The organism is Acinetobacter sp. YH12064 (assembly GCF_013419735.1).
GTDB classification, from domain to species: domain Bacteria; phylum Pseudomonadota; class Gammaproteobacteria; order Pseudomonadales; family Moraxellaceae; genus Acinetobacter; species Acinetobacter amyesii.
The window spans coordinates 1-56,632 of the sequence record NZ_VOZP01000011.1 but is presented as its reverse complement, the minus strand read 5'-3'; the positions used below and the strand labels follow the sequence as shown (position 1 = coordinate 56,632).

Genomic DNA, 56,632 nt, shown 5'->3' with positions numbered 1-56,632 from the left:
TTCTGACGCATCTGCTGAACGTTCTGCTGCAGGCTGTTCTATCACGCTTTCTGAAGAGAAAGTTGCTGAATACCTTCGTTCAAACATTACTATGTTGAAATGGATGATTTCTGAAGGTTATGGCGATGCTCGTACAATGGCGCGCCGTGTAGAAAACATGGAGAAATGGTTAGCGAACCCAAGCCTAATCAAAGCAGATCCAGATGCTGAATACACTAAAGTGTATGAAATTGACCTTTCTACAATTACTGAACCAGTTCTTTGCTGCCCGAACGACCCAGATGACGCTAAATTGCTTTCTGACGTTGCTGGTACAAAAATTGACGAAGTATTTGTTGGTTCATGTATGACTAACATTGGTCACTTCCGTGCGGCTGGTAAACTTCTAGACAAAGTTCCTGGTGGTTCTTTATCTACTCGTCTATGGTTGGCTCCTCCAACTCGTATGGACGAACGTCAATTGATGGAAGAAGGTTTCTACAACATCTATGGTAAAGCTGGCGCTCGTACAGAAATGCCAGGTTGTTCATTATGTATGGGTAACCAAGCACGTGTAGCTCCGAACACTACTTGTGTATCGACTTCTACTCGTAACTTCCCGAACCGTCTAGGTCAAGGTGCGAACGTTTACTTAGCTTCTGCTGAGCTTGCTTCTGTTGCTGCTGTACTTGGTAAATTACCAACTCCAGCTGAGTACCAAGAATACGCAGCTCAAATTGATAGCATGTCTGCAGACATCTACCAATACTTAAGCTTCGACAAAATGGGCGACTATACTGACGCTGCTAAAGACGTTGATACTAAGAAAATTGCTGCTGCTCAATTGTCTTAATTGATTAAGTAGTTAATAAGAAAATCCCACGTCATGTGGGATTTTCTTTATTTAATAGAATCTTACTAATAATAAAACTGTAATTTAGAAATTGGCCTTATGAAACTAAAGAATTTATCTTTTATATTATTAACATTTTGTTCTACACAAATTTTTGCAGAAGTGTCGTATACGAAGTTAGCAAACATAAAATTGGTTGATGAAAGTATATATCCCACAGGATATGACATTCAGTCTGAAGTGGAAAATTTGATTAGAGAGAAAAAGTTCAAAGATATTTCAAACAAAGCACAACAGCTTTTAAATAGTGAAGAATATAATTTTGATGGTAAGTTTAAACATACTAGTTATTTAGATTCTTTTCTTGGGATTGTAAATAAACATCGAGTAACTTCTCCAAATTATTATAAAGAAAATATAGCAATCGCACAGAAATGGATTAAGGCTGAACCAGAGTCACCATTAGGTTATATTTACTATACGCTTTGGGTTAGAAAACATGCTTGGAGCATTAGAGGGGGAAGTTATACTTCACAAGTATCGAAAAAAAATATGCAATATTTTGGTGATCAATCAATTAAAAATTTAAATTTTTTATTAGAAAATTATGATGTTGCATCTAAAGATCCTTTTTATTACTACATACTGTTAATGACCCTACGTGATCTGGGGGCTGAAGAAAACTACTTAAAAGCTTATCAAGATGGAATTGTAAAATATCCAAAACAGCGAGTTATTTATAATACATTTATGGAGAGTTTTGAGCCAAAGTGGTTTGGAGAAAATTATGATGCTATTCAAATGATTATTAATGATATACAGGAAATGAATCCTGCAGAAAAAGATTTTCATTATTATCATATTCTATATACAGTACATAACAATAAGTATGATTTGAAAAAACTAAATGTAAATTGGGCTAGGGTTGAGCAAGGTGCCGTAGATTCTTTAAGTAAACTTACTTCTTTGAGTAAAATAAATGATGTACAAAAATTGTATTGCTCTTATCCTGGGAATAGAGTGAGGTTGGAACGGTTATTAAAATCCTTTAAACAAGGACAATTAGAAAAAAGCTATATAGAAAATAGTTTGAATAACTGTCAAAAATAGAAATAATCGCCTCTTAATTGGAGGCTTTTATTTATAAATGTTATTTACAGTTCTAAGAATACAACGTTTAATCACAACTAATATTATTTTACAGTAGCATAGATCAGTGCCCAAACAATCCCGATTCCTCTGTATTGGTGGCTTCCTCAACGGAACCCAAGTCAAAGACCAAGGCGAAAGCTTTGTCTGTGTCGAAAATGGCAAACAGATGACTTACCACAAAAAAGAAATCTTTAACCAAGATGCTTGGGATCAAGATTACTATGTCTGTGAAACCACCAGTGATAAAGAGGCGCATAACTGGGTATTCGATATCAAATAATCTCTCAAAATTCCTGCTTTTCAGTCATAAACAGCAAATGCTCAGCACATCACATACGCTGAGCATTTTTATTTATTTCATTTATTAGGCTTCAGAAATGTGTAGTAGAAGAAGGGGCTAAATAACTTATTTACATTTTTCTAGCTGAAAAAATCAAATAATTATGTAAAAAGATAAATAAAATTGAGCACTTAAGATTAAATTATGAATTATGAGCTAGATGCTTTTTTGACAATTGTCGTGGCGGTTTTGGTTTTATTTATCGGTTATTTCTTCGTACACAAAATTTCCATCCTGAAAAAATACAACATTCCTGAACCTGTAGCAGGCGGTTTGGTCGCTGCGATTATCACATTTATATTATTTAAAAACTTTAATATCACCGTAAATTTTGATGCCAAAATCCAGCAAATATTCATGCTGATGTTCTTTACATCGGTAGGCTTGAGCGCAAGTCTTGGAAAACTCAAAGAGGGTGGCAAGGCGTTAGTGCTGTTTTTAGGCTGTGTCATTATATTTGTCATACTGCAAAACATCGTTGGCATCAGTTTAGCCAAAATTTTAGGATTAGATCCGCTCATCGGCTTAATTACAGGTTCCGTTACGCTTACGGGCGGTCACGGTACAGCAGGTGCATGGGGCACAGTCTTTGAACAAGATCATGGTATACAAGGTGCAGTCGTACTCGGTATGGCAAGTGCAACCTTCGGCTTGGTCATTGGCGGTATGATGGGCGGGCCAGTGGCGAAATTCCTCATCCGCCGTTTTCAGTTGGCAGAAGAACTTGTACCGACAACAGGCCGTAATGAAGCACCGCCTGCATCTGAAACGGCACCTTTCGAATATCCTGAAAAAACTCGTTTAATTACCGCAGATGATGCCGTCAAAACGATGGGGATGTTTGCCATCTGTATCAGCTTTGCCTATTTCATGACGGACTTTGCTCGCGGACAGTGGTTTGAGTTGCCTACATTCGTTTGGGCTTTGGCTTGCGGTGTATTTTTAAGAAATACCTTGGAGCTAGGCTTTAAAATAGAAATGTTTGACCGCTGTATCGATGTATTTGGTAACGCATCCTTGGCATTATTTTTATCCATGGCGCTGATGTCATTGCAGCTCTGGTTATTGGCAGATCTTGCAGGCCCACTGGTGATTATTTTACTGGTACAAACCCTCGTTTTAGCACTGTATCTGTACTTTGTAACTTTTAGGATCATGGGAAAAAGCTATGACGCAGCAGTACTTTGTGCAGGGCAATGTGGTGTAAATTTGGGTGCAACACCGACAGCGATTGCTAATATTCAAGCAGTAACCAATACTTATGGGCCATCACATAAAGCCTTTTTAATCATACCTTTGACTGGGGCATTCTTTGTAGATATTGTCAATGCTGTGGTCATTCAGGCAACGATAGGCTTCTTTGGTTAATACTATATATAGCTTTAAAAAATGCTAAAGCATCTAGATAGAGTGTTTTAGCATTTCATTTTTCACCATCTTATTGATCAAGAATAATAAACAATGAAAGTTTTAAAATATCATTTGCCTTACATCAAATTGTTCATGCTATTTGTATTAACAGCACTTCCATTTTCTATAACCTATTCAGCTGAAATTGATGTCCAAAAGACCATAGTTCAAGCGCAAAATAACGAAAAGCAGGCGCTGTATGATTTGGCTGTACTGAAACATATGGGGCTAGAAGGTGTGGAGATTAATCTGCCCGAAGCCATAGCGTTGTATAAACGTGCTTCTGCCTTAGGGCACCGCTCTGCAAATCAAAATTTGGGATTGATATATTACAAAGGTGTCGGTGTAAAAGTAGATTATGTGGAAGCTGCAAAATGGTTTGAGATTGGTGCTGAAAGAAATTTAGAAGATTCAAAGCGTATGCTTTTGATCATGAATAAATATGAACTCATTCCAAGGAATGAGAAAAAATTGGAAAGTCTTTTAATTGAATTTGCAAATAAAGGCAAGCAAGAAGATATCGAACAATTGGCCGACTATTATTACTATACGAAGCAAAATATGCAGCTTGCTGAAAAGCCAACGATGTTGTTGGCTGAACAAGGCTTGGCTCAATATCAGTCCCGTTTGGGTATGATTTATTATCAAGGTATTGATGCAAAGCCTGATTATAAAAAGGCTTATCCGTGGTTTTTAAAGGCTGCGGAAGCAAATGATTTGAACGGAAAAATTAGCGTTGCAAGTTTTTATTTAGGTGGGCTAGGCGTACAGCGAGATTTTGAAAAAGCTGCTGCATGGTTTAATTCGGCTTATGAGCAAGACCCTGTGAAAACATGTGAAATTCACAGTCTTGTTTTGTCAAAATTGAACAATGAAATACAACAATGTGAGCTAAGTACAAAACAATAAAAAGCCCCATGGTTGGGGCTAGTCGTATCACTCGCGTGATACTCATATAAGGCTCATCTCATACTGTGTATATTAAAGCATAAAATTGAAAAAAATGCTGAGTAAATTGACAGTTAAAACTTTGTTGTTTTAGGAAAAAGCGATCGCTATACTTTGCCATGAACATTTGTTCACTTCACTATAACCATAAAGAACTATATTGATGAAAGAATATAAAGTTGTTATCTATCAAGAAGGTATGCTGGGATCTTTGCTGCTTGGCTCTTCAAAAGTTGATCCTGTTAAATTCACCAATTTTTTAAATCAAAATGCACAGCAAGGTTGGGCGGTGATTACGATGGAAAAGGATATCCGTCGTAAGCTGCTTTTTTGGAAGCGCGAAGCTTATGTAGTTGTTTTGGAGAGAGAAAAATGAAATACGGTGTCTTTAGTGCACTTATTATTTCAGTTTTATGGGGTTTATTAGCCATCTCTCAATTATGGTTTGTGTTGCTCAGTGTCGAAGTATTTACCAAAATAACCATCACAGTAGCGATCTTAGAAGCCATCATTATTATTGCAACATTGGTCATACGTGAGTATTTGACAGATAAAAAATTGAAAAAAGATGGCTATATAGATTAGAACACATAAATAGGGTAATTGAGTGCTGAACTCAATTGCCTTTAAATTTTAAAGTCATCTTATAGATTAGATCTATATTGGCTCATTACTCAATCATCATAAGGTCAGCACTGCTGGCAGATTTTAATTGTCGTAGCGCAAAAATAGAGCGGGTATGGCGTATACCTTTCATAGAATATAAATTTTTACGTAAAAAACGCTCATAGTGTTCAGCATTTTTAACTGCAACTTTCACCAAATAATCATAATCGCCAGTGACTAAATGTGCTTCTACTACTTCTGGCATATTGGCTAAAGTTTCACTAAATTGATCTAAAATTTCATCGTCGTGACGTTCTAATGTAATTTCAATAAAGAATAATTCATTGATCCCAATCGATTTTGGGTTGATGTTGGCTGTATAGCCGTCGATAATTTTTAAATTTTCTAAACGCTTTAAGCGTGTCCAACACGGCGAAGAGGAGAGACCAACACGTTCAGACAGCTGGGCTATGGTGAGTCGTCCATCTTCTCTTAATGCGGATAATATTAAACGATCAATTCTGTCGAGGTTGTGTCGTGCTTCACTCATGCCAAAATAGAATATAATTGAGAAAAAATAGTTATATCATTTTTTGCAATGGTCGGCTGATGAAAATAAGTACACTTAGACGTTCAGTGCAGATTTTAAAGATAGAAAATAGAATATGTAAGATGTCAGGCAGTTTGAATGAATCTAAAAGTAGAAATTATTGTGCAGTCCATAAAAAGACCACTCAGCCGGATTACTGACTGAGTGGTAAAAACTTAAGCGTGTAACTGTTGTTCAATGATCGGCCATAGGTTTTGATGTGACGATTTAAACATCAACATATGGCCGATGGCTTTATGACCTGTTTCTTTCGGTTTTAACTCAATCATTTGAGTCGAAGCATTCGGGTATAAGCGCAGCAAGTCTTTGACATTGGCTTCCGTGGCGATTTCGTCATCAGAGCTCCATACGGCAGTGATCGGGCAGCTCACTTGTTGATGAAAATCATGCTGAACAGTTTTGCCTAAGGCATTGATGACATAACCGGGTTTGCTACAAAATTCAGCCCATTCACGAGCAACATCTTTTGGCAAATTTTCACCCATGCCAATTGCATTGGTCGGGCCATAGCCAATGGTATAGCGTGCAATCGGGAAGATCACATTAAACATCACTGGAGCTAAAAGTTTGGTACGACCTTTAAGATCTTTGACATGCCCCGTAGAGCCAGAAACAGCAACCACTTTGGCAACTTTGTCAAAATTTGGCACGATACCTAATAATTGTCCGCCTGCGCTATGACCGAGTAATATGACTTTAGGTGCTTGCGTTTTACTGATTAAAGCGTCGATTGCCGCCGGGATATCAAGCTGCCCCCATTGAACAATACTTGCTGTCGATTCTTTTAGAGGGCTGTGTAGCGACTCACCAATACCACGAAAATCAAAAACTAAAACGTCATAGCCTTGTTGGCTCAACCATGTTGCATAACTATTATAAAATTGCTTGGTAATGCCTGTGGCTGGACAAATCAACACAGGTAAAACCTGTTTGAGCTCTGTCTGGTGTGGATAATAGCGCGCACTCAGTGAATAGCCGTCTTGGCAATGAATCGTGAGTTTTTCAGATGATGACATGATTCAAACTTCATGGGTGTGTTCCGATGACTCTAATTTACACAAGTTCCAAAAAGAAACCTGAAAAGAGTATGACTCTAAAGTCATGTCATAACAGGTTTGAAGCAATTACTATTGCAGTATAAATACAGATAAAAATAATGAGTGTAATTGAACAATGGATGTAAATTAAAAATGGACATGCTTCAACTTTCGGGTGCAGTACAAATTGCGATAGTCTTTAGTGGGATTTATTTATGGGTAGGTATGCTCACGGGTGTGTGGAAATATACACAAATAAGGCAGTCTGAACTGGCACGTGCGCATTATTATGTCGATATTGCACATCGGAGCAGTTTGTTATACGCCCCAGCGACGCTTATTTTAGCGGTATTGGCCTATTTTTCAGCACTTCCACATACGCTCAATTTACTCTTTGTAATCATCAATTTGTTCTTTTTTAGCTTTTCGATTTTAAGCTATGTGCTGCATGGCTTTTTAGCTGATACCACCAATCAATTTAAAGTACCGCACGTCTTAGGCAAATGGCATTTACCTAAATGGATGATGAGTATGGCAATGCTTGGATTGGTGATTGGCGAGTTAATTGCAACACTCGGATTGCTCTTCGGAGTCATCGTTAAATTTTGGTTTTAAGCAAAGTAGTATCAAATAAAAATTGTATCAATTAGATTGGAGGCTAATCAGGAGATAAAAGCTTTTAAAGTGCAGACGATTGTTCGGTAGAAGAATTTATATAAACAAAATTTTAAGTTCTGCAGAATTGAAAATTTATGGGAAAAAGCTGATGATTTTCTGGTTATTTTAGAGATTATTTGTATTGTTATTTAAAATGGATTGAATGATCGAGAAGGTAGGCGTGGCATCTTTTCTTTTTTCAAGATGGATGATGCCTCATCCATCTTCTAACTTAAAATTCTGTTGATTTTTGCTTTCGATATTTGTGGTCAATGACTGCCCATAAATAAAAGGCCACCGAGACAATAAGCGCATAAGCAAAGTATTCAGGTCTTAAATTTCCTTGTATTAAGCCTTGAATAAGTAGTGTCAGCATGAGAGCAATAGTGGTGCTTGTATAGGTCACCATGTTCTTATTTGCCTTCAGAGCGTTAATGAAGAATTGCTTTTTGAAATGTACTGATAACATCTCCACCCCTCCGTGTTGTTGTTTAGCCAAAACCCATGATTTTGGTCAGGTTTGAACTACTGTTGTACTTCGAAACTAGAAGTATTTCAATAGTAAATGTCATTATTTTGTCATAAAACTATGTTAGATCATCATATAAGAATAATCATTTTATTCATATACTAAATATTATGAATCTAAAGGTGTTGACTGGTGAGTAAAATGGTCGATGCATAATATCTATGTATGAATAAGCAATATATATACCAACACGGGTATATCGGCTTTATGACAAGAAACCGCCTAGCTTACAGTCTGAATCGGGCTTAATCATGGAGTTTGTGTACGGTGTATTTTGCAGAAAGTATTTGTATTTTAACTATTATTATATTTTGTAGCCAAAGGGCTGGCTTTTTTTCTCATCATGAAAATAAAACTTTATTTAAAAGTTCAATGAATTAGGATTATTGCGCTGTAGTAGGACAAATAAATGTCAGTTTGGGTAAAACTCGACAATTATTGGTCACAGGTAAAATCGTCATTCGGGTAAAACTCCGATTTTAGACAGGTCAAAAAAGGTTATTTTTTAACTTTGTCAATTACAGCAGCAATAATCAGCACAATCGCAGAAGGGATCAGCCATGCTAAATTTTGTTGAGCAAGCGGTAGATTGGCAATAAAGCTTGGAAGTGCATCTTCGAAACCAGCCACTTTTAAACCGTCAAAAATACCGAAAATAAACGCACATGCGGTAACAGGCGCAATAACTCTTGATGGTGAAATAAACCATTTAGAGCAGAAGCTAAGTAGGATAACGGCAATCGCAGGTGGATAAATCGCACTTAAAACAGGTACTGAAACAGCAATGAGTTTGGTTAAACCTAAGTTTGAAATAAGCAGTGAGAAGCCAACTAAAATGAACACAAAAACTTTGTATGGAATTTTAGTCAATTCTGAGAAATATTCAGCACATGCGCAGGTTAAGCCTATCGCGGTAACCATACATGCAACAAAAATCATTGCAGATAGGAAATAAGCGCCCATATCACCAAAAGCATGTTGTACATATGCATGCAGGATCACTGCACCATTTGTTGCATTTGGAGCAATATCATGGCTGCCCATACCGAGTTTGAATAAGCTGATATATACCAGTGTAAGTCCAATACCAGAAATAATACTGGCAATGACAGCATATTTGGTGACGAGCTTACTATCCGTTACGCCGCGTGAAGTAATGGCTTTGACGATCACAATACCAAAAACTAAAGCGCCTAATGTATCCATGGTTAAATAACCATTTACTACACCTTCAGAAACTGGTGCAGTTACGTAGTTATCAATTGCAGGTGGAATCACACCGGCAGGGATAAAGAACGCAGAGATACCCAGTATAACGAGGCCTAAAATCTTGAGTGGTGAAAGGAAATAACCTACGGTATCTAAAATTTTATTTGGGTAAAGTGAAACAATCGTCACCAATGCAAAATAAATCAAGCTATAAATCAGCAGACTGTTTGCGCTGTTACCAAAATAAGAAGAGAAACCAATTTCATAAGAAACGGTAGCTGTACGAGGTGTTGCAAATAAAGGTCCAACAGCTAAGTAACACGCGACAGTAAGGATAATGCTGGCTGCTTTACCCAGAGGTGAACTTAAAACTTGAATAGAACCTTCTACACGCGACAAAGCAATAATCGTGATGACAGGTAGGCCAACTGCAGTGATCAAGAAACCAAATGCAGCTAACCAAACATGTTCACCCGCTTGCTGTGCGACAATTGGTGGGAAAATAATGTTACCTGCACCAATAAATAGTGCAAAGGTCATAAAACCTAAGGCAACAATATCCCGTGTACGAAGACTTGTCATAAAGGGGAGATGAACTGTGAAAAAAGGCAATTTTAGTGCAATTAAGCTCGTTTTTGGAGCAAAATTTATAAATCGTATAGATAGTTTTTATAATACGAATTATGAATATATTGACAGATAAAATAATGTTTTATTTATGTTTATGATAAATAAAAGAAATTTATTATATATAAAATTTTTTATAGGAATATGTTTAGCTATTAAGATTTATCAGATATAAATCAATTGTTCTAATTTTCAGCACTAAATAGGATGCTATAAGCCGAATAAATGCAGAAATATTGGCTGAATAAAACAAAAAAAATCTAAAAGGTCTATAATTCGGTGTATTCAAATTTGAGGATATTCAGATGAAAGCTTCCAAAATCACGATTAAAACCGAGCAAGATATTGAAAAATTACGCATTTCAGGTCGTTTAGCTGCTCAGGTTTTAGAGATGATCGGGGAGTATGTCAAGCCGGGCGTGACCACTGAATATCTAGACGATATCTGTAATGATTTTATCGTCAACACACTTAAAGTGATTCCTGCCAATGTTGGCTACTATGGCTATACCAAAACCACCTGCATTTCACCGAATGAAGTGGTTTGTCATGGTATTCCTTCGAAAGAAACCGTATTGAAAGATGGTGACATTATCAATATTGATGTTGCCATCATTAAAGATGGTTATTTTGGTGATACCAGTCGTATGTACTATGTGGGTGAGGTTTCGCCTGCGGCTAAAAAGTTAGTCGAAACTACCTATGAAGCGATGGTTGCAGGGATTCATGCAGTTAAACCGGGAGCAACTTTGGGGGATGTAGGCTATGCCATTCAACAAGTTGCTCATCGTGAAGGCTACAGCATTGTACGTGAATATTGTGGTCACGGGATTGGTAAGGTTTATCATGAGCAACCAAGTGTTTTACACTATGGTCAACCGGGTCAAGGTGTCATTCTGAAAAAAGGCATGGTCTTTACCATTGAACCGATGATTAATAGCGGTAAAGCACGTACTAAAGAGTTAAAAGACGGCTGGACAGTAATTACTGCAGACCGTTCTTTATCGGCACAGTGGGAACATATGGTTGTTGTAACCGATACTGGTTTTGAGTTGTTATCTCCATGGCCAGAGGGTACAGGCGCATATCCCGCGATCTAAGCTCTGTAGTGTTGTTAATGCCATATCTACTGTGTCCAAATGATTGAAGTTAAATAAAATTATACAGTTGTATATTTTTTGACTTTAGTCTAGGAGTTCGTGGTGGTTATGGGCGTTATCGTTTTTAAGACTAACTACATTTCTCTAAGTCTTAATTTGTAAGGCTTTGCCTATAGCTCAAAAAATCAGTTAGAGCTATTAACGATTTAATAAAGATGTATTTTATTTATACAATAGCCCTACAGATTCTGCTGTAGTTTCTGATTTTACTTAGTTTTTAAGTTTTCGCTTACCCATCACATGGGTAAGCTTTTTTTTTGCTTAAAATTTAGCATGTTCATGTTGGCTGAGTTTTTCAACTAAGTAATCAATGAATACACGTACAGCAGGTAGTAAGCCACGACGAGATGGATAAACTGCATGGAAAATACCATGTGCAGCTTTCCATTCAGGTAGTACACGAACCAAAGCACCTGATTTCACGTGATCGGACACAATACTGTCGGGTAATAACACCACGCCACAATCTTGGCAGGCCAGTGCAGCTAACATAGACAGGTCAGAGCCCATCACGGTTGGGTTAACTTTGATTTTTTTCTGATGATGCTGTGCATCGGTCACAATAATATGTTGATCGAGATGCTCATCCGCCATACTTAATATTTGATGCTGAGATAAATCTTCAGGTTGTTTGAGTTCACCAAATTTATTCAGATACGCCTGACTGGCAAATAAGTGCTGCTCAATCGTTTCAAATTTACGAATGACTAAATTAGGGTCGTCGTCTAGATTTGAACGTACACGTAGCGCAAGATCGAAGCCTTCATTAATGATATCTACGCGTCGATTGGTCACCATCATTTGCACTTTGATTTCTGGATATTGCTTTAAAAATTCAGGCAATATTTTGGTCATTTCATTTTGCGCGATGGAAACAGGTAAGCTGACTTTAATTAAGCCGCGCGGCTGCGTACTGAGATGATCAACCAAATCATGTGCGGCTTGAGCGGCATTCATCATAACTTGTGCATGGCGGTAGATATTCATACCAATATCTGTAACAGCAAAATGTCGTGAACTACGTTGAATCAGGCGGACACCTAAACGTTCTTCTAAGTTATAGACCCGACGACTCAGTTTTGATTTTGGAATATCTGTTGCACGTTCGGCTGCACTAAAACCACCATGTTCGACCACTTGGGCAAAACAATAAAAATCATCTAGATCACTCAGCACTGTTCTTATTCCATATTTGCAACGATTTTGCTAATTAACTTGAATTGTTTCATGAAGTCAATCACGTTTTGTAGTTTTTCATGTGAGAAGATTGAGCAAAATTGCCAAGACTAAAGTCGGGTTAACCTTGTAATCGTTTCACATTAGCATGACCAAACAATAAATGTGGTGTATACATCTTTTAAATAACCGAATTTGAAGGATGTGATTTGAGTGTCGTCCTGATATATTCAAATAAAAGACCATTATGAAAGAAATTCGACATTAAAGGACAATGTCATGGAATTAAGACATTTACGTTACTTTGTTGCCGTTGTAGAAGAACAGAGTTTTACGAAGGCTGCTGAAAAGCTATTTATTGCTCAACCTCCTTTAAGTCGTCAAATTCAAAATTTAGAAGAAGAGTTGGGGGCACAGCTTTTTGAGCGTGGCAGCCGTCCTTTAAGAACCACCACCATTGGACGTTTCTTTTATCAGCAAGCTGTGAAATTACTTTCCAATGCAGAAGAAATTAAGCTCATTACGCAGCGGGCCAGTGCTACAGAACGTACCATTAATATTGGGTATGGCGGTTCGTTACTCTGTGGTTTATTACCTCGAATTGTTTATTTGTTCCGTCAGCAATATCCACACTTAAATGTAAATTTAATTGAACTGAGTGCAGTCGATCAGATTCAGGCATTAAAAGAAGGTCGGGTTGATGCATGTTTTAGCCGAGTTCGAGTGTCGGATCAGGCGGTTAAACGTGTGCTATTGCGTGAAGAGCCACTAATTGTTGCGGTGCATTCAAGCCATCCTTTATCTTCACAACAACAGATTGCATTGAATAATCTCAAAGATGAGCAGATTTTTATCTATCCAGCAACGGATGGTCAAAGTTATGCAACGCTGATCAAGTCGTTGTTTTTAGAATATGGTATGGAGCCGAAACGCTTTAACACTCAAGCTGATTTGCAGCAATCGCTAGGCATGGTCGCTGCGGGCGAAGGCATTTGTATTGTTCCTGAATCTGTACAAATTATGCAGTTTAGGCATGTGAATTATGTGAAATTATCGGATAGTGCTGCCATTAGCCAAATTTATTTGATTGTGCGGAATGATGATGAAGGGGAATTGGCACGTCCTTTATTTGACTGCGTTTACCAAGTGTATGATTTGGAAGCAATTGAATACGATCGTCGAGTTTTCTAACACTTGTTAGAGCATTAAAAATAATTTGATTTTGAAATTAATTTTTAAGTTACTTATTAAGTAACACCATCCTGTATATAAAAAAACAGGCTCATTCTTGAAAGTATTGAGCCTGTTTTTTTATTCAGTCTTACTAGATCGATTGTTTTAAAAACTTGGTGATTTCACGGCTAAATTTGACCGGTTCACTGAGCAATGGCGTATGTCCCGATTTTTTAAAAATAATCTGCTCAGCATTGGCTAGGCTGTCAGCAATAATTTTTTGACCTTGGGCAGGATAGAGGATCGATTTTGCACCGGTGAAAAAAGTCGTCGGTGCGGTGAGTGCTGCAATGGCTTCACGATAATCTTCAGTATGGTTCAAATAATTTTGAATATACCAATATAAATAGGCCACACTTTGTGATGGTAACATCAGCTTCTGTAAAGTTGGTTGTTGGTATGCAAAACGGAAAGCGGATAATGTATAAGGATTGCTATTTTGTAAGTCTATGAACCTTAACCAAGCGTCGACCAGACCTTGACGGTCATGTTTATTCATCTGCTGTGCAAATGGCACGGAGAGGTTAGTTACAAGTACCTTCGAGATGTCTTCTAAAATACTTAAAAACTCAATGTGGCGTTTGCCATATAAACCATATTGCCAATCTGCATCTACTCGTATTTTAGGGGTTTGATCGATGTGTAAATAGCGTTTAATTTTTTCGGCAAACTGACCGTATTTCAAACCGTGCATGGTAGTCGTTGCCCCCATGGAGTAGGCAATGACCGTGATTTTATCGTAACCAAGTTGGGAAACTAAGCTGTTAATATCTCGCCAATGGCTTGAAATGGTGTCCATATTTGGAATTTGACAATGTTTAGAGCCGCCAAATCCACGCCAGTCTGGAATGATAAATTTAAAATGCTTTCGGTGTTGATATAGAAAAGGGTGCCATTGCCAACTTTGCATGCCCAGTCCAGATAAAACCAGAATGGGTTCTCCTTGACCATATTCTCGAACATACAGTTGTTGCTGATCGGGCATTGTATAGTGCGGCATGTGGCTTCCTATTTATTTTTTGTTTTAGCGATTAAATTTATGCAACTGTGGAATGATGGTTTCGAGCCATTTGATCCAACCGATTTCCAAATCAATCCCAAGCTGTAAAATCATTTTATGAATGTACAAAGTACGGTCTTCATCATGCGCATGTGCAAAGTCTTTTGCAAAAATAGACTGGTACACTTTTAGTTTTTCTTTGTGAATTTCAAGATGGCGCTCTAATTCGGGTAATACGCCATTTGTACCCAGCTGAGCTTCTGCACGTAAACGGACCATTAACTCTTCGCGTAATTGAGCCGGAGGGCTTTGTTCAACCATCCAATTGGCTAATTCAACACGTCCAAGCTGTTCAACTTGGTAAGTTTTTTTACGAGTTGTACTGTGCTCATCTTCAATGGTGCTGATCCAGCCTTTTTGCTGCATGCCACTGAGTTCACGGTAGATTTGCTGATGTGTTGCATTCCAAAAAAAGCCCATAGAGCGGTCAAAACGGCGTGCAAGGTCAATTCCTGTACTCGGTTTTTCAAGTAAGCTCGTGAGTAAAACATGGGCTAAAGACATATATGGCTCAGTCAAAATAGTTTTGTACTTTTTATTATGCAACATGTTGCATAAAAATCAAATCTCGCATATAAATTAGTGCAACAAGTTGCAAAAATCTTGTATGCGTAGATGGAAATAGAAAGCTCGTATACAAGCGAAGATAAAAATAGCCAGCTTTTCAGCACGCTAAGGAGAAAAAATGTCAAATTATCCAAATTTATTGGCACCACTAGATTTAGGTTTTACAACGCTAAAGAACCGTGTATTGATGGGTTCTATGCATATCGGCCTTGAAGAAGCACCGGGTGGCTATGAACGCATGGCTGCTTTTTATGCAGAACGTGCGAAAGGTGGTGTAGGTCTGATTGTAACCGGTGGTATTTCTCCCAATGATGATGGTGTGACATTTGCTGGTGGTTCAAAATTAGACTCTTTAGAAGAAGCAGAAAAACATAAAGTGATTACGCAGGCGGTACATGATGCTGGCGGTAAAATTGCGATGCAGATTTTGCATACAGGTCGCTACTCGTATCAAGCCAATAATGTTGCACCTTCATCTATTCAAGCACCAATTAACCCAGTAAAACCGCAAGCTTTAAGCACAGCAGACGTCGAACGCACGATCAATGATTTTGCTCGATGTGCTCAGTTAGCACAGACAGCGGGTTATGACGGTGTAGAAGTCATGGGGTCAGAAGGTTATTTAATTAATGAGTTTATTGCTGCACGTACCAACCACCGTGATGATGAATGGGGTGGCAGTTATGAAAACCGGATTCGTTTTCCAATTGAGATCGTGCGTCGTACGCGTGAATTAGTCGGTGAAAATTTTATTATTATTTACCGTCTTTCTATGCTGGATCTGGTCGAAGGTGGTTCGACTTTCGAAGAAGTTGTGCAACTTGCAAAAGCCATTGAAAAAGCCGGTGCAACTATTATCAATACCGGTATTGGCTGGCACGAAGCACGTATTCCGACCATTGCAACCAAAGTACCACGTGCTGCATTTACATGGGTGACCAAGAAATTAAAAGGTATTGTGAATGTTCCTTTAATCACCTCAAACCGTATCAATACTCCTGAAATGGCTGAGCACGTACTTGCTTCAGGGGATGCAGATATGGTGTCCATGGCACGTCCAATGCTAGCAGACCCACGTTTTGTGGAAAAAGCAGAACAAGGTCGTAGTGATGAAATTAATACCTGTATTGCTTGTAACCAGGCCTGCCTAGATCATATTTTCTCAATGAAAATTGCAACATGTTTGGTTAACCCTCAAGCTTGCTATGAAACTGAACTGATTTTTAAAGAATCTGCACAGGTGAAAAATATTGCTGTGATTGGTGCGGGACCTGCAGGTTTAAGCTTTGCAACTTATGCTGCAGAGCGTGGTCATAACATAACTATTTTTGAAGCATCGAGCCAAATTGGTGGACAGTTTAATATTGCGAAAACGATTCCTGGTAAAGAAGAGTTTTATGAAACGCTGCGTTATTTCAAACGTAAAATAGAACTATTGCCTCAGATTAAATTGGTATTGAACCATACGGCAACTTATGAAGAATTAGCTCAGTCTGATTTTGATGACATCGTGGTGGCGACGGGTGTAACACCGCGCCAGTTAGATATAGATGGTATTGATCATCCAAAAGTATTGAGTTATTTACAGGTTTTACGTGAACGTCAACCTGTGGGCAAACGTGTAGCGATCATTGGTGCAGGCGGTATTGGTTTCGATACAGCTGAATATTTAACGCATGAAGGTGAAAGCGGTAGCCTCAATCCTGAGAAATTTTATGATGAATGGGGTATTGATACCACTTATGCGCAAGTCGGTGGCTTGAAACATCCAGACGTCGAAGAATCGCCGCGTGAAGTGTATTTATTGCAACGTAAGGCTAAATCGGTTGGTGCTGGCTTAGGTAAAACCACGGGTTGGATTCACCGTACAGGTTTGAAACACCGCGATGTGAAAATGATTGCGGGTGCAAGCTACGACAAAATTGATGATCAAGGTTTGCATATTACCGTTGATGGTCAATCACGTATTTTAGATGTTGATCATGTGGTGATTTGTGCAGGTCAGGAATCCTATACCGCGATGTATGAACAGCTACAAGCAGATGGGAAAAATGTGCATTTGATTGGTGGTGCGAAAGAAGCAGGTGAGTTAGATGCTAAACGTGCCATTCGTCAAGGTGCAGATTTGGCTGCGGTGATTTAATTAGCCTCATACTAAACCACGACAACTTCATTCAATTTAATATGCAGTTGTCGTGCTTCCTCTCCATTTGGGAGAGGAGTTTGAGGAAAGGGAAATGATTCATCAAAAAAAAGACATAAACATGACTATTGAAATAACAAAAAAATCTGTTGCACGTTGGCACGAAATGCTTAACACACGGGATATGAATATTTTAAATGAACTCTTGGCAGAGGATGTGGTGTTTCGTTCACCTGTCGCGTTTAACCCATATCCAGGTAAGCCTGTAGTAACTTTTATTTTGACCAATGTGATTCAAATTTTTGAAAATTTTACTTACCACCGTGAGTTTTATAGTGAGGATGGCCTCAATGTTGTACTTGAGTTTTCTGCCAATGTTGGCGAGAAAAAGTTAAAAGGGATCGACATGATTCAGTTTAATGAACAAGGACAGATGATAGATTTTGAAGTCATGCTCCGTCCGAAAAGTGGCTTGGAAGCATTGGCGGCGAAAATGGGTGAGCGCATTATGCAATATCAGCCTTAAATCTGCTGATTTTAAATGCTCAACTCAGGATGATAAAAAGCATGATGGATATTGTCATGGTTTTTGCTTATGAGGCTTAAGCAAACAAATATTGCTAGCGAGATATGTTTTTGTAGATACATTTTTTTAATGGGCATTGTTAGTCAAAGTGAAAAGATTGAAATGATTTGCTGTGGTGCGAAGCGAGGTGAAGGTAAGGTCAATGAATAATGTGATTCATAAAGGGCGTCAGGCTCTTTTAAATTTTGTAGATCATGCAATCGGTGCAGAATTACCACAGCTTTATTATCATCCCGAAGGGCAAATGAAACATGTGCTGCCGAAGTTAAAGCAACTACATGAAAAATATCGCCCTACGCCTTGGCTGTCGAATACCCACGCACATTTACTATATTTTGATGTCATTAAAAAGCGTCAAGTGAAGCTTAAATATGATGCTATAGAGCAGCTGACCATGGCTGATGGAGGGGTAACAGCCATTGCATGGTTGGGTTTGGATTTACCTGCGGATGTGCCAACTGTGGTGCTCATGCATACGATTACGGGAACGCCTGAAAGTATGCGGGAAGTGGTTCGGGATCTTCACCTATATACTGGTTGGCGCATTGCACTGTGTTTAAGACGTGGTCATGCCAATTTACCTATGCCTGTTGCCAAAATAAATTTATTTGGTTCAACCGATGACTTACGTGAACAGATTGCCTTTATTCAGCAGAAATTTCCCGCATCGAGTTTGTATGGCGTCGGTTCATCTGCCGGAACGGGGCTATTGGTCCGCTATTTAGGCGAGCAAGGTGAGGAAACACCACTTAAAGCGGCTTTTGCTTTATGTCCGGGCTATGACACTGAGCTTGGCTTTAAAAATGTTCATCCTTTTTACAGTAAAATGATGACCAAGAAGCTCTTTCAGAAGTTTGTAGAACCCTATTCTGCAACATGGTCAGCAATACCCTCTTTAGTTGAAGTACTAAAAAGTAAAAATCTGGCACAGTTTGAACGTGCATATTTTCAAATGGCGGGTTTTGCTGATTATGAAAGTTATGCCAAATCTACCAACCCAATTTATGTATTTGAAAATCTTAAAATTCCATTGATGATTTTGAACGCAGAAGACGACCCTGTCTGCCACATTCAAAACTTTGAACCCTATAAAGAATTAATCCGCTCTTTGCCGAATGTTGTGGTGGTCACCACCAAGAAAGGCAGTCACTGTGGTTATTATGAAGGTTTAGTCGAAACCCATTCATGGGCAACCAAATTAATGGCAGATTTTTTAAAGTTATATGCGAACTAAAAAATAGCCTACTTTGGGTAGGCTATTTTAAGTATGTGTTACTCAGCTTGTGCGCAACATGCAGTAATTTGAGGTTTAAGCTTCATCTGTATCAATACTAAAATCAACGCTATAGCGCTCAGTGTAGCGCCTGCATAAGACACCGCAGCATAGCTTAGGTTAAGATTTAGCACTGCGGCACCTGCAACAGCACCCAAAGCATTTCCAAGATTAAATGCACCAATATTCACTGAAGAAGCGAGGCCTGGTGCATCGTGAGCGACTGTCATAACACGCATTTGTAAAGGTGGTACGACGGCAAAGGCTGCTGCTCCCCAGATGATTAATGCAATCGCTGCGCCAATGGTGGTGGTTGCTAAAATTGGAAATAACAGCATCATCAGCATCAGTAAGACTAAAAAGCCAATCAAGGTCTTATCTAGGGATTGATCGGCAAACTTACCACCGAAATGGTTACCAATTGAAAATCCGATCCCGATTAGGACCAACATGAAAGTGATAAGTTCAGGGCTTGCATGAGTAAAGACTTTTAAACTTGGTGCGATATAGGTATAGAGCGCGAACATAGCTCCAGCACTCATGACCGTGGTGAGTAGTGCTAAAACAACAGGCATGCGTGTTAATACTTTTAACTCTGCTCGTACATCAGGTTTTTCGGTCTGTTGCTGATGGGGTAGTGCTTTCCATAATGCCAACATGGTGATGATGCCCAATAAGGTAATAGCGGCAAAAGACATACGCCAACCGATATTTTGTCCTACCCACGTTGCGAGTGGTACACCGCCAATATTGGCAATGGTCAAGCCCATAAACATCATAGCAACGGCACTGGCTTGTTTATCTTTTGGAACAACACTTGCTGCGACGACAGAGCCTAAGCCAAAAAAGGCGCCGTGGTTCAAACTCGTCACTAAACGCGCAGCCATTAAACCTAAATAATCTGGCGCAACTGTGGCAAACAGATTGCCAAGGGTGAAAATTGTCATTAATAACATGAGTGATGTACGTTTTGAAAAACGTGCAAGCCATAAAGTCATAACGGGTGCGCCAATCATGACACCGATAGCATAGGCACTAATCAACAAACCGGCTTGCGGTATTGATACCGATAGATCTTCTGCAATTTCAGGTAAGAAGCCCATGGGTGAAAATTCAGTGGTACCAATAGCAAATGCACCAATTGCGAGAGCGAGCAGGGTAAAATTAATTTTCATGTTATAGATCCCAAACTGGAGCAAGTTCAGGTGGGTTCACTTCACGCGCATTTTTGTCCAGTGTTGCAATGGCCTGCATTTGTTCTGATGTTAAATGAATGTCTTGAGCTTTTAAGTTACTGGTTAAATGTTCACGTTGGGTTGACGATGGAATTATGGCATAACCCTTTTGCAGCGCCCAAGCGAGTGTCACTTGTGCAACTGAAGCTTGGTGTTGTGCTGCAATATCAGAAAGTATTGGGTCATTTAGCACTTTGCCATAAGCCAAGGTCATATAAGAGGTGACATCAATATTTTGCTGTTTTAAGTAAGTCGCAAGTCGTTCATTTTGAAGATAAGGACTCAGTTCAATTTGATTGGTTGCAATATTTTCCAGCCCGATGTGATCAATGGCTTGTTGAGTGAGCTCAATATTAAAATTAGATACACCAATATGCTCAGTCAAACCTTGTTTTTTTGCCTCAAGTAAATGTCCCATTAATTCTGGAATATTGACTCCAAGTGCAGGTGCGGGCCAATGAATAAGTGTGAGATTGACCGCATCAGTCCTCAATTTAATTAAGCTGTCTTTTAGACTGGGTATCAGTTTGTCGGCAGCATAATTTTCAGTCCAAATTTTCGTGGTTAAGAAAATATCAGCTCGATTGACCTGACTTTCATCGATTGCTTGGCCTACTTCTGCTTCATTACCGTAGATTTGTGCGGTGTCTACAGCACGATATCCAACTTCTAAGGCAGTTTTAACAGAATGAATGACCGTGTCACCTGTCAAACGGAAGGTGCCGACACCAAATTGAGGAACAATCATCAGGAATTCTCTTTTTTTGAGTTGAAGCTATTGTGCTGCTAATTTTATTGAAGAAAAATGCATGAGTTTGGAATATATTATTGATTAAAAATCACGAATTCGAATATGCAATGAAATCGACCATTGAGGAGCTGCAGGCTTTTACTGTTATTGTAGATAGTGGCTCTATTATCAAAGCAGCAGAAAGATTAGATCAAACAGCATCTGGTGTCAGCCGCGCATTACAGCGTCTGGAATCTAAATTAAATGTAACCTTGTTGGAACGAACTACCCGCAAAATTAAGCTCACGCAAGAGGGGCAATTGTTTTTAGCAAAAACACGGCGGATATTGAATGATTTGAGCGAAGCGGAAGATTCTCTGCTGAAATTAGATGCAGATACTTCGGGGTTAGTGCGAGTCGATTCTGCGATTTCGTTTATTCTGCATATGATCGTTCCCTTGATTCCAGAATTTAATGCGCGTTATCCGCATATACAGATTGAATTAGTAAATCATGATCAAGTGATTGACTTATTAGAGCATAAAGCGGATGTTGCAATTCGCTTTGGAAAATTAAACGACTCCAGTTTGCACGCAAAACTTATCTACAAGAGTCGACTGTGTTTGGTGGCGAGTCCTGAATACCTTCAGCAGCATGGACGTCCGCAAAATGCTGAAGAGCTAACCGCACATGCTTTACTTGGATTTAGTCAAATTACCCATATGAATACTTGGCCGATCCAAGTCGCAGGGAAACCTCTGACGATCCGCCCTAACATCAAGGCGTCAAATGGTGAAACGATACGTGAGCTTGCGATTCATGGGATGGGCATCGCTTGTCTATCGATTTTTATGTTAGAAAAAGATATTGCAGAAGGACGATTGGTACAACTTTTAGACCATCAAATTGAGCCACATGAACAGCTTATTCATGCTGTTTATTATCAACAAGAGCATTTGCCGAAACGTGTTCGTTTATTTATTGAATATTTAGCTGAAAAATTACAAGAATAGTTGTGAGAAAAACTGTGCATCGTTTTGTGCAGCTTTTTATTTACATAGAAACAATAAAAAACCCGACTTTTGTCGGGTTTTTTGATCATTTGTTTGATAAAACTTCGATCTTAGTTCTCTAAAGCAGGTGTTGCAGCAGCAATGGCAGCAGCCACGGCGTCATCTTCAGACTGAGCAGAACCTGAGTTTTGTTTAGGTTGAGCAGCTTGTGCAGGTTTTTCTGCAGCTTTAGGCGCTTCTGCTTTTGGAGCAGGAGTTTCTGCGGGAGGAGTAGGTTCACGACGAATTTCAGTTGTTGTATTCGGTGTTTCTTCACGAATCACTTCAACTTGCTGCTGAGTCGGTTCTTCAACAACTGGTTGTTCTTCAACTGGTTCTAATTGTGTAGGTACAGATGCTGTGGGTTCAGATGCTGCAACTTCAACCTGTTCCTGTTCTTCTTCTTTTGGTGCTTCTTTTTTTACACATGCTGTAAGAAGTAGACCTGTTGCGATTGCACCGCAGATTAAAAGTTTCTTATTCATAATTACACAAAACAAAAAAGTGTGGATTGGATAACTGCATTATAACAGCAAATAAGAATATAGAAATGATAAGAACTTACTCTAAATTTTTATGATAATTGCTGTTACAATAGCCAATTGTTAATTGTTCTATGAATTGATGCGGAATGACTTTGCTTTCTTGGTACAGAGTAAAGTAAAATCGCACAACATTGTAGGCCAATTTAGGCTCCATTGTACGAGAAACTTAATGACCCATTTTATTTTCGTTACTGGTGGTGTTGTATCATCACTAGGTAAAGGTATTTCAGCTGCATCAGTGGCTGCGCTTTTAGAAGCCCGTGGTTTAAAAGTAACCATGGTAAAAATGGATCCATACATTAATGTCGATCCAGGGACTATGAGTCCATTCCAACACGGTGAAGTTTTTGTCACAGAGGATGGTGCTGAAACTGACTTAGACTTGGGTTATTACGAACGTTTCTTGCGTCGTGCGAAAATGACCAAACTGAACAACTTTACTTCAGGACGAGTGTACCAAGATGTCTTGAATAAAGAACGTCGTGGTGACTACCTCGGTGGTACAGTTCAAGTTATTCCACATATTACTGACAATATTAAAGAACGTGTTCTTCGCGCAGGTGAAGGCTATGACGTTGCGATCGTTGAGATCGGCGGTACAGTAGGTGACATTGAATCTCTCCCATTCATGGAATCTGTACGTCAACTTATGGTCGAACTAGGTCATAAGCGCACAATGTTAATGCACTTAACTTTACTCCCATACATTAAGTCAGCTGCGGAATTAAAAACTAAACCAACTCAACACTCTGTAAAAGAGCTTTTGTCGATTGGTATTCAACCAGACATCCTGATCTGCCGTACAGAGCATGATGTTGATGCTGACACTACACGTAAAATTGCGTTATTTACGAACGTTGAAGCACGTGCAGTTGTGGTATGTAAAGATGCGCGTTCTATTTACCAAATTCCACGTACTTTCTATGAACAAAACGTTGATGATTTAATCTGTGAACGTTTTGGCTATAACGATCTTCCAGAAGCTGATCTTACAGACTGGGATAACGTTGTAGATGCATTACTGAACCCTGAATACACAGTTCGTGTAGCGATGGTTGGTAAATACGTTGAACTTCCAGATGCATACAAATCTGTAAACGAAGCGCTTTTACATGCGGGTATTCAAAACCGTGTGAAAGTTCAGATTGATTATGTCAATGCAGAAGAACTTGAAAGCCAAGATGTAAACGACGTATTAAAAGACGCGGATGCAATCTTAGTGCCGGGTGGCTTCGGTGAACGTGGTACAGAAGGCAAAATGAAAGCGATTCGTTTTGCACGTGAAAACGGTGTGCCATTCCTTGGCATCTGTTTAGGTATGCAGTTGGCTGTGATCGAATATGCGCGCAACGTTGCGGGTATTAGCGATGCAACTTCAACTGAATTTAACCGTTCTACAAAATCACCATTGATTGGTCTAATCACTGAATGGTTAGATGAGCGCGGCGAAGTTCAACAACGTAATGCAGATTCTGACTTAGGCGGCACAATGCGTCTGGGTGCTCAAAAATCTGAATTGGTTGCGGGAACAAAAACTGCACAAGTTTACGGTTCTGAAGAGATCGTTGAACGTCACCGTCACCGTTATGAAATGAACAACCGTTATATCCCAGTGCTTGAAGAAAAAGGCATGAAGATTTCAGGTTATTCTCCAGTACAGCGTCTTGTTGAAACTGTTGAAATTCCTGAACATCCTTGGTTTATTGCTGTACAATTCCATCCGGAATTTACAAGTTCACCACGTGATGGACACCCATTATTCGCAGGCTTTATTGATGCTGCTAAAAAGCAGTACCAAAAAGCGAAATAATGTGTTTTTGACTAAACCAGGAAGAGTTTAAATGTCACAATTAAAACCACAGGAAATTGTACGTTTAGGCGATATACAAATGGCAAATCATTTGCCATTTGTACTATTCGGCGGCATGAACGTACTTGAGTCAAAAGACCTTGCTTTTGAAATTGCTGAAACCTATGTGGATATCTGCAAACGCTTGGATATTCCATATGTGTTTAAAGCAAGTTTTGATAAAGCCAATCGTTCAAGCTTGAACTCTTTCCGTGGCCCAGGCCTGGAAAAAGGAATCGAGTGGTTAGCTGACATTAAAAAACACTTTAATGTGCCGATTATTACCGACGTACATGAACCATACCAAGCTGCGCCTGTTGCTGAAGTTGCGGATATTATCCAGCTTCCTGCATTTTTAAGCCGTCAAACTGACCTTGTTGAAGCGATGGCGAAAACTGATGCCATCATTAACATCAAAAAAGCACAGTTCCTCGCACCACACGAAATGCGTCATATTCTGCATAAGTGTTTGGAAGCAGGAAATGACAAACTGATTCTTTGTGAACGTGGTTCAGCATTTGGTTACAACAACTTAGTTGTGGACATGTTGGGCTTTGACATCATGAAAGAAATGAATGTGCCTGTGTTCTTTGATGTTACGCATGCGCTTCAAACGCCGGGTGGTCGTGCGGATTCTGCAGGTGGTCGTCGTGCGCAAATCACGACACTGGCACGTGCAGGTATGGCGACTGGTTTAGCAGGTTTGTTCTTAGAAGCTCATCCAGATCCAGAAAATGCCAAATGTGACGGTCCATGTGCGTTACGCATGTCACAGCTGGAACCTTTCTTGGCACAGTTAAAAGAGCTCGATACCTTAGTTAAAGGTTTCGCAAAGTTAGACACACACTAATTCGATACACATTGATGCGTCACTTTTGACGCATCATTTTTATTAATCAACTGAGGAATTGTTCATGAGCCAAATCGTTGACATTCGTGCACGTGAAATTTTGGACTCTCGTGGTAACCCTACCATCGAAGCAGACGTAATCTTAGCCTCTGGCGTTGTAGGCCGTGCATGTGCACCATCTGGTGCTTCAACTGGTTCTCGTGAAGCTTTAGAACTTCGTGACGGCGACAAAGCTCGTTACTTAGGTAAAGGCGTTAAAACTGCGGTTAACAACGTTAACACAGTAATTCGTGATGCATTGTTGGGTAAATCAGTATTCGAACAAAAAGACATTGATAACACAATGATCGCGCTTGACGGTACTGAAAACAAAGAAAAATTAGGTGCGAACGCAACTTTAGCGGTATCGCTAGCTGCTGCACGCGCTGCTGCTGACGAAAAGAAAATTCCACTTTTCCAATACATCGCAGACCTTCGTAATAACAGCATTTTGACTATGCCAGTTCCAATGATGAACATCCTAAATGGTGGTTCACATGCAGACAACAACGTAGACATTCAAGAATTTATGATTGAGCCAGTAGGCTTCACTTCATTCTCTGAAGCTTTACGCGCTGGTGCTGAAATTTTCCATTCTTTAAAATCAGTTTTAAAGAAACAAGGTCTAAATACTGCAGTTGGTGATGAAGGTGGTTTTGCACCGAACCTTCGTTCTAACGAAGAAGCAATTACAGTAATTCTTGAAGCAATTGAAAAAACTGGCTACAAAGCAGGTTCTGATATTATGCTTGCGCTTGACTGTGCATCTTCAGAATTCTACAAAGATGGTCAATACATCCTTGCAGGTGAAGGCAATAAAGCATTCACAAGCAACCAATTTGCTGACTACCTTGCTGGTTTTGCAAAACAATACCCAATCATCTCAATTGAAGATGGTTTGGACGAGTCTGATTGGGAAGGTTGGTCTTACCTCACTTCAATCCTTGGCGACAAAATCCAATTGGTTGGTGATGACCTATTCGTTACGAATCCTAAGATTCTTCAACGTGGTATCAACGAAAAAGTGGGTAACTCTATTCTGATCAAGTACAACCAAATCGGTACGTTGACTGAAACTCTAGATGCAATCTACCTTGCGAAAGCAAATGGCTACACTACAGTAATTTCACACCGTTCTGGTGAAACTGAAGATTCTACAATTGCGGATCTTGCAGTGGGTACAGCAGCGGGTCAAATCAAAACTGGTTCACTTTGCCGTTCTGACCGTGTAGCGAAATATAACCAATTACTTCGTATTGAAGAATTGACTAATGCTGCATATCGCGGTAAAGCTGAGTTCAAAGGTTTGAACTAAGCAGATCATGCTATCTATGTTAAATGTATTTGACTCCAAAGCGAGTAAAGCATTGTTGGGCCTTGCGATCTTTTTGATCGCAGGGTTTCAATATTTATACTGGTTCGGTGAAGGTGGTTATCATCAACATCAACAACTGAGTCAGAAAATACAACAACAAGTCGAACTCAATGACGAATTAAAAGAACGAAATCGCGTGCTTGCCGCTGAAGTATACGATTTAAAAAATGGCGTTGAAGCTATTGAAGAGCATGCTCGTCTTGATTTAGGTTTAATTAAACCGCATGAAACTTTCGTACAGATGAGTACGATCAGTACTCAGTACAAACCAATTTATATTGATCCAAACGCAAAAGTAGACCTACGTACCAATGAGTCAGAACCAGCCGAACTTCCACCCGAACCTTAAATTGTGGGCTATTATTCCTGCTGCTGGTTCAGGAAGTCGATTTTCTAAAACTGAACTAAAACAATATCAAAACATTGCGGGTCTAACTGTGCTTGAACACACAGTTGCACGTCTTAACCAATTACCTTTAACAGGCTATGTATTGGCTATAGGCGAGCAAGATAATGTTGCGCAGACCTTGGCACTCACTAATCAAGAGAAGGCTCATTTTTGTTTAGGCGGTGCAGAGCGTGTGCATTCTGTGCTCAATGCATTGCAATATCTATCTGCGATTGCCAATGATGATGATTGGGTGTTTGTTCATGATGCAGCACGACCATGTGTCTCACAGTTGAGTTTAGAAAATTTAGTTCAATCGGCAGTCGATTCAGAGCTAAGTGCGATTCTCGCCATTCCCGTACGCGATACCTTAAAACGAGTTGAAACGGCACCACAAATATCAACTACGGTAGATCGTTCAACTTTATGGCAAGCGCAGACACCACAAATTGCCAAATTGGGTGTGCTTAAAAATGCCATTGAACAAGCGCTTGCCGCTGGTGCGACCATCACAGATGAAGCAAGTGCCTTAGAATTTGTCGGTGAGCATGTCAATGTCGTGCAAGGTCGTTCGGACAATATTAAAATTACCTATCCTGATGACTTGGAATTGGCACGTTTAATTTTAGCGTCTCAAGTTAATAGATGATTATTTCAAGGAATATTTAAGGGGCAGTGATTTTTACTGTCGCTTTAATCTATAATTCCCGCATCCTTTTTAGATCTGTTTCGCAATGATCCCTTCTCAACAGTATCGTTTTTTACGTCAGTCATTACGCGATGGCCGCAGTATAAAACACGATTCTTCTCGATGGGCTAAACTTCATTTAGACCCGTGGTTACTTTGCTTCTTGGTGCTCAATGCAATATTGGGGCTGATGGTTGTCTATAGTGCGACCGCGGAAGATTCGGGAATGGTACTACGTCAAGCCACAAGTTTTGGTGTGGGCTTTATTGTGATGCTGATCTGCGCGCAAATTCCACCCAAAGTTTACCAATCTATGAGTCCGTACTTATATGCCATCGGTATATTTTTACTGTTGTTGGTTCTGGTTATTGGTGAAAAAAGGATGGGGGCGAAACGCTGGATTAGCTTACCGGGTATCGGCAGTATGCAGCCGAGTGAGTTTATGAAATTTGCCATGCCACTGATGATGGCGTGGTATTTTGCGCGAAAACCTTTTCCACCGAAATTTTTACAAATTGTCGGGGCATTAATTTTATTATTGATTCCATTTGCATTGGTCGCTTTACAGCCTGACTTGAATATCGGTTTGATTATTCCGGGTATTTTTGTTTTATTTTTAAGTGGTATGTCTTGGCGTTTAATTGCAGGTGCTTTAACAGCCTTTGCAATTGCAGCACCTGTACTTTGGATGTTTTTTTTACAGGAATATCAGAAAAAACGTGTACTGACCTTATTTGACCCTGAATCTGACGCGCTTGGTGCAGGTTGGAATATTATTCAGTCTAAAATTGCCATTGGTTCAGGCGGTTTAATGGGTAAGGGGTATACCGAAGGGACGCAGTCGCACTTGGGCTATCTGCCAGAGCATCATACTGACTTTATCATGTCGACCTATGCTGAAGAGTTTGGCTTTATTGGTGTATTTCTTTTATTTAGTTTATTTACAGCAATTATTGTTCGCTGTTTGATTATTGGACTAAATTGCTTCCATAATTTTGGACGACTCTATGCAGGAGCGATAGGATTAACTTTCTTCTTTTTTGTATTTTTAAACTCGGGTATGGTCAGTGGGATTTTACCGGTAACAGGTGATCCACTACCGTTGATGAGTTATGGTGGTACAGCCGTAATTGCGATGCTCGCAGGGATGGGGATTGTGATGTCGATTCATACGCATCGTTAAATTTTAAAGCTGGAATTAATCCAGCTTTTTTTATTTTAAATTTTGGCACTTAAGAAATGGAAGGTGATTTTGATAGATATTTTTCGTGATTCTGAATCGATGTTGGATGAGCTATATAACGAGTTAAATCATTCAGCATTTATTGGTGGCGTGCAGCGACTTGATTTGGTCTATGAATGTTGTGAATTATCCATGGAGCATGGTGAAGCCATTTTACAACTTTTAGAATCACGCCAAGATATATCTGCAATCGCATTATTTTGAATTCAATTTGAAGCTGTGGTGAGGGCATATTGGCTACTAATGGTCGCCTCTAATATAGAAATTCAGAAATTTGAAATTCAACGAGAAGAAGAGTTGCTTCAGAATGTGAAAATTCCTACCGCAGCTGAAATGATTACAAAGTTAGAAAATGTTGTAGAAATTAAGCATATTGTTGAAATGTTTAAAGAGTTTAAGTTCTATTCGTTAAAGCATTTGCATTCGATTGTGCATACTGGTCGAAACTCATTAATTCAGCGAAAAGCTGGGTTGGCGGATGCTCAGCGCATAATAATAGTAAAGCAAGTCAATGGATTTATTGTGATGGCAGCTCAAATTTTACTAAGACATGCAGCTAAAGAAAAATATATTCATCATATCCATGAAAAATTTAGAGACTGTTTTCAAATGCAAGACGATATTACAGCAGAAAAAAAAGCCGAAATTGATCGCAAATATAATAAAGCCCTCAAATGAGGGCTTTATTTAGATATTAATTAATGTAGGAACCATGTGTAGTAGCCCCATAACATCAGTGGCCAAGCGAGAAAGGGGCTAAAAAGCCATTTCCAGAACCAATGGTGTGGCGTAAAACCCACACCATGCACAAAACCACCTGAAATACCTATCATGATGAACATCAGCGCTCGATGGCTATATCCACCATTGTCATCCAGCATGGCAGCAGGATGTACAAGTAACACGGCTGCCAAAGGAAAAGCTAACAGGCAGGAAATGACCATTGCAAATTTATTTGGCTTCTTTTCTACAAGTGATTTTTCTACAGCAGCATCAGTCATTTGTTATTCCTCATCTAGATCTTGATGATGTTCGATGTAAAGCGCACTGAGTACACCCGCAAAACATGCCATCAAAATACCGAGAATCCAAGCAAAATACCACATCGTCTTTTCTCCTTAGACACAGCCTTAGTATAGGCTGTGTGAATTCTCTTCAATATGTTTGTTAGTGACCACACCCCACATCTTGTAGTAACACCAAGTTGTGTAGCACAGGATAATAGGGACAAAAATACACGCGGCAACTGTCATCACAGTCAGGGTATTTTTACTTGAAACCGCATCCCACATAGTCAAACTTACAGTTGGGTTGATGCTCGATGGCATAAGGAAAGGGAACAATGCAAAACCAGCGGTTAAGATTGCACCAATGACTGCCAAGCTTGAACCAAGGAAGCTAAAACCTGCTTTACCTTTACCTGCGGCAAGGATAATGATCAAAGCACCTAAAATTGCCATGATTGGCGCAATCATAGTAATAGGATAAATACTATAATTGTTCATCCAACCTGGGTTGGCATTGGTGATCACTTCTTTAGCTAACGGGTTTGCAACGCCATTCGTGTCAAACGGTTGAGCTAATGTGTAGCCTTGGATATTACCGAAGTATAACCATGCGCCTGCAAGTAAGAAGCAAACCAAGAATACGATACCCATAAGCTGAGTCGCTTTTGCAGATCGTGCACGTAGGTCGCCGTCTGTACGAAGCATGAGCCATGCACCACCATGAGCGCAAAGCATAGATAAACTCACAATACCGCAAACTAAAGCAAATGGGTTAAGCAGCGCAAAGAAGCTACCTGTATAAGTTGAGCGAACAGTTTCGTCCATAGTGAATGGAACACCAAGGAACATATTACCAAACGCAACACCAAATACGAGGGCAGGAACGGCACCACCAATTGCTAAACCCCAGTCCCAAGAATTACGCCACTTGGTATTTTCGAGTTTAGAACGGTAATCAAAACCGACTGGACGTAAGAAAAGGGCGAAGAGTACCAGTAACAGTGCCCAGTACATGCCTGAGAATGCAGTCGCATATACCATTGGCCATGCTGCAAACAGCGCACCACCGGCAGTAATAAACCAAACTTGGTTACCGTCCCAGTGTGGGGCAATTGTATTGATTGCCGCACGACGTTCTTCGTCTTTTTTACCTACGAATGGCATGATCGCCATTGAGCCCATATCGAAGCCATCGGTGAGGGCGAAGCCGATCAGTAGGACACCGACTAAAACCCACCAAATGATTTTGAGTAATTCATATTCGATCATGCTTGAGCCTCCTCATTTGCCTTTTTTGCAGCTTCAAGTTTCTCGAAGTGGTATTTACCAGTATGTAGAGAACTTGGGCCAAGGCGTGAGAATTTAATCATTAAGTACATTTCAATGATCAGCAGTACAGTGTAGAACGCTGCCAATGCAAGGATAGAACCCCATACATCACCTGTACTTAAGCTAGAAGCTGAAAGATGTGTAGGTAGAACTTCACCAATGGTCCATGGTTGACGACCAACTTCGGCAACATACCAACCTGTTTGTGCAGCAATCCAAGGTAATGGTAGAGCAAACAAAGCAAACTTTAATAACCAAGGTTTGTTTTCTGCATTACGTTTACCGACAGCAAAGGTAGCAAGTACGAACAGAAGGAGCATTAAGAAGCCAGAAGCAACCATTGCACGGAATGCCCAGAACAAGCTTGGAACATGTGGAATAGTGTCTTTTGCAGCAGCTTTGATTTGTTCGTCAGAAGCATCGACCACTTTGTCTGTGTATTTTTTCAGAAGCAGGCCATAACCTAAGTCTTTTTGAGACTCAGCAAACGCTGCTTTAAGTTCAGGAGAAGTGTCGCCTGCACGAAGTTGTTCTAACTGTGAGTAAGCCACCATACCGTTACGAATACGTGCTTCGTGTTGAACGATCAGGTCTTTAATACCTGTTACTTCTTTGTCAGTTGAACGTGTTGCGATAATCCCCATGACATAAGGAATTTTGATCGCGTAGTCAGTAGACATGGTTTCTTTATTTGGAATACCAAACAAAGTAAATGGCGCTGGAGCTGGGTGAGTGTCCCATTCAGCTTCAATTGCAGCAAGTTTAGTTTTTTGTACGTCACCAATTTCATAACCAGATTCATCACCCAGTAAGATCACCGAAAGTGTAGACGCTAAACCAAAGATAGCAGCGATAGCGAATGAACGACGAGCAAATGGCAAGTCACGCTTTTTCAATAAGTAGTAACTTGAAATTGCCAGTACGAAAATAGCACCAGTTACATAACCTGCAGATACGGTATGTACGAATTTAACCTGAGCCACAGGGTTGAAAATCAGTGCACCGAAGTCCACCATTTCCATACGCATGGTTTCATAGTTAAACGCGGAACCGACAGGGTTTTGCATCCAACCATTGGCCACTAAAATCCATAGTGCAGACATGTTCGAGCCAAGTGCAACTAACCAAGTGACAGCCAAATGCTGAACTTTAGATAGGCGATCCCAGCCGAAGAAGAATAAACCAATAAATGTTGATTCAAGGAAGAATGCCATCAGACCTTCAATAGCTAATGGTGCACCGAAAATATCACCGACATAGTGTGAGTAATACGCCCAGTTAGTACCGAACTGAAACTCCATGGTCAAACCAGTAGTAACACCTAATGCGAAGTTAATACCGAAGAGTTTTCCCCAGAATTTAGTCATGTCTTTATAAATTTCTTTGCCAGAAATCACATAGGTGGTTTCCATAATGGCAAGAATAAAAGCCAGACCTAAAGTCAGTGGAACAAAAATAAAGTGATACATCGCGGTCATTGCAAATTGGAACCGCGAAAGATCGACCACGCTTTCAGAAATCATCAACGTGTCTCCTTGATTTGGGAAGGACTGCCAGCAATATGCTCGGCAACTTGATTGTCAAAGTTTTTAGGGATAGTAGGGGCGTCAAACCAGATGTTCTTAATGATCATTAAAATAATCACTTTAATTATTAGTATTGCGGTTATTTCTCTGACCACACGACGATTTAAATCTTTGAATTTTAAGCTCATGGAGATAAGCCTATTCTTTAAACTTGTACTATATTATTAACAAATATATACAAAAAGCAAATAGGTTGAACAGTTAAAATAAAAATATATTATTAAGTAATTTAAATACAATTACTTATAGTACTTATTAGTTAAAAAATAAACTAATTTTTTTATTTTAAATACTTGACTAAAACACTTGTGTTTAATTATCTTAAATCCGACTAAAACGCTTATATTTATATTTTAAATTCTGACTAATTTACTATATTTACTAAAAGTTACATTATTAATAATGAGAATACTTATTGAGTGAATAAGATTTTTATTTGTTATGTTTAAGTTTTGCTAAAAAAAATGGGCTATTGATGTAGTGCTGTTAAACGATCTCTATATGGTTAATGTTAAAGAGGCTGGACTAAGTTTTTTAAATACTTTTTAAATATTTGATACATGATGAACTTAGCTTATTTTAGTCCTGAAACATTTCTTTTGAGTAAAAAAAGACATACCGGAGTATGTCTTTTGGGGGAGATATTGCAGCTTAGAAGTCGTAACGTAGACCAAGAGAAAGTGCAGTTGCATTTTCATCACCGATCCCTGAGATACCGTTACCGAAGCTACGACCTTCTTTCCAAGGGTTGAGTTTAGAGTTTTTGTCGTTAAGCACAGTTGCTAGGTTGCCGTATACGCGTAAAGTGCTATCCAACTTATGTTCTACACCCACACCGATCAAGCTTGCATTAGCATCATCAGCATCTACGTCACGGTAGAAATATTCACCGCGTACTGAGGTTTTAGGCGTTACTTTATATTCGCCAGCTACACCAAAAACTTGAGCATCTGGGTTGGATGTATCGTTGTCGTGCTTGGCAATTTGGTATAGAGCACCCAAGTTAAATTCTTCAGTTAACTTATATGCACCGGCAATACGGAATGCATCTCGACTTGCGCCACCTGCTGCGTTTTCATCATATTTTTCGTATGCTGCTGCAAAATCAATTGGGCCTTCTTTATAGGTTAGAGCAAGGTCATAGGCTTTGTTATCATCTTTGCCTTCGCCATCTGCTTCACGGTCAATTTGTGTACCTGAATGCATCGACATTGCAGCTAATACATTGAAACCACCGCCAAATTTTGGAGATTTATATTCAATGGTGTTTTCATTACGTTCATCAAATTTTAAGTTGCCTACACGTGTTACGTTACGAACGTCACCAACCATGTCACCGAAGAAGTTCACAGGGCTACGTGCGACTTTAAATGGGCTGTCAAAACGACCTACACGTGCTTGACCATAAGTTGAACTTTTTAAACCCACGAATGTGTCACGTGTTGAAAAATCTACACCTTTGCTGTCTTGGCTACCGCTTGCAAAGTTTACTTCTTGCTCAATTTGAGCGAATACGTTGAGGTCATCATTAATTTTTTGATCTACTTTGAAGCCTAAGCGTGAAGCGTTAGAAGAAAGACCAACTTCGTTGTAATCTTTACCATCATCTAGATAGTCAAGAGAGACATGTGCACGGCCATAAATTTTTACATCTGCAGCAGACGCCATCATTGGTGTAAGAATTGTTGCCCCGATTGCTAATGCACATAGAGTTTTTTTCATTTGAAGCTCCAGAAGACTTTTCCAGTCATATCAATATGTTTTATCAGTAGCTTGGCTAGAAGTAATTTCGCTATCTAATGGCGCTAAGTATTCATTACAAATAAGACAGTTCTATTAAGGAAATATTTCAAAACGGTGAAAGGTGATTTTTGGTTTAAATTGCTTTTATATTTATAAAAATGAATATTTATTAAGTGTTTATAGTTGAATTGAACATTAAGTTGTTTAAAGCTAAAAATAGTTAGCGTAATAGTGTAGATATAAAAAATGGAGCCTAAGCTCCATTTATCATCACTTTAAACTCAATTGAACTTAAAGTGCTGCTTTGATTTTTTCGCCAATGGCTTTAATTTTTTCCATATCGCCCATTTGTGCGGCATGTTTACCTAATTCATGCACTGAAGTCGGAATTAGGTGGAAATGCACGTGCGGAACAGTTTGACCCGCAGCAGCGCCAGACAACTGCATCAATACGATACCTTTCACGTCTAAAGCTTTTTCCATTGCTTTCGCAACTTTTTGAGCAACCTGAATGGTATAAGCAGCCGCTTCTGGATCTAAATCAAGCAGCGTAATAGCAGGGGTTTTAGGAATTACGAGCGTATGACCTTCGGCCTGTGGCATGACATCCATAAAAGCGAGTACTTGATCATCTTCATAGACTTTAAACGCAGGAAGTTCTCCGCGTAAAATCCGAGCAAAAATATTTTGATCATCATAAGTCATTGCTAAATTCCTTGAGCGAATTGAATCGTAATTATTTACAGTTCAATTCTTTCTGACGATCTTTGATCGCGTCAAGTCGTTGTTGCTCTTTTTCTGAAAATTTAGGCTTAGTTGTGTAGCAATTGTCATTGCCGAACTTCGCTTTAGCATCAGGATCTTTAAAGCAAAAACCTTTCGATGCATAAATCACGTCATGGTCATTTTTCAACTTTTGGCATTCTTGCTCAGATGCTAAAACAGCAGTAGAAGCCCCAATTAAAGTTACAGCACCTAGCAAAGTTGCGAGGGTAAATTTGTTCATGCGAGTTTCCTCTGTCATTTGTAACAATGTGTGTTATGACACTAGAGTACAATATGATGGTTATTTATCGTTATTCAATGGCGAGTTATTACTCAATTGTAATTTTACTCCATTTTTCATACATAATCATAGCGCTTGAAAAATCACTGTTTTCTTCAGCTTGATCGCTTGCTGCTTGGATTAAATTTTGCGTCAAAGAGAGCACAGGTGCTGAAAGTTTTGCTTGGCGCACAAGATCAACAGCAATTCCCGTATCTTTTGCAAGTAATGGAAGTGCAAAGGTTAATGGGAAGCTACGATTCAGTACGCGCTGCGGTAAAACTGTTTCAGTCACATTACTTTTACCGCTCGACGCATTAATACAATCGAGTGCTTCATGTAAGTCCACGCCATGCGCTTTTAAGGTGGTGAATCCTTCAGCAACTGCACAAAGATTTACAGCCATTAACATGTTGTTTACAGCTTTAACGGCAAAACCCGCACCCGGTTCACCCACATGTTTAATCAGTTTGCCAAATGTTTGGATTGCAGGTAATGCACGTTCAAAGGCTGCTTTGTCACCACCAATCATGACGGTTAATGTTCCCGTTTCAGCGCCAATGGTTTGTCCACTCACAGGGGCATCTAAGAATGCAACATTTTGCTGCTTTAAGGCAGCAGCGAGTTTTTTTGCAGATTCTGGCACACCGCTGGTACAGTCGACCCAAATCGAGCCTGATTTCAGCGTCACACTCGCAATTAAATTTTCAACATCTTGGCTAATGGGTAGGCATGAAAAAATAATGTCCGCTTGTATTGCTTGCTCTAATGCAACCGCTTGCGTACCAAATTCAGCAGCATGTTGCTCTGCCTTGGTAAAGTTTCGATTCCAGACATAAACCGTGTCGAACTTTTTTGGTAGGTGCGCTGCCATACGGTAACCCATTGCGCCCAATCCGATAAATGCAACTGACTGAATCATCTTTACCCTCTAAATTTTTATTTCAATAAACTGGATCTTTGTGTAAGCCACTGGGTCAAAGTTGGCCAAAATTGATTGGCACTTTTTTGACTCGACATTAGGCCGAGGTGACCACCGGGAATGAGAGTAAACGTGACATCTTGACTACTTGTCAATTCGCCTAAAGGACTTGCTGCATCAGCAGTAACGATTTGATCGGTAGAACCCGCGCCAATCAACAAAGAGCAGTGGATATTTTTTAATTTAATAACTTTATCTTTCAATTGAATAATGCCGTTTTTAAGTGGATTTTGTAGCCAAACATTGAACACCATGTCTTGGTTAATCCCACCCGGATAGTCAATCATGTGATTGAGAAAATCGCCCATGGTTGCATGTTCATACAGGTCATGTAGATTGTCTAAGTTAGATAAAAATTGTTTTTGGCTTTTGAACCAACCCATTGGATCAACGATTTTAAATCCAATCGCATTGAGTACGCCCGGTGTATGGATAAAATGTTTAGGAATTTTCCCAGTGTAGACCGTATCTTGTAAATTCTTACTACGTGAAAGCAAGCGATTGGTTTTTTGAAATAGCTTTCCGATACGACCTGAGGCATAGCTATCAATCGGCGCGCCCATCACCATTAGATTTTTAACATGTTCAGGTTGATGTAATGCTGTATACAGCGTGACAAAGACTCCAGCCATACTCCAACCGTGTAGCGAGATGTATCGACTATCTGCATGCTCACAAATTTGATCAATACAATGTGGAATCACATCATCAATAAACGATAGAAAATTTAAGAAACGATCTTGATAGTTTAATTTTCCCCATTCCAGCAAATAGACATCAAAGCCACTGTGTTGAAAATGTTTCACCAATGAGCGATATGGATACAAATCATAAATCGCCATATTGATGGCCAGTGGAGCAACAAACACTAAGGGTTCTTTGTATTTACGATCAGGCGAAGCGTAATACCGAACTTTTGCATGTTTATATTCAGTAATTACTTCATAGGGTGTCGATTGAGAAAGGACCAGCGATTTTGCATTAAACACACGTTTAGACAGGTGTTTAATTTTCTTTTGCTGCGCCAGAAATTTCTGTTTGAAAGGGTGCATAACTGTCAATTGCCTAAGTCCTTGTAGGATTGGTCGAAGTCTAAGCGATAATTTCGTATTTTACCTTGACCTTAAATAGCTTAGACGCTCAAAATATTGGCAATTCTTCACAAAGGCAGTTCTTCGCGACTGAGTAATACAGATGAGCCAACAAGACGACATCGAATACCAATTAGAGACTTTAGCGATTCGTACAGGTCATACTCGTACTTTTGAGGGTGAACATAGTGAGCCAATTTTCCTGACTTCATCATTTGTTTGTGAAAGTGCAGCAGATGCCGCAGCAAAATTTTCAGGTCAAATTGAAGGCAATACCTATTCACGTTATACCAATCCAACTGTACAAGCTTTCGAAAAACGTTTAGCTGTTTTGGATGGTGCTGAAGCCGCTGTTGCGACAAGTTCAGGTATGGCGGGCGTACACGCGATCACTTTGGCATATTTGAAAGCTGGTGATCATGTGGTGTGTTCACGTGCTGTCTTTGGTTCGATCATTTCTCTATTTGAAAAATATGTCATCAAATTTGGTGTTGACGTTACTTTTGTTGATTTGGAAGATTTAGATGCTTGGAAACAAGCGATTCGCCCAACTACACGCCTATTGTTCATTGAAACACCGTCAAACCCATTGGCTCAAGTAGGGGATTTACAAGCCATTGCTGATATTGCACATGCGCATGGGGCATTATTTGCAGTCGATAATACTTTCTGTACACCGGTGTTACAGCAACCGATTAAATTCGGTGCGGACCTCGTGATCTATTCATCAACAAAATATATTGATGGTCAAGGTCGCGCGCTCGGTGGTGCAGTTGTAGGTAGTGCAAAATTGATGGAAGAGATTACAGGTGTTATTCGTACACTGGGTAACTCGATGAGTCCATTCAATGCATGGATCTTCCTGAAAGGCCTAGAAACTTTAAGCTTACGTATGAAAGCCCACTGTGCAAGTGCTCAAACTTTAGCTGAATGGTTAGATGCGCACCCGAAAGTTGAAAAAGTGTACTATGCGGGACTTCCAAATCACGAAGGTCATGAGTTGGCGAAAAAGCAACAAAAAGGCTTTGGCGGAGTTGTATCGTTTGTTGTGAAAGGCGAACGTGAAGGCGCTTGGACAGTGATTGATAATACTAAGTTCCTTTCTATTACAAGTAACTTGGGTGATGTAAAGTCAACAATTACCCATCCTGCAACGACTTCTCATGGCAGAATGTCAGCAGAAGCGAAAAAAGCAGCAGGGATTAGCGAAGGTTTAATTCGTGTATCTGTTGGTTTAGAAGATATTAATGATATTATTCGCGATCTTTCACGGGGTTTAGATCTTATCTAAAGTGAATTCATCAGTTTTGTTCGGAGATTTTTATGAACATTAATATGCTCATGCAGCAAGCTCAACGCATGCAAAAAGAAGTTGAGAGCAACATTAAAAAAGCCAAGGAAGAGCTTGCACAAGTTGAAGTTCACGCTGAAGCAGGTGGTGGTCTGGTTAAAGTTACTATGACTGCGCGTCATGTGGTGAAACGTATTGAAATCAATCCTGAACTACTTCAAGATGATACAGATATGATTGAAGACTTAATTGCAGCGGCAATGAATGATGCTTCACGTCAAGCTGAAGTGATTTCAGAAGAAAAACTGAAATCTGCAAACTCGGGTATGGGGCTTCCACCAGGCCTTTCAGGTTTATTCTAAGGAATACGTTAAATGTTTAGTGATCGTTTTGATCAACTTGTACAGGCATTGCGTATTTTACCAAGCGTTGGGCCAAAGTCGGCTCAACGTATGGCACTGCACTTAATCATGAAAAACAGGGAAGGCGCTGTCGGTCTGGCACATGCCTTGACTGAAGCAACCAACTATATTCATGAATGTTCCATTTGCCATTCATTGACTGAAGATGAAGTATGCAACATTTGCGTCTCTTCAGAGCGTGATGATCAACTGCTTTGTGTGGTTGAATCTCCTGCAGATGTCATGGCAATCGAGCAAAGTGGCAGTTTTAGAGGGAAATATCACGTATTGGGTGGACATTTGTCACCACTCGATGGTATTGGCCCCGACGAAATTGGTATTCCTTATTTAATTCAACGACTAAGTGATGGTAAAGTGCAGGAAGTGATCTTGGCGACCAATGCAACGGTAGAAGGTCAAGCGACAGCACATTATTTGGTTGAAGCGACCAAGCATTTACCAATACAAATGACCCGTATTGCACAGGGTGTACCACAGGGTGGTGAGCTTGAATATGTGGATAGTCATACTTTAAGTCAGGCCGTGCATAACCGAATGCGAATGAAGTAACTATAGAGCGAAACTCGTTTCGCTTTGTATAAAATTCACCTAATTATTTATACTTAATAACGATTAAAGTTTTTGTTTACAATGAATAAAAAAGCCAATTAAAGGAAATAAGTCACTAAAATAACGTTTTTCCTTATAGATAAATAATATATATCAGTTAATATAAGCTCATAGAGCATCTAAAATTAGACTCAGCAACTTATGTATCAATTCATTCAAAATCAGCCAGATTTAAATTCTGTTTTAAATCTTATGGACCAAAGCTCGATTTACGGACTCGACACCGAGTTTATAAAAGTAGATACCCTGTGGCCCAAACTTGGACTTTTCCAAATTAATGTACAAAATCAGGTGTATTTACTTGATGGTACAACCCTCGATTTAAGCCAATTCTGGCAAAAATTATTTGCGGCTCAGCAAAACATTTTTCATGCTTGTAGTGAAGATATCGACCTGATTTATCACTATGCACAGCATAAGTCTTTAGAAAATGTATTTGATACCCAAGTTGGGATGTCATTTTTAGGGCATGGCTTACAAGTCAGCTATCAAAATGCCTTAAAAACTATGCTCGATGTAGATATAGATAAAGATCAGACACGTTCAGATTGGTTGGCTCGTCCACTCAGTGCCGAGCAATTGAACTATGCAGCGAATGATGTACATTATTTAATGAATTTAAGCCAAACGATTCAGAATGAATTGGCTGCGAAAAGTTTATTAAATTGTGTGCTTGAGGACTGCAAAAATTTAACTTATGAAATTGGCACTGAAACGCCGATCCATATGCTGTATCACGATATTGGTAATTATCGACATTCACGTCGACAGCTCATGCAAATTCAGCAATTGGCCGTTTGGCGTGAGCAAATGGTGAAAGCCTTAAATCAGCCACGTAGCTTTATTCTTAAAAACTCAACCATCATTGATATGGTTGAAAAAAATCCAAAAAATAATTTTCAATTGAGTGCGGTGAAAGACATTCGTCCGAACATTGTGCGTGAGCATGGTAAAATTATTTTAGATTTGTTGAAGTTTTTACCTGAACAAGCTGAATGGCCGCTGCGTATGGCACGTCCAATTCGTCATTCGTCTCAGGATATTGGTTCGCGCGTCGATACCGTTATTCAGCGTGCAGTACAAGAAACCTCTGTGCCTAAAGAAGTTTTAATGCGCAAAAAATGGTTAAATGCTTTGTATCAACATGTGGTTTTTCATAATGATGAACAGGATTTACCGAGCTACCTATTGGGTTGGCGCTATGAATTACTGACGAAGCCTTTAATTGAAGTGCTGCATGCCGATGAAAGCTATCTTTCTGGTCAAATGAAAGTGATGGAATAAGTTCTGATTGATTAAAGAAATATCACTTATACAAATTCACGACTGATGCGTTAATAAACACTAATGTATCAGTCTTTTTTTTGATGTATCCTTTGCCTTGCGTTTAATGAGTATTGATTCAATTATGTACTGTTCTATCTACAAATCGAGCAAAAAAGATGAAATGTATCTTTATATTGCTCGTCCTGAAGTTAATGAAAACGAAACTGAAGCGACAGATCCGCTTGCAGTAATGCCTGATGCTTTACGTACAGCATTTGGTCGTGCCACATTTGTCATGGATCTAGAACTCAGTGAATCACGCAAACTTGCACGTGTGAACGTATTACACGTCATAGATTCTATTGAAACAAAAGGGTTCTTTATTCAAATGCCTCCAGAAGGTTTAATTGACCCAAATGCAGTTGAGCCAGAAGGCTTGCGCGGCGCTTAAGTTAATTCAGGAGTTGTGAAAATGAATGGTGTAGTATCGGTATTGGACTCAATTCCTGAAAGCAGTATTGCAATTACGGTTTACCTAGGTGGGGCTGTAATTGCTTTGTTGTGTTGGTATGGGCTGATGAAGCGCTTACCCAAAACGATCGGTGCCATTGGTTGGCTTATCGTATTTGCTATTTTATTAACACCAACCGTTTCTGAAGGTTCAAATGCAGCAATCGCACCTGCGATTTTTGGTTTGATTTTTGGTGTATTAACAAAAGATCAGTCATTGGTTTGGTTGAATCTATCGTTGATTCTCTTTGTGGTGGGTATTGGTTTAGTCCTCGGTTATTTTTGGACAAAATACAATGCAGCGAAACCACAGCACGTTGTAAACAAGAAAATTTCACCGCTTTAAATAAAAAAATAAGGTTATGTCATGTCTGTTGAAACTCAACAATTTACTGGTACAGATCAATATATTGCGACCGATAGTTTAAAACTTGCAGTAAAAGCTGCACGTTCATTGCAAAAGCCACTTTTGGTTAAAGGTGAGCCGGGGACAGGTAAGACACTTTTAGCCGAACAAGTGGCTGAAAGCTTAGGGCTTAAGCTCATTACGTGGCATATCAAATCAACGACCAAGGCTCAGCAAGGTTTGTACGAGTACGACGCCGTATCTCGTCTGCGTGATAGTCAGTTGGGCGATGACCGTGTTTATGACATCAAAAACTATATTAAGCCGGGTAAGCTTTGGGAAGCATTCACTAGTGAAGAACGTTGTGTACTTCTAATTGACGAGATTGATAAAGCAGATATCGAATTCCCTAATGATTTGCTGCATGAACTCGATAAAATGTCCTTCTTTGTGTATGAGACAGGGGAAACGATTACGGCAACACAACGTCCAATCGTGATCATTACTTCAAATAATGAAAAAGAACTTCCAGATGCCTTCTTGCGTCGCTGTTTCTTTCATTATATTGAATTCCCTGACGAAGCAACCATGCGTGAAATCATCGATGTACATTTTGAAAATATTTCAAATACCTTGGTCTCTGAAGCACTACAAATCTTCTTTAAATTACGTCAAATTCCGGGTTTAAAGAAACCGCCTTCAACCTCTGAGTTGATTGATTGGTTGAGTTTGCTGATGGCTGATGATATGCCAGAAGATATTTTACGAAATACGGATAAATCGAAATCAATTCCACCACTTTATGGTGCCTTGATTAAGAACGAACAAGATGTGCAATTGCTTGAACGTTTAGCATTTATGTCACGTCGTTAATTGATATCAATTCTTTAAAAGATTTAAAAGCCGGTTATCCGGCTTTTATTTTGAGTATTAAAAAATATAAAGGTGAATTATGCAGATAAGCCCATACGTATCTCGTGTACATATAGCTGTATCTAAGAGATTAAAGCCGACCGTTCTCTTGTTGGCTGCGTGCTTGTATTTTTCTAATTTTAGCTATGCAATGGATGATGCTCAGTTTGAACAGCAGCATCAACAGCTACTCCAAGATGCGTATTGGGCGCAAGTTGCAGAACATCAACTTAAAGAAAAACTCCTCGATCAATCAGATCATCTCGCAGCTCAAACGGCCATTCAGCAAAAGGCTTGTGCTGCAACTGTACTTGAGTTGAAATACTATGATTTTGTGATCTTGAACCTAAGCGATTTTAACCGCTATAGAAACCATCAAGGTTTTCATAAAATCGTATCTATTGAACAGTTGCAGCAAGATCGCCTCAATGTTCAGCACAAATATGAAACTCTTAAACAATCGCTTAACAATAGAAATACGATTTGCGAATAAATCATGCTGTATGTGTTTCTTTGGGTAGTAGGGCAACGTATATGAACACGCAGTAAAAGCTTTTGGCTTTACTTGTAGGGATCAATTTTTCATAATGGTGGATGTAAGGCAAGACTCAGTTGCAGATGAAATAACAAGATCACATGCATTCACACTGGATTTGACCTCCTGATATTTAATTTTTATTGGATTTTATTCGCCTATGTTTGTGCGATTGTTTTATACCCTTCGAAAATACGGTGTTCCTGTTTCAACTCGTGAATTGATTGACTTGAACCAAGCAGTGGCAGCAGGGCTAGTCTTTGCAGATCAAAATGAATTTTATCAGCTTGCAAAAACCGTCATGGTCAAAGATGAGCGTTACTTTGATAAGTTCGACCGTGCAATGAAGGACTATTTTGACGGTATATCGACCTTTGATTTAGACGAGCTATTAAATCAGGTGCATAAACTGCCAAAGGATTGGTTTGATCTTGAACTCATCGAAAAGCATCTAACACCAGAACAACGAGAAGAATTAAAAAAAGCTGGTTCATTAGAAGAACTGATGAAAATGCTTGAAGAGCGTTTGCGTGAGCAGCATAAAAAGCATCAGGGTGGTAATCGAATGATCGGTACGGGTGGTACTTCGCCATTTGGTGCCTATGGAGACCATCCTGAAGGTGTGCGTATTGGTGGGCCTGGGCGTAAACGATCTGCGGTGAAAGTTTGGGAACAACGTCAATACCGAAACCTAGATGATGAGCAGATTCTCGGCAGTCGTCAGATGCAGATGGCTTTGCGTCGTTTGCGTAAATTTGCCCGCCAAGGTGCAGCAGAAGAGCTAGATATCGACGGAACCATTCGTGAAACTGCCAAACAGGGTATTTTGGATGTGCAGTTGGTTCCTGAACGACGTAACCGCATTAAAGTATTGATGTTGTTTGATGTTGGGGGCTCAATGGATTCACATATTACCCAATGTGAGAAGCTCTTTACCGCGGCTAAAACTGAATTTAAAACTTTAGAGTATTTCTATTTTCATAACTGCTTATATGACTATGTATGGAAAGACAATATTCGCCGTTCAAATACGCGTATGAATACATGGGATCTATTCAATACATATGGGCGAGATTACCGTGTCATCGTGGTCGGTGATGCGAGTATGGCACCGTATGAATTAAACTCTGTAGGTGGTTCTGTGGAGTATATGAATGATGAAGCGGGTCAGGTGTGGTTACAGCGCTTACGCAATCACTTTGATAAAACAGCATGGTTAAACCCTGAAGAAGAAAGTTATTGGCATTACACCCAAACCATAGCTGCGATTAAACAAATCTTTGAAGATCATATGTTCCCGATGACTCTAAAAGGAGTGGAAGATATGACGAAATATTTAGCGCGCTAGCTTTAAAACGATACTTTTCTTATCAATGATGTTTATATTACTTACTCCAATTTTGCATTTTTTCTTATTTTCAAAATTGGATAGTATTTAAAAGTCTTTGTTCTGCATACAACATGAAGGAAATATGATGGATCATCAAATTAATGGTATCGCATTACCTAATGAAGAAGGTTTCTTCGGTAAATACGGTGGGCAGTTCATTCCACCAGATTTAAAACAGGCAATGGATGACATTAATGTTGCTTATGAGCAAATTCGTCATACAGAAGAATTTCAAAATGAATTGAAAGAGTTGTTTGCACATTATGTTGGACGTCCAAGCCCATTGTTTTATGCGAAGCGCTTGTCTGACAAATTAGGTGGGGCACAAATCTACCTCAAGCGTGAAGACCTTAACCATACTGGCGCGCATAAAATTAACCACTGCCTTGGCGAAGCATTATTAGCAAAATATATGGGTAAAACCAAAGTGATCGCAGAAACTGGTGCAGGTCAGCATGGTGTGGCATTAGCAACGGCTTGTGCCTTGGTGGGTATTCCATGTGAAATTCACATGGGGCAAGTGGATATTGAAAAAGAACATCCAAACGTGGTGAAAATGAAGATTTTAGGTGCCAACCTAATCTCTGTTACTCGTGGTACAGCTACGCTTAAAGATGCAGTAGATAGCGCTTTTGAAGAATACTTAAAAGATCCAACCAATTTTATTTATGCGATTGGTTCAGTGGTTGGCCCACATCCATTCCCGAAAATGGTCCGTGACTTCCAGTCCATTATTGGTGATGAAATTAAAGTTCAAGCCAACGAGCGTTTTGGTGCAAATCCTGACTATGTCGTTGCATGCGTGGGTGGTGGATCCAATGCCGTTGGTGCATTTACAGCATTCCTCAATGACACCGATGTTAAACTTGTGGGTGTAGAGCCGGCTGGTCATGGCTTAGATACCAATATGCACTCTGCGACGTTGACATTGGGTAAGCCAAGTCAAATTCATGGCATGGCATGTTATGTCCTTGAAGATGAACAGGGTGAACCATTACCAGTGCATTCAATTGCATCAGGTTTGGACTATCCAGGAGTGGGGCCACAACATAGTTTGTTAAAAGACCTAGGCCGTGTTGAATATACAACAGCGACAGACCAAGAATGTTTAGATGCCTTCATGACGCTCTCACGTGTGGAAGGTATTGTTCCTGCACTAGAAAGTTCACATGCGGTTGCTTGGGCAATTCGTGAAGCGCCAAAACTTGCCAAAGATGTGAAGATTGTCGTTAACGTTTCAGGCCGTGGCGATAAAGACTCAGACTATGTGGCTGAAAAATTAGGTTTAAATTAATTACTGCCATTAAAAAAGACTAAGTTGCTCATCATCTGTTGATGACGCAAAAATCTTTTGCAGTTGTATAGCCCGATCTATATTCGAAGTATCCCAGTTTTTAACTGGGATATTTTTTTTGACGTAATTTTTATAAAAAATATGGTCAAAGCTTGATGAAATTGAAATTAACTCAGGATGTAGTGCATAAATAATTGCCTTTGCATCTAAAATTTCTGTGATAGAAGATGCAATCTCTAAATTGATCGTACGTCGGTGGTATTGCAGCAGCTCATCGTCTTTCATCGATAACATTAAGCGTTCTAATTCTAAAATGATGGCATCTAGTTGGTCTAATTTATCTAAAGCGGATTCAAACATAAGAAAGGAATTTGAGAAAAGTAATTAATTTGTAATGTGTATGTCATTACAAAATGTGAGTTATATAAATTATTGATATTTGGAACTCCCCCTTAAAGCTTATCAAGGGGGATTTTTGAGTTTAGCCAGAAATATATTGTTGAAGTTGTTCGATCAGTTTGCGTTGATCATCCATTGCTGCTTTTACAAGGTCGCCGATGGAGATTAAGCCAGTTAATTTCTGTTCCTCAACGACAGGTAAATGACGTAAATGGCGATCTGTCATAAGTTCTAAACATTCTTCGACAGTCGCTGCACTTGTCACGGTGATGACACTACCCGTCATAATTTCGCTGACAGAGGTATCGAAAGATGTTCTTTCCATCAGGGCGATTTTACGTGTGTAATCACGCTCAGACAAAATCCCAACAACTGTGCCTTCATGGGTCACAACGAGGGCACCAATGCCTTTTTGTGCCATCAGGGAAATGGCTTCGAGTACAGTCGCATCTGGGGTGATGGTGTAAATTTCTTGATAAGCTTTGTCTTTAAGTACTTGGGCAACTGTAGTCATATTTTCATTCCTTTATAGTAGTTTTTGTTTAATTTAAATTAGCGCGAAATTTGAAAAAAGCAAATACTTTTCAGTGCATGCAGAGGTCAAACATGCACTGAGGGTTTTATGCCATTTGAATCTTATTTTGGTTAAAAAAGAATAAACGCATTTGCGAGGTTGTGAGCTTGAGACGGATGTGGCTAGAGCTATGCAACGCAGGGATAACTTTAAGACGTGTTAATGTCGGTAATAGCGATGCCTCAAAATCTTGTGGTGTAATGCGTCGTGGAGTGTAGTTGGGCCAATGCTTTTTGGCATATTTATGCGCTTGAATGCCATTTAGCCAAAACGGGAAGATAATATGATCTTGATCGCTGGTCATTGCCCAACCTTGTTGGTGGTAGAGACCCCAAAGGACTCCACAGTACATCATGGTTTTTAAAATACTAATTTTATAAAATAAATCTTTTGGAATAGGTTTATATTGCTTTAATTTAGACATCATATGCAGCGTGTTGTTGATGTTGCTCCTATTGTAGAAAATTCTTATGAAAAAGCTGTGTAAGCTTTGAACTTGATTGTAAGAATTTATGTAGTTAAAAGTTGAAGGGTGTAAAAAACGCCACCTTAGTGACGTTTTGTTATGCTTGCAAAGTGGCCATGTTCTGCCAATATTGCGCTTTGAGTGAGTCACGTTCTACGCGGAAGCCTTGATAATAAAGTTCAGCCAAAAATAACGCTGCTTTACCATGTCCAGCACGAGCTGCATCTTCCAATTCATGAACTGCATCGCTGAAGTTCATTTGAGATTGAATTGTGTTTACTGCATTTGCGTATACATGTTCGAGTTCATGTTGAGAGAATTGTTGAATCATATTTAACTCCTTATTCTAATTATGATCATTAAGGGCCCATTCTTTAGCCCTATTAACTAATTTAACTAAGTATTATTAAACTAATATTACAATTATCTTGAATTGTCAACTATTCACGTAAATATTTCTAATTTGCTATAGTTTACATGATTAAACAATGGACAATTGTTTTCGTGAGTAAAATACTATCACAAGAAGTTGTAGATAATAAGGAGAAGTAAAATGACAAGAGTTTTAGACGGTTTAACTTTAGATTATCCTCCGACATTAGCGCAAATTGTGGAGTTGGCACATCTACATCGTCGCAATCTTGATGAAGCAATTTTTCATCAAGAAATTCATTTAGGGGATTTTGGTTTGGCACAGCGCAAACGTGTATATGATTTCACACGGGATTTAGATAAGGCACAGCGTTTAGAATTTTACAATGCATATAATGGCGAATTACTCAAAATCGCCGATGATGATGATTTACATCCAGCGCATGCAGAAGGTGGAATGAGTATTTTTGCAGTATTTATCGTTTTGGCGATTATTGCATTGATTCTTTATTTTGCGGTGATACGTACCATTATTCATTAAATTGTTTAGCTAACTCACAGACTGAAACGGTGGACTGATGCAGTTTTAAGCGCTGTGACTTGAACTTCTTGAACGTCAGCCATACACTACTTTGAACCTGAGGTAGTGTATGACTATTGATTTAGAAAAAATTATTCAATTCAAATCTAAAATACAGCTAGAGCAAATTTATAATATCTTTGTTTCAGTCATGATCGTGGTGATTTTGGTATTGGCTGTAATTGCCTTATATCGTCCTATTTCTGTACAGCAATACCAAAACGTGTCACGACTTGCGTTGCAGCAAAGTTATCCTGAAACACAGGAAATGGCGATGCTGCTGAGACAGCAAGATCGCATTCGTGTGGGTGCTTATCTTAAATTGATGCATGCTTATCAGATGGAGTCTGTGCGGGCACATCAACTTCCGGCTTTGGCAGAGGAACAGCTTTAGTTGCAGGGATTATCTTGGTTGGAGCTGCATGTACATTCTTCTCCAATATCTGCTGTACTTCATTTTTATCTAAGGTTTTGCTCACCACAATCACAGTCATATTTTCAGGGTTCATGTAAGTACGAACCGCATTTTGTACATCAGCTACAGTTATTTTTTCCAATAATTTTGGGTACTGGGTCAAATAATCTGGATCTTGATGATAAAAGCCCAATAGACCAAGCTGTGCATTGATCGTTGCATTACTGCTGTAATTATTTGGAAAAGCACGCAGCATGCCTGCTTTGGTTTCTTCCATTTGTTTTTGATCAATAGGCATTTTGACAAAATCATTTAAAGCCTTATGCGCAACTCGAATACTATCTATCAGCTGATCTTGACGTGTTCCATAGCTAAAGCTAAAAATACCGGGTGCTTGGCTAAAGCTAAATGCACTATAGGCACCATAAGTATAGCCACGTTTAACGCGAAGCTCTTGCATGAGGATCGAGTTAAAACCTCCACCACCAAACATTCGATTGGCTACTTCTAGGGCTAATCGATCTTTGTTATCACGTGTCGTTCCTAAATGTCCAAACATGATGTTGGCTTGGGTGGAATTGTAGGGAAGATGGATGATATCAAAGCCTTTTTTTTCTTCTGGTTGTGCAAGTGCCTTAGCTTTTTCACCTTGGTTTAAGTTTCCGGAAATACGTTCTGCAAGGTTTTGTGCTTCTTTTTTGCTGAGTTTGCCTGTAATGGCAATATTCATGTTTTGAGCAACTAAAAATTGATTACGAAACTTCTTTAAAATGTCAGGGGTGATTTTTTTGATACTGCCATTGGTTCCAGTAATCGGTTCTGCATATGGGTGTGTGCCGTATACAGCCCGATAGAAACGAATATTCATTAAGCGACTTGGGCTTTCTTGGAGTTGTTTCTGACCAGCTTGGTTATTGCTGAGTGCTAAGTTGAGACTGGAGTTTTTAAAAGTCGCATTTTTAATCACATCCATCATCATACTTAAAGCAGGTTCTAATTTTTTAGGGTCTGACAATACGCGTAGCCGAACGACAAACATATCTCGATGTGCTTGTACGCTAAATTGAGCACCTATTTGGTCAAAAACCGAGGCAATTTGCGTTGCATTGTATTTTTCTGTGCCTTCATCGATTAAACGTGCAGCCATGTTGGCAACACCATACAAGCCTTTTCCGACTTCTTCATCACGAGCAGAACCTGCATTAAAGGTCAGTTGAATATCCACCATAGGTAGATCTTGTGATTCAACAAACAGGCTATTTACGCCATTTCGGTTTTTCAGCACTTGAACAAGCGGAGCACGGTAGTCTTTATCAATCTGTAAATTCTTTAAACTTTGTAGCATGGGGATAGATTGTAATTGGCTCGGATTATCGTTGAGGTCGGGAACATTTTCCGTATAAGTTTCTGCATGGAGAAGTGAGCCAAACGCAGTGAGTAAGCTTAGAGATAAAATTTTCGTAATAGTCATCACTAATCCTTACAAGATGCTTTCTGTGTTTTGGGTTGAGTTAGTCTGTTGCTCTGGAGTAACAACTTCCGTTTGAGCTGGTTTTGTAGTTTGATCTGCTTTATTTGAGGTTGTTGGAACCTCCGTCTGTTCTGGAAGCAGATACATGGTGCTTAAATTTTCTTTGACAAAATACGCATTTGCGACACGTTGAATATCTTGTGCGCTGACGTTTTCATATAGTTTTGGTAATTCGTCCATTAGCCTGAAACTGAGTCCATTGACTTCTAAGTTACCGATCGTCTTGGCTTGGCTGCTGATGTCATCTTGGTTATAGACTAAATTGGAGACAAAACGTGTGGTGATACGTTCAACTTCTGGTGTTTTGACTAATTCTGTTTTTAAAGTGTCGATTTCATCTTGTATCGCTTTTTGCGCTTGTTCCATTTTGACGCCATCGGTAGGGAGTGCTGAAATGGTAAACAAGCTGTCTCCACGATTGTATGGATCATAAGAAACACTTACAGCCGTAAGTAATTTTCTATCGCGTACCAGTTTGTCTTGTAGGCGAGATGAAATACCACTGTCTAAAATATTGCGAATAATATTGAGAGCATAAGCATCTTGTGGGTTTTTTGCGGTAGCTAGTGAGCGTACATTCCACGCCATATACAAATTGGGCACTTGTACGGGTAAATTTAGTTCCATATGACGATAGCCCACACGCTCGAATTCCATCACATCGTTACGATCAGGTGTTTTACGTGATGGAATATCACCAAAGTATTTTTGAACTTGACGTATTGCTGCTTCGGCATCGACATCACCGACAATCACCAAAATGGCGTTGTTTGGGGTATACCAATCTTTATACCACTGTTTTAAATCTGCTAATTTGATGTTTTGCAGATTTTTCATGTGTCCAATGACGGGTTGACGATAGTGACTGGTTGGATAAGAGATCCATTTGAAACGTTCATAAGCCAAAGAACGAGGGTTATCATCTGTACGCTGTCTGCGTTCTTCCATAACCACTTTAATTTCAGGCTCGAAATCTTGTTGTTGCAATCGTAAATTACTCATACGATCCGCTTCGAGCTCCAGCGCCATAGGGAAGTAGGCTTTAGGATACAACTGATAATAATTGGTGTAATTGGTAAAGGTTGCAGCGTTGATGCTGCCGCCATAGATACGGCTGAGACGTGTAAATTCATCATTAGGAACTTTGGTGGTTCCTTTAAACATCATATGTTCGAGCGCGTGGGAGATCCCTAATAGATTGCCCGACTCATCACTACTACCCACACGGTACCAAATATGGGTCATTACCATCGGCGCACGGTGGTCTTCACGGATAATGACCTTTAAACCATTTTTAAGGGTGGTTTCAAAGGTGCTACGTGTTAATTGGGTACGTGTGTCTGCATGTAGATTGGGTGCAGACCAAAGGCAACTGCTGATGACACAGATAGGAAGCGCAGAGCGAAATAAAGTTTTAAAAAAATAAGGAGAAAATCTGTTTTTATGGGACACAAAGGAATCCATTAAAATGCATTTTATAGCTATCTAGTTTTCCTAAAGTTAATTTTGATTGCAAGTTCAACATGTTGTTTTTTAGTGTGCTTCGCTCTGACGGGCGTGTATCGACTCAATTTAAGATAACTTATGATAGAATCGGTTTTTTTAACGCAGTGCTTTTCAAGGATTCGGCATGCAACAGCAATCTCATGGGCAGAATAAATTTTTGATTGATGCTGATATCGGTGATGACGATGTCACGCTACCGAGTTTACCTGCGGTAAATGTGCCGATTATCGAGACACCGAAAGTACAGCAAGAAGTTGCTGCACCATTACAAGAAACAGAGTCAGAAACTGAAGACTCGAAGGCGAAAGGCGGCTTCTTTAGTCGAATGAAAGAAGGTCTAGCAAAGTCACGTAAGAACTTGGCAGACGGCATGGTGAATATCCTGATCGGTGGAAAGGAAATTGACGATGAGCTTTTAGAGGAAGTTGAAGAGCAACTTTTGGTTGCTGATATTGGTGTCGATGCAACCAAAACGATTATTGCGAACTTAACTGAACGTACTGAACGTGGCGATTTAATCTATTCACATTCTTTATATAAAGCGCTTCAAGAAGAACTTGTGACATTACTTGCACCACGTGTTAAACCGCTACATATCGACAGCAATAAAAATCCGTATGTGATTTTGGTTGTTGGTGTGAATGGTGTGGGTAAAACCACCACAATTGGTAAATTGGCGAAACGACTACAAGGTGAAGGTAAAAAAGTAATGTTGGCTGCTGGTGATACATTCCGTGCAGCAGCGACAGAACAATTACAAATTTGGGGCGAACGCAATAATATTGCCGTTGTGGCGCAAGGTCATGGTGCAGATTCTGCTTCTGTTATTTTTGATGCATTTGAAAGTGCTCGTGCAAAAGGCGTAGATGTGCTGATTGCAGACACTGCAGGTCGTTTACATAACAAAGGACACCTCATGCAAGAGTTGTCTAAAGTAAAACGTGTAATGCAAAAAATTGACGCTACAGCTCCGCATGAAGTGATGTTGGTGGTAGATGCAGGCACAGGTCAAAATGCCATTAACCAAGTTGAAATGTTTGACGAGGCAGTAGGGCTTACAGGTCTAACTATTACTAAACTGGATGGTACAGCCAAAGGTGGTGTGTTATTCAATATTGCAAGCCGTACCCATGTGCCAATTCGTTTTATTGGTGTAGGTGAGAAAATTGATGACTTGCGTCCATTCTCAGCAAAATCATTTGTCGCAGCATTATTTGAAACTGATAAATAAAATGCGTTAAATGTCACATAAACTCCGCAAAATGCGGAGTTTTTTGTTTTAGAGTTTATTGATTGATTTAAAAAGCAACATGTGAATAAATCATAATCAAAATTCAGCCTAATAAACCCTTAGAATAAGTAAGGAATTGTTGTTTATATATAAAAATTGCTTTGGGGTGTTTAGGGTGGCGTTACTCGATAAAATTGGTCATGTATTGACTGCGGATATCACTAAAGATTTTAAATTAAAAAAGAAAAATACTGACCAAGAAGTAGAAGCGTCATTTGTCGACCAACTAAAGAAACGTCGCAGTATTTACGAGCTTGGAAAGAAGGTACATTATAGTCAGGCTTATTTGGCGGAACTGATTCAAGAGTCTGTAAGAAGTTGTCCATCTGCATATAATTCGCAAAGCACACGTATTGTGGTTTTATTTGGCGAATCTCATCAAAAATTTTGGGACATAGTAAAAGACGTACAACGCAAGAATGTTGCGAGTTATATTTTTGAGGGCGTGGCGCTCAAAATAGATCAATGTGCAGCTGGCCTAGGAACTGTGCTTTTCTATGAAGATCAAGCCGTGATTCAACAATTACAAAAGAAAGTGCCATTAAGTGCAGAAGATTTTCCAGTGTGGTCGGAGCAAACGTCTGGCATGGCCCAATTCGCAGTATGGACTTCGATCGCAGATGCAGGTCTAGGCGCATGTTTACAGCACTATAATCCACACATTGATTATGCTGTTGCCGAACACTTTGATATTTCAAAACAATGGCTGCTACGTGCGCAGTTGGTCTTTGGTTCAATTGAAGGCCAAGCGCCTGAACATTTAGAACCAGAAGATCAAGATCAGTTTAGAATTTATGAGTAATTTTTATGTGCTGTAAGTTGCTTTGATCTCTGCTTTTAGAGCAGTAAACTAAAATCTGTATGTAAATGAGTTGTGGGTATTTAGATGCTTACAACTGATTGTTCTGGAAATAAGACACAATGTTGTAAATATAGTCATGCAACGGTTAAAAACTTCACCTATTATAAATCTCAACTTAGTCAGCTAATTGAAAATAAAAAGAGGTCTTGTAATGTCATTCTTGAATCAAATCGAACAACGTCGCACAATCTATTCTATTGGTAATAACGTTACTTTATCGCAAGATGAAATTGAGCAAACTATTAAAGATGCTGTACGTTTAAGTCCTTCATCATTTAACTCTCAAACGTCTCGTGTCGTTATTCTGTTTGGTGATGCACATCAAAAATTCTGGAATATCGTACGTGAAACTTTACGTAAAATTGTACCTGCAGATGCATTTGAAGGAACTAATGGCAAGATTAATAGTTTTGCAGCAGGTTTTGGTACAGCATTATTTTATGAAGATCAGGCTGTAGTCAAAGCTCTCCAAGAACAATTTGCACTTTATGCAGATAATTTCCCAGTATGGTCTGAACATTCAACGGCGATTGCTCAATTTGCTACTTGGACTGCTTTGGCTGAAAAAAATATTGGTGCGTCATTACAACATTACAATCCAATTGTTGATGCTGAAACAGCTGCGGCATTTGATGTGCCAGATCAATGGAAACTACGTGCACAACTTGTTTTCGGTTCGATTGAAGCGCCTGCAGGTGAAAAAACCTTTATTGCAGATGAAGAACGATTCAAAACATTCAAGTAATGATGGTGTGTTGAATTAAAAAGGATGCATTAAGCATCCTTTTTTTATATGCAAAATTCTTGAATGAATATCAAAATAATGTCTTGAAACTAAATATACAGTGATTGTGAGATGTCATAAGATTGTCACATATGCATTGCATAGTGCAATCGAAACTAAATAATTGATAAAAGAGTGATAATGATGACTTTAAGATTAACTGTTGCTGCTGCAGCGCTGATGTTAAGTAGTGCAGGATTTGCAGCTGTAACTTTGACTGTTCCGGAAGAAATCAAAATAGTTGCAGTTAATGATCAAGAAGTTACAGGTGGTTTATTTCGATCTACCGAGAAATATAAGCTAGATGCAGGTGAAAACGTATTAACGGTACGTTATAGCGAATTTTTTCAACATGCTGATAATTCGCACGATATATTAAAGTCAGGTGTTGCCGCTATTCGTACTCCATCACTGATTGATGGTCAAGAGTATCGTTTGGGTCTAGTCAATGCACCAAAAGATTTTGATGCTGCGCAAAAATATAAAGACCAACCGATATTTGGTTTGTATGACAAATCTAATCAATTACTTGTGCAGCAAGCGGGGGCGAAGAAAGAACAAAAATTGATTTTCTCTAATGGTGTATTGGGTAATGCCGTAGATTTTACGAAGAAAGAAGCTGTGCCAGAAAATCAACCGGCACCTGTTTATGCACAATCCGTAACAGTAAAGCCAACGAACGTAGCCGTTCCTGTAGCTACTCCAAAAAATGTAACTATTAATGAAAATGGGGCAGATCAACAATTAATTCAGCTTTGGCAGAAGGCTAGTAAAGCTGAGCGACAAAAATTCATGAGTTGGTTGGCTGAGCAAGCAAACTAAAGTCACTTTTGTAATTTCATTAGTTTTCTTAAAATCCGTGTTATTTGAAAAGTCCGTTGAATTACGGGCTTTTTAGATTGAAGAATATAAAAAACACCAAGAATTATAAAATTCGTCTTTCATAAAGCAAAATATACGGATATATTGATCTTTAAATAAGCAATAAATTGCTTTTAGTTTAAAAAATACACATTCAAGCAAAATATTATAGAAATTTCTATGATAGGGGCTTGTGTTTGTTTTGAAACTCTATAGAATACGCTGCATACCAACGCAGATAGCGATAAACGTAAGGTTTTTAGTTGTTTGATGTTGTTTCTTATTTGCTGACGAAGCATTAAGAAGATCATTAAGAGATTATGAAGAACAACTTGTGTGGATTTTTACTGATTGATTGATCGAAATTATTTTCATTGATTGATGGTAGAAATTACTCGAAGTTTATTTGAGCAAATTTTTGTCAGTAATTGATGAGCCAAGATTGGTACACTATATGTACTATTGATTTTAAACTGAAGAGTTT

Annotated in this window: 63 protein-coding genes and 1 pseudogene (1 of these 64 cut by a window edge); 38 read left to right on the top strand and 26 right to left on the bottom strand. The window is 39.3% G+C overall.

Annotation, left to right across the window (positions count from 1 at the left end; translation table 11 throughout):
- The 7 genes from FTU13_RS11670 to FTU13_RS11640 all read left to right on the top strand — a co-directional run.
- Positions 1-832, top strand: partial view of a bifunctional aconitate hydratase 2/2-methylisocitrate dehydratase gene (locus FTU13_RS11670; protein WP_180127091.1) — the end only. It extends 1,808 nt beyond the left edge of the window; only the last 832 of its 2,640 coding nucleotides appear in the window; the start codon falls outside the window, past its left edge; it ends in the stop codon at positions 830-832.
- A 99-nt stretch (positions 833-931) separates the two neighbouring features.
- On the top strand, positions 932-1,942 hold the full coding sequence (locus tag FTU13_RS11665; protein ID WP_078193935.1) for a DUF4034 domain-containing protein: 1,011 nt from the start codon (positions 932-934) through the stop codon (positions 1,940-1,942).
- Between the two features lie 106 nt (positions 1,943-2,048).
- Positions 2,049-2,264 carry a hypothetical protein gene (locus FTU13_RS11660; protein WP_078193934.1) on the top strand — a complete coding sequence of 72 codons (216 nt, stop codon included), beginning with the start codon at positions 2,049-2,051 and terminating at the stop codon, positions 2,262-2,264.
- A gap of 204 nt (positions 2,265-2,468) precedes the next feature.
- Entirely contained in the window at positions 2,469-3,692 is a 1,224-nt protein-coding gene (gene gltS, locus FTU13_RS11655; RefSeq protein WP_180127089.1) for a sodium/glutamate symporter, read from the top strand.
- A 93-nt stretch (positions 3,693-3,785) separates the two neighbouring features.
- On the top strand, positions 3,786-4,643 hold the full coding sequence (locus FTU13_RS11650) for a tetratricopeptide repeat protein (protein ID WP_078193932.1): 858 nt from the start codon (positions 3,786-3,788) through the stop codon (positions 4,641-4,643).
- A 202-nt stretch (positions 4,644-4,845) separates the two neighbouring features.
- Positions 4,846-5,058 (top strand): DUF4177 domain-containing protein, encoded by a 213-nt coding sequence (locus FTU13_RS11645; protein WP_180127087.1) that lies wholly within the window; start codon positions 4,846-4,848, stop codon positions 5,056-5,058.
- Positions 5,055-5,267, top strand: a complete 213-nt coding sequence (locus FTU13_RS11640) for a hypothetical protein (RefSeq protein WP_111884970.1) — start codon at positions 5,055-5,057, stop codon at positions 5,265-5,267. Before FTU13_RS11645 ends, FTU13_RS11640 begins: the two co-directional genes overlap by 4 nt.
- An 85-nt stretch (positions 5,268-5,352) precedes the next feature.
- Here the strand turns inward: FTU13_RS11640 and FTU13_RS11635 are convergent, their stop codons facing one another.
- Both FTU13_RS11635 and FTU13_RS11630 read right to left on the bottom strand, forming a co-directional pair.
- Positions 5,353-5,838 carry an Lrp/AsnC family transcriptional regulator gene (locus FTU13_RS11635; RefSeq protein ID WP_078188537.1) on the bottom strand — a complete coding sequence of 162 codons (486 nt, stop codon included), beginning with the start codon at positions 5,836-5,838 and terminating at the stop codon, positions 5,353-5,355.
- Positions 5,839-6,053: 215 nt separating this feature from the next.
- A complete protein-coding gene (locus FTU13_RS11630; protein WP_180127085.1) occupies positions 6,054-6,914 on the bottom strand; it encodes an alpha/beta fold hydrolase in 861 nt (286 codons plus the stop codon).
- 174 nt (positions 6,915-7,088) lie between these two features.
- Here FTU13_RS11630 and FTU13_RS11625 point away from each other — a divergent pair, with 174 nt between their 5' ends.
- Positions 7,089-7,550: a hypothetical protein gene (locus FTU13_RS11625; protein WP_180127083.1), complete on the top strand. Its 462-nt coding sequence runs from the start codon at positions 7,089-7,091 to the stop codon at positions 7,548-7,550.
- Positions 7,551-7,824: 274 nt separating this feature from the next.
- Here the strand turns inward: FTU13_RS11625 and FTU13_RS11620 are convergent, their stop codons facing one another.
- Together FTU13_RS11620 and brnQ are read right to left on the bottom strand one after the other, a co-directional pair.
- Positions 7,825-8,061 carry a hypothetical protein gene (locus FTU13_RS11620; RefSeq protein WP_078188534.1) on the bottom strand — a complete coding sequence of 79 codons (237 nt, stop codon included), beginning with the start codon at positions 8,059-8,061 and terminating at the stop codon, positions 7,825-7,827.
- A gap of 558 nt (positions 8,062-8,619) precedes the next feature.
- Positions 8,620-9,912 (bottom strand): branched-chain amino acid transport system II carrier protein, encoded by a 1,293-nt coding sequence (gene brnQ, locus FTU13_RS11615; protein WP_180127081.1) that lies wholly within the window; start codon positions 9,910-9,912, stop codon positions 8,620-8,622.
- Between the two features lie 350 nt (positions 9,913-10,262).
- Here brnQ and map point away from each other — a divergent pair, with 350 nt between their 5' ends.
- The gene (gene map / locus FTU13_RS11610; RefSeq protein WP_078188532.1) at positions 10,263-11,057 is read left to right on the top strand and encodes a type I methionyl aminopeptidase; all 795 of its coding nucleotides are present in this window, start codon (positions 10,263-10,265) and stop codon (positions 11,055-11,057) included.
- 321 nt (positions 11,058-11,378) lie between these two features.
- On the opposite strand, the gene FTU13_RS11605 is transcribed toward map, so the two are convergent.
- Positions 11,379-12,293, bottom strand: coding sequence for a LysR substrate-binding domain-containing protein (locus FTU13_RS11605; RefSeq protein WP_078188531.1), 915 nt, complete (start codon positions 12,291-12,293; stop codon positions 11,379-11,381).
- 279 nt (positions 12,294-12,572) lie between these two features.
- Here FTU13_RS11605 and FTU13_RS11600 point away from each other — a divergent pair, with 279 nt between their 5' ends.
- Positions 12,573-13,484: a LysR family transcriptional regulator gene (locus tag FTU13_RS11600; protein WP_078188530.1), complete on the top strand. Its 912-nt coding sequence runs from the start codon at positions 12,573-12,575 to the stop codon at positions 13,482-13,484.
- Positions 13,485-13,617: 133 nt separating this feature from the next.
- On the opposite strand, the gene FTU13_RS11595 is transcribed toward FTU13_RS11600, so the two are convergent.
- Positions 13,618-14,526, bottom strand: a complete 909-nt coding sequence (locus FTU13_RS11595) for an alpha/beta fold hydrolase (RefSeq protein WP_180127079.1) — start codon at positions 14,524-14,526, stop codon at positions 13,618-13,620.
- 24 nt (positions 14,527-14,550) lie between these two features.
- Positions 14,551-15,090, bottom strand: coding sequence for a PadR family transcriptional regulator (locus FTU13_RS11590; RefSeq protein ID WP_180022122.1), 540 nt, complete (start codon positions 15,088-15,090; stop codon positions 14,551-14,553).
- Between the two features lie 181 nt (positions 15,091-15,271).
- Between FTU13_RS11590 and FTU13_RS11585 the strand changes: the two genes are divergently transcribed.
- The 3 genes from FTU13_RS11585 to FTU13_RS11575 all read left to right on the top strand — a co-directional run bounded on the left by FTU13_RS11585 (position 15,272) and on the right by FTU13_RS11575 (position 19,116).
- Positions 15,272-17,296 carry an NADPH-dependent 2,4-dienoyl-CoA reductase gene (locus tag FTU13_RS11585; RefSeq protein WP_180127077.1) on the top strand — a complete coding sequence of 675 codons (2,025 nt, stop codon included), beginning with the start codon at positions 15,272-15,274 and terminating at the stop codon, positions 17,294-17,296.
- A 121-nt stretch (positions 17,297-17,417) separates the two neighbouring features.
- Positions 17,418-17,822, top strand: a complete 405-nt coding sequence (locus FTU13_RS11580; RefSeq protein ID WP_180127075.1) for a nuclear transport factor 2 family protein — start codon at positions 17,418-17,420, stop codon at positions 17,820-17,822.
- 202 nt (positions 17,823-18,024) lie between these two features.
- Entirely contained in the window at positions 18,025-19,116 is a 1,092-nt protein-coding gene (locus tag FTU13_RS11575; RefSeq protein WP_180127073.1) for a YheT family hydrolase, read from the top strand.
- 38 nt (positions 19,117-19,154) lie between these two features.
- Here FTU13_RS11575 and FTU13_RS11570 read toward each other — a convergent pair whose 3' ends face one another.
- Together FTU13_RS11570 and dkgB are read right to left on the bottom strand one after the other, a co-directional pair.
- A complete protein-coding gene (locus tag FTU13_RS11570) occupies positions 19,155-20,330 on the bottom strand; it encodes an MFS transporter (RefSeq protein ID WP_180127071.1) in 1,176 nt (391 codons plus the stop codon).
- 1 nt (position 20,331) lies between these two features.
- On the bottom strand, positions 20,332-21,141 hold the full coding sequence (dkgB, locus tag FTU13_RS11565) for a 2,5-didehydrogluconate reductase DkgB (RefSeq protein ID WP_180127293.1): 810 nt from the start codon (positions 21,139-21,141) through the stop codon (positions 20,332-20,334).
- A 107-nt stretch (positions 21,142-21,248) separates the two neighbouring features.
- On the opposite strand from dkgB, the gene FTU13_RS11560 reads away from it, so the two are divergent.
- A complete protein-coding gene (locus FTU13_RS11560) occupies positions 21,249-22,133 on the top strand; it encodes a LysR family transcriptional regulator (protein ID WP_180127292.1) in 885 nt (294 codons plus the stop codon).
- 110 nt (positions 22,134-22,243) lie between these two features.
- On the opposite strand, the gene FTU13_RS11555 is transcribed toward FTU13_RS11560, so the two are convergent.
- Positions 22,244-22,657, bottom strand: a complete 414-nt coding sequence (locus FTU13_RS11555) for an internalin (RefSeq protein WP_078193919.1) — start codon at positions 22,655-22,657, stop codon at positions 22,244-22,246.
- Between the two features lie 229 nt (positions 22,658-22,886).
- Here FTU13_RS11555 and FTU13_RS11550 point away from each other — a divergent pair, with 229 nt between their 5' ends.
- The 8 genes from FTU13_RS11550 (at position 22,887) to FTU13_RS11520 (ending at position 29,827) form a co-directional block, all read left to right on the top strand.
- Complete coding sequence (locus FTU13_RS11550; protein WP_078188523.1) at positions 22,887-24,527, top strand: CTP synthase; 1,641 nt, start codon at positions 22,887-22,889, stop codon at positions 24,525-24,527.
- A 31-nt stretch (positions 24,528-24,558) separates the two neighbouring features.
- Entirely contained in the window at positions 24,559-25,416 is an 858-nt protein-coding gene (kdsA, locus tag FTU13_RS11545; protein WP_078188522.1) for a 3-deoxy-8-phosphooctulonate synthase, read from the top strand.
- 64 nt (positions 25,417-25,480) lie between these two features.
- Positions 25,481-26,770, top strand: a complete 1,290-nt coding sequence (gene eno / locus FTU13_RS11540; RefSeq protein WP_078188521.1) for a phosphopyruvate hydratase — start codon at positions 25,481-25,483, stop codon at positions 26,768-26,770.
- Positions 26,771-26,786: 16 nt separating this feature from the next.
- Positions 26,787-27,179: a septum formation initiator family protein gene (locus FTU13_RS11535; protein WP_078188520.1), complete on the top strand. Its 393-nt coding sequence runs from the start codon at positions 26,787-26,789 to the stop codon at positions 27,177-27,179.
- Positions 27,142-27,867, top strand: a complete 726-nt coding sequence (gene ispD / locus FTU13_RS11530) for a 2-C-methyl-D-erythritol 4-phosphate cytidylyltransferase (RefSeq protein ID WP_180127069.1) — start codon at positions 27,142-27,144, stop codon at positions 27,865-27,867. Before FTU13_RS11535 ends, ispD begins: the two co-directional genes overlap by 38 nt.
- Before the next feature lie 85 nt (positions 27,868-27,952).
- Positions 27,953-29,089 (top strand): rod shape-determining protein RodA, encoded by a 1,137-nt coding sequence (gene rodA, locus FTU13_RS11525; RefSeq protein ID WP_078193916.1) that lies wholly within the window; start codon positions 27,953-27,955, stop codon positions 29,087-29,089.
- Positions 29,090-29,158: 69 nt separating this feature from the next.
- The gene (locus tag FTU13_RS17490; RefSeq protein ID WP_257226726.1) at positions 29,159-29,353 is read left to right on the top strand and encodes a hypothetical protein; all 195 of its coding nucleotides are present in this window, start codon (positions 29,159-29,161) and stop codon (positions 29,351-29,353) included.
- Positions 29,354-29,368: 15 nt separating this feature from the next.
- A complete protein-coding gene (locus tag FTU13_RS11520; RefSeq protein ID WP_373423868.1) occupies positions 29,369-29,827 on the top strand; it encodes a hypothetical protein in 459 nt (152 codons plus the stop codon).
- 20 nt (positions 29,828-29,847) lie between these two features.
- On the opposite strand, the gene FTU13_RS11515 is transcribed toward FTU13_RS11520, so the two are convergent.
- The 10 genes from FTU13_RS11515 to FTU13_RS11470 form a co-directional block, all read right to left on the bottom strand.
- On the bottom strand, positions 29,848-30,150 hold the full coding sequence (locus FTU13_RS11515) for a cyd operon YbgE family protein (protein WP_078188516.1): 303 nt from the start codon (positions 30,148-30,150) through the stop codon (positions 29,848-29,850).
- Positions 30,151-30,153: 3 nt separating this feature from the next.
- Positions 30,154-30,255 carry a cytochrome bd-I oxidase subunit CydX gene (gene cydX / locus FTU13_RS11510; RefSeq protein WP_002120988.1) on the bottom strand — a complete coding sequence of 34 codons (102 nt, stop codon included), beginning with the start codon at positions 30,253-30,255 and terminating at the stop codon, positions 30,154-30,156.
- A gap of 24 nt (positions 30,256-30,279) precedes the next feature.
- Positions 30,280-31,425, bottom strand: a complete 1,146-nt coding sequence (cydB, locus tag FTU13_RS11505; RefSeq protein ID WP_078193913.1) for a cytochrome d ubiquinol oxidase subunit II — start codon at positions 31,423-31,425, stop codon at positions 30,280-30,282.
- Positions 31,422-33,008: a cytochrome ubiquinol oxidase subunit I gene (locus FTU13_RS11500; RefSeq protein WP_078188514.1), complete on the bottom strand. Its 1,587-nt coding sequence runs from the start codon at positions 33,006-33,008 to the stop codon at positions 31,422-31,424. The genes cydB and FTU13_RS11500 overlap by 4 nt, the downstream gene beginning before the upstream one ends.
- Entirely contained in the window at positions 33,008-33,199 is a 192-nt protein-coding gene (gene cydP / locus FTU13_RS11495; protein WP_078188513.1) for a cytochrome oxidase putative small subunit CydP, read from the bottom strand. The genes FTU13_RS11500 and cydP overlap by 1 nt, the downstream gene beginning before the upstream one ends.
- Positions 33,200-33,722: 523 nt before the next feature.
- Positions 33,723-34,793: a porin gene (locus FTU13_RS11490; RefSeq protein WP_180127067.1), complete on the bottom strand. Its 1,071-nt coding sequence runs from the start codon at positions 34,791-34,793 to the stop codon at positions 33,723-33,725.
- A gap of 312 nt (positions 34,794-35,105) precedes the next feature.
- Entirely contained in the window at positions 35,106-35,519 is a 414-nt protein-coding gene (locus tag FTU13_RS11485) for an HIT family protein (protein ID WP_078188511.1), read from the bottom strand.
- A gap of 31 nt (positions 35,520-35,550) precedes the next feature.
- Positions 35,551-35,820: a YARHG domain-containing protein gene (locus FTU13_RS11480; protein WP_078188510.1), complete on the bottom strand. Its 270-nt coding sequence runs from the start codon at positions 35,818-35,820 to the stop codon at positions 35,551-35,553.
- Positions 35,821-35,908: 88 nt separating this feature from the next.
- Positions 35,909-36,781 carry an NAD(P)-dependent oxidoreductase gene (locus FTU13_RS11475; protein ID WP_180127065.1) on the bottom strand — a complete coding sequence of 291 codons (873 nt, stop codon included), beginning with the start codon at positions 36,779-36,781 and terminating at the stop codon, positions 35,909-35,911.
- Positions 36,782-36,798: 17 nt separating this feature from the next.
- Positions 36,799-37,893 (bottom strand): alpha/beta fold hydrolase, encoded by a 1,095-nt coding sequence (locus FTU13_RS11470; protein WP_180127063.1) that lies wholly within the window; start codon positions 37,891-37,893, stop codon positions 36,799-36,801.
- A 142-nt stretch (positions 37,894-38,035) separates the two neighbouring features.
- On the opposite strand from FTU13_RS11470, the gene FTU13_RS11465 reads away from it, so the two are divergent.
- From FTU13_RS11465 to trpB, 10 genes are all read left to right on the top strand, one after another.
- Positions 38,036-39,223 carry an O-succinylhomoserine sulfhydrylase gene (locus FTU13_RS11465; RefSeq protein WP_180090225.1) on the top strand — a complete coding sequence of 396 codons (1,188 nt, stop codon included), beginning with the start codon at positions 38,036-38,038 and terminating at the stop codon, positions 39,221-39,223.
- A gap of 32 nt (positions 39,224-39,255) precedes the next feature.
- Positions 39,256-39,585 (top strand): YbaB/EbfC family nucleoid-associated protein, encoded by a 330-nt coding sequence (locus tag FTU13_RS11460; RefSeq protein WP_180035772.1) that lies wholly within the window; start codon positions 39,256-39,258, stop codon positions 39,583-39,585.
- A gap of 12 nt (positions 39,586-39,597) precedes the next feature.
- Complete coding sequence (gene recR, locus FTU13_RS11455; protein ID WP_078188505.1) at positions 39,598-40,194, top strand: recombination mediator RecR; 597 nt, start codon at positions 39,598-39,600, stop codon at positions 40,192-40,194.
- A 201-nt stretch (positions 40,195-40,395) separates the two neighbouring features.
- Positions 40,396-41,538 carry an HRDC domain-containing protein gene (locus FTU13_RS11450; RefSeq protein WP_180127061.1) on the top strand — a complete coding sequence of 381 codons (1,143 nt, stop codon included), beginning with the start codon at positions 40,396-40,398 and terminating at the stop codon, positions 41,536-41,538.
- Positions 41,539-41,662: 124 nt separating this feature from the next.
- Complete coding sequence (locus tag FTU13_RS11445; RefSeq protein WP_180011296.1) at positions 41,663-41,971, top strand: YcgL domain-containing protein; 309 nt, start codon at positions 41,663-41,665, stop codon at positions 41,969-41,971.
- Between the two features lie 21 nt (positions 41,972-41,992).
- Positions 41,993-42,376: a hypothetical protein gene (locus FTU13_RS11440; RefSeq protein ID WP_111884944.1), complete on the top strand. Its 384-nt coding sequence runs from the start codon at positions 41,993-41,995 to the stop codon at positions 42,374-42,376.
- A gap of 21 nt (positions 42,377-42,397) precedes the next feature.
- Positions 42,398-43,249 carry a MoxR family ATPase gene (locus FTU13_RS11435; RefSeq protein WP_180011248.1) on the top strand — a complete coding sequence of 284 codons (852 nt, stop codon included), beginning with the start codon at positions 42,398-42,400 and terminating at the stop codon, positions 43,247-43,249.
- A gap of 79 nt (positions 43,250-43,328) precedes the next feature.
- Positions 43,329-43,781, top strand: a complete 453-nt coding sequence (locus tag FTU13_RS11430; protein WP_180127059.1) for a hypothetical protein — start codon at positions 43,329-43,331, stop codon at positions 43,779-43,781.
- Between the two features lie 202 nt (positions 43,782-43,983).
- Entirely contained in the window at positions 43,984-45,171 is a 1,188-nt protein-coding gene (locus tag FTU13_RS11425) for a VWA domain-containing protein (protein WP_180127057.1), read from the top strand.
- 127 nt (positions 45,172-45,298) lie between these two features.
- On the top strand, positions 45,299-46,507 hold the full coding sequence (gene trpB / locus FTU13_RS11420; RefSeq protein WP_180127055.1) for a tryptophan synthase subunit beta: 1,209 nt from the start codon (positions 45,299-45,301) through the stop codon (positions 46,505-46,507).
- A 9-nt stretch (positions 46,508-46,516) separates the two neighbouring features.
- Here the strand turns inward: trpB and FTU13_RS11415 are convergent, their stop codons facing one another.
- The 4 genes from FTU13_RS11415 to FTU13_RS11400 form a co-directional block, all read right to left on the bottom strand.
- A complete protein-coding gene (locus FTU13_RS11415; protein WP_180035767.1) occupies positions 46,517-46,867 on the bottom strand; it encodes a hypothetical protein in 351 nt (116 codons plus the stop codon).
- Positions 46,868-46,988: 121 nt separating this feature from the next.
- Positions 46,989-47,420 carry a CBS domain-containing protein gene (locus FTU13_RS11410; RefSeq protein ID WP_078193901.1) on the bottom strand — a complete coding sequence of 144 codons (432 nt, stop codon included), beginning with the start codon at positions 47,418-47,420 and terminating at the stop codon, positions 46,989-46,991.
- A 106-nt stretch (positions 47,421-47,526) separates the two neighbouring features.
- Positions 47,527-47,904: a DUF2750 domain-containing protein gene (locus FTU13_RS11405; protein WP_078193900.1), complete on the bottom strand. Its 378-nt coding sequence runs from the start codon at positions 47,902-47,904 to the stop codon at positions 47,527-47,529.
- A gap of 139 nt (positions 47,905-48,043) precedes the next feature.
- Complete coding sequence (locus tag FTU13_RS11400; RefSeq protein WP_078188494.1) at positions 48,044-48,277, bottom strand: hypothetical protein; 234 nt, start codon at positions 48,275-48,277, stop codon at positions 48,044-48,046.
- A 222-nt stretch (positions 48,278-48,499) separates the two neighbouring features.
- On the opposite strand from FTU13_RS11400, the gene FTU13_RS11395 reads away from it, so the two are divergent.
- Both FTU13_RS11395 and FTU13_RS11390 read left to right on the top strand, forming a co-directional pair.
- The gene (locus tag FTU13_RS11395) at positions 48,500-48,859 is read left to right on the top strand and encodes a hypothetical protein (protein ID WP_111884936.1); all 360 of its coding nucleotides are present in this window, start codon (positions 48,500-48,502) and stop codon (positions 48,857-48,859) included.
- Between the two features lie 109 nt (positions 48,860-48,968).
- A complete protein-coding gene (locus FTU13_RS11390; RefSeq protein WP_078193898.1) occupies positions 48,969-49,292 on the top strand; it encodes a hypothetical protein in 324 nt (107 codons plus the stop codon).
- Here the strand turns inward: FTU13_RS11390 and FTU13_RS11385 are convergent.
- Positions 49,216-50,784, bottom strand: coding sequence for a pitrilysin family protein (locus FTU13_RS11385; RefSeq protein ID WP_180127051.1), 1,569 nt, complete (start codon positions 50,782-50,784; stop codon positions 49,216-49,218). The genes FTU13_RS11390 and FTU13_RS11385 overlap by 77 nt on opposite strands.
- Positions 50,785-50,910: 126 nt before the next feature.
- Positions 50,911-52,224: pseudogene (locus FTU13_RS11380) on the bottom strand (M16 family metallopeptidase); the annotation flags it as partial.
- Between the two features lie 250 nt (positions 52,225-52,474).
- On the opposite strand from FTU13_RS11380, the gene ftsY reads away from it, so the two are divergent.
- The 4 genes from ftsY to FTU13_RS11360 all read left to right on the top strand — a co-directional run bounded on the left by ftsY (position 52,475) and on the right by FTU13_RS11360 (position 56,109).
- Positions 52,475-53,581, top strand: a complete 1,107-nt coding sequence (ftsY, locus tag FTU13_RS11375; protein WP_180127047.1) for a signal recognition particle-docking protein FtsY — start codon at positions 52,475-52,477, stop codon at positions 53,579-53,581.
- A gap of 175 nt (positions 53,582-53,756) precedes the next feature.
- A complete protein-coding gene (locus FTU13_RS11370) occupies positions 53,757-54,443 on the top strand; it encodes a nitroreductase family protein (protein WP_180127045.1) in 687 nt (228 codons plus the stop codon).
- A 211-nt stretch (positions 54,444-54,654) separates the two neighbouring features.
- Positions 54,655-55,248 carry a nitroreductase family protein gene (locus tag FTU13_RS11365; protein WP_180035761.1) on the top strand — a complete coding sequence of 198 codons (594 nt, stop codon included), beginning with the start codon at positions 54,655-54,657 and terminating at the stop codon, positions 55,246-55,248.
- Positions 55,249-55,431: 183 nt separating this feature from the next.
- Positions 55,432-56,109 carry a DUF2057 domain-containing protein gene (locus FTU13_RS11360; RefSeq protein WP_180127291.1) on the top strand — a complete coding sequence of 226 codons (678 nt, stop codon included), beginning with the start codon at positions 55,432-55,434 and terminating at the stop codon, positions 56,107-56,109.
- Positions 56,110-56,632 lie beyond the last annotated feature (523 nt).

Excerpts from the sequence above, each read along its gene's own strand:
- FTU13_RS11665 (WP_078193935.1), top strand. The coding sequence starts at position 932 with ATGAAACTAAAGAATTTATCTTTTATATTATTAACATTTTGTTCTACA.
- gltS (WP_180127089.1), top strand. The coding sequence starts at position 2,469 with ATGAATTATGAGCTAGATGCTTTTTTGACAATTGTCGTGGCGGTTTTG.
- FTU13_RS11650 (WP_078193932.1), top strand. The coding sequence starts at position 3,786 with ATGAAAGTTTTAAAATATCATTTGCCTTACATCAAATTGTTCATGCTA.
- FTU13_RS11645 (WP_180127087.1), top strand. The coding sequence starts at position 4,846 with ATGAAAGAATATAAAGTTGTTATCTATCAAGAAGGTATGCTGGGATCT.
- FTU13_RS11640 (WP_111884970.1), top strand. The coding sequence starts at position 5,055 with ATGAAATACGGTGTCTTTAGTGCACTTATTATTTCAGTTTTATGGGGT.
- FTU13_RS11635 (WP_078188537.1), bottom strand. The coding sequence starts at position 5,838 with ATGAGTGAAGCACGACACAACCTCGACAGAATTGATCGTTTAATATTA.
- FTU13_RS11630 (WP_180127085.1), bottom strand. The coding sequence starts at position 6,914 with ATGTCATCATCTGAAAAACTCACGATTCATTGCCAAGACGGCTATTCA.
- FTU13_RS11625 (WP_180127083.1), top strand. The coding sequence starts at position 7,089 with ATGGACATGCTTCAACTTTCGGGTGCAGTACAAATTGCGATAGTCTTT.
- FTU13_RS11620 (WP_078188534.1), bottom strand. The coding sequence starts at position 8,061 with ATGTTATCAGTACATTTCAAAAAGCAATTCTTCATTAACGCTCTGAAG.
- brnQ (WP_180127081.1), bottom strand. The coding sequence starts at position 9,912 with ATGACAAGTCTTCGTACACGGGATATTGTTGCCTTAGGTTTTATGACC.
- map (WP_078188532.1), top strand. The coding sequence starts at position 10,263 with ATGAAAGCTTCCAAAATCACGATTAAAACCGAGCAAGATATTGAAAAA.
- FTU13_RS11600 (WP_078188530.1), top strand. The coding sequence starts at position 12,573 with ATGGAATTAAGACATTTACGTTACTTTGTTGCCGTTGTAGAAGAACAG.
- FTU13_RS11595 (WP_180127079.1), bottom strand. The coding sequence starts at position 14,526 with ATGCCGCACTATACAATGCCCGATCAGCAACAACTGTATGTTCGAGAA.
- FTU13_RS11590 (WP_180022122.1), bottom strand. The coding sequence starts at position 15,090 with ATGTCTTTAGCCCATGTTTTACTCACGAGCTTACTTGAAAAACCGAGT.
- FTU13_RS11585 (WP_180127077.1), top strand. The coding sequence starts at position 15,272 with ATGTCAAATTATCCAAATTTATTGGCACCACTAGATTTAGGTTTTACA.
- FTU13_RS11580 (WP_180127075.1), top strand. The coding sequence starts at position 17,418 with ATGACTATTGAAATAACAAAAAAATCTGTTGCACGTTGGCACGAAATG.
- FTU13_RS11575 (WP_180127073.1), top strand. The coding sequence starts at position 18,025 with ATGAATAATGTGATTCATAAAGGGCGTCAGGCTCTTTTAAATTTTGTA.
- FTU13_RS11570 (WP_180127071.1), bottom strand. The coding sequence starts at position 20,330 with ATGAAAATTAATTTTACCCTGCTCGCTCTCGCAATTGGTGCATTTGCT.
- FTU13_RS11560 (WP_180127292.1), top strand. The coding sequence starts at position 21,249 with ATGAAATCGACCATTGAGGAGCTGCAGGCTTTTACTGTTATTGTAGAT.
- FTU13_RS11555 (WP_078193919.1), bottom strand. The coding sequence starts at position 22,657 with ATGAATAAGAAACTTTTAATCTGCGGTGCAATCGCAACAGGTCTACTT.
- FTU13_RS11550 (WP_078188523.1), top strand. The coding sequence starts at position 22,887 with ATGACCCATTTTATTTTCGTTACTGGTGGTGTTGTATCATCACTAGGT.
- kdsA (WP_078188522.1), top strand. The coding sequence starts at position 24,559 with ATGTCACAATTAAAACCACAGGAAATTGTACGTTTAGGCGATATACAA.
- eno (WP_078188521.1), top strand. The coding sequence starts at position 25,481 with ATGAGCCAAATCGTTGACATTCGTGCACGTGAAATTTTGGACTCTCGT.
- FTU13_RS11535 (WP_078188520.1), top strand. The coding sequence starts at position 26,787 with ATGTTAAATGTATTTGACTCCAAAGCGAGTAAAGCATTGTTGGGCCTT.
- ispD (WP_180127069.1), top strand. The coding sequence starts at position 27,142 with ATGAGTCAGAACCAGCCGAACTTCCACCCGAACCTTAAATTGTGGGCT.
- rodA (WP_078193916.1), top strand. The coding sequence starts at position 27,953 with ATGATCCCTTCTCAACAGTATCGTTTTTTACGTCAGTCATTACGCGAT.
- FTU13_RS11515 (WP_078188516.1), bottom strand. The coding sequence starts at position 30,150 with ATGACTGATGCTGCTGTAGAAAAATCACTTGTAGAAAAGAAGCCAAAT.
- cydX (WP_002120988.1), bottom strand. The coding sequence starts at position 30,255 with ATGTGGTATTTTGCTTGGATTCTCGGTATTTTGATGGCATGTTTTGCG.
- cydB (WP_078193913.1), bottom strand. The coding sequence starts at position 31,425 with ATGATCGAATATGAATTACTCAAAATCATTTGGTGGGTTTTAGTCGGT.
- FTU13_RS11500 (WP_078188514.1), bottom strand. The coding sequence starts at position 33,008 with ATGATTTCTGAAAGCGTGGTCGATCTTTCGCGGTTCCAATTTGCAATG.
- cydP (WP_078188513.1), bottom strand. The coding sequence starts at position 33,199 with ATGAGCTTAAAATTCAAAGATTTAAATCGTCGTGTGGTCAGAGAAATA.
- FTU13_RS11490 (WP_180127067.1), bottom strand. The coding sequence starts at position 34,793 with ATGAAAAAAACTCTATGTGCATTAGCAATCGGGGCAACAATTCTTACA.
- FTU13_RS11485 (WP_078188511.1), bottom strand. The coding sequence starts at position 35,519 with ATGACTTATGATGATCAAAATATTTTTGCTCGGATTTTACGCGGAGAA.
- FTU13_RS11480 (WP_078188510.1), bottom strand. The coding sequence starts at position 35,820 with ATGAACAAATTTACCCTCGCAACTTTGCTAGGTGCTGTAACTTTAATT.
- FTU13_RS11475 (WP_180127065.1), bottom strand. The coding sequence starts at position 36,781 with ATGATTCAGTCAGTTGCATTTATCGGATTGGGCGCAATGGGTTACCGT.
- FTU13_RS11470 (WP_180127063.1), bottom strand. The coding sequence starts at position 37,893 with ATGCACCCTTTCAAACAGAAATTTCTGGCGCAGCAAAAGAAAATTAAA.
- FTU13_RS11465 (WP_180090225.1), top strand. The coding sequence starts at position 38,036 with ATGAGCCAACAAGACGACATCGAATACCAATTAGAGACTTTAGCGATT.
- FTU13_RS11460 (WP_180035772.1), top strand. The coding sequence starts at position 39,256 with ATGAACATTAATATGCTCATGCAGCAAGCTCAACGCATGCAAAAAGAA.
- recR (WP_078188505.1), top strand. The coding sequence starts at position 39,598 with ATGTTTAGTGATCGTTTTGATCAACTTGTACAGGCATTGCGTATTTTA.
- FTU13_RS11450 (WP_180127061.1), top strand. The coding sequence starts at position 40,396 with ATGTATCAATTCATTCAAAATCAGCCAGATTTAAATTCTGTTTTAAAT.
- FTU13_RS11445 (WP_180011296.1), top strand. The coding sequence starts at position 41,663 with ATGTACTGTTCTATCTACAAATCGAGCAAAAAAGATGAAATGTATCTT.
- FTU13_RS11440 (WP_111884944.1), top strand. The coding sequence starts at position 41,993 with ATGAATGGTGTAGTATCGGTATTGGACTCAATTCCTGAAAGCAGTATT.
- FTU13_RS11435 (WP_180011248.1), top strand. The coding sequence starts at position 42,398 with ATGTCTGTTGAAACTCAACAATTTACTGGTACAGATCAATATATTGCG.
- FTU13_RS11430 (WP_180127059.1), top strand. The coding sequence starts at position 43,329 with ATGCAGATAAGCCCATACGTATCTCGTGTACATATAGCTGTATCTAAG.
- FTU13_RS11425 (WP_180127057.1), top strand. The coding sequence starts at position 43,984 with ATGTTTGTGCGATTGTTTTATACCCTTCGAAAATACGGTGTTCCTGTT.
- trpB (WP_180127055.1), top strand. The coding sequence starts at position 45,299 with ATGGATCATCAAATTAATGGTATCGCATTACCTAATGAAGAAGGTTTC.
- FTU13_RS11415 (WP_180035767.1), bottom strand. The coding sequence starts at position 46,867 with ATGTTTGAATCCGCTTTAGATAAATTAGACCAACTAGATGCCATCATT.
- FTU13_RS11410 (WP_078193901.1), bottom strand. The coding sequence starts at position 47,420 with ATGACTACAGTTGCCCAAGTACTTAAAGACAAAGCTTATCAAGAAATT.
- FTU13_RS11405 (WP_078193900.1), bottom strand. The coding sequence starts at position 47,904 with ATGTCTAAATTAAAGCAATATAAACCTATTCCAAAAGATTTATTTTAT.
- FTU13_RS11400 (WP_078188494.1), bottom strand. The coding sequence starts at position 48,277 with ATGATTCAACAATTCTCTCAACATGAACTCGAACATGTATACGCAAAT.
- FTU13_RS11395 (WP_111884936.1), top strand. The coding sequence starts at position 48,500 with ATGACAAGAGTTTTAGACGGTTTAACTTTAGATTATCCTCCGACATTA.
- FTU13_RS11390 (WP_078193898.1), top strand. The coding sequence starts at position 48,969 with ATGACTATTGATTTAGAAAAAATTATTCAATTCAAATCTAAAATACAG.
- FTU13_RS11385 (WP_180127051.1), bottom strand. The coding sequence starts at position 50,784 with ATGACTATTACGAAAATTTTATCTCTAAGCTTACTCACTGCGTTTGGC.
- ftsY (WP_180127047.1), top strand. The coding sequence starts at position 52,475 with ATGCAACAGCAATCTCATGGGCAGAATAAATTTTTGATTGATGCTGAT.
- FTU13_RS11365 (WP_180035761.1), top strand. The coding sequence starts at position 54,655 with ATGTCATTCTTGAATCAAATCGAACAACGTCGCACAATCTATTCTATT.
- FTU13_RS11360 (WP_180127291.1), top strand. The coding sequence starts at position 55,432 with ATGACTTTAAGATTAACTGTTGCTGCTGCAGCGCTGATGTTAAGTAGT.